A 56885-nucleotide genomic window follows, 5' to 3' on the forward strand; every position below is an offset into this window, starting at 1 on the left:
TTCTTGCTCATGGTAAACTCCTAATGAGTATGTATAGTTTACCAAGTTAAACCCTCCTGTTTTTTAAGCACACATCACTGTCATGTAGTACACATATCGGGTGAGAGCTATCGTTTGAAGGATAAAAAAGAATAGTGATTCAGCCACAGGTTGAAACTTAATACGAGGTCAAAGGGGGCAATTTTAGAATGCCGTTAACAAAGCTTGATAATCATTTTTAGGCAAGACATCTTTAAAATCTTCTTGCCCTTGATGATCTTCAATTGCCTGCATGGCTTCTTTAATTTTGGTTGCTAAATCTTCACTTTCAGGAAGTTCTAATAAGTAGTTATAATGGGCATTATCCGGCAAATAGAAGCCACAATGTTAAATGGCAATTTCAGACAGAGGCTTTTCACGGCGTGTGCCTTTAAGTTCATTAAATTCTTTTAGAATCGCTTCTTCAGCTGCAACATATTTGTTATCAGCAAACTTTAAAAAAATTAGACCAAGTACAGGCGTGGAGTACTCATTCGGTTTTAAGTCTGTATTTGCACGTAGACTATCGGCAGCTGACCAAAGTTGATCTTCTAACTATTTTAACTCATTGAGGTTCATAATTTTTCCAAATCAATTTATATATCCGATCTGCTCATTTTCTTTGAGCATTTATTTTTCCAGTTATGCCTTTTGCAAAGACAAGATGAACTTCTGAATCATCTCTCTTTCAGACTCTGGTAACTCTTGAATAGATTTAGCAATTGGGTCGGTGCCTAGATCTGAAGAGCGCTCTGTACGCCCCAATAGATAATCAGCAGACACATTCAAAACAACTACAAGCTTGTAAAAATTTTCTAAAGACGGCTTACGAGAGCCTGCTTCAATATGTGAAATAGATGTTGAAGGTATACCTGTTTTGTCAGAGATATCCTGCTGCGTCATTTTTCTTTGTGTTCTTATTTCTTTAAGCCGTGCACAAAACAGCTCAGTATCCATCTCAATCAACATAAAACACCATAATTCGACAATAACAACTTGACTATATCGACAAGTTTTAATATATATACATGACAGCATTTTATTGTCTATTTAGACAAAAAGACATCATCAAAAGAAATTAAAAGAGGAAATTTAATATGAAGAATAGTGTATGTGCATGAGTGTCTTATCTCGACAATAAAACACTCATGCTTTTCATCTCAAATCACTGAAATGAAAGATGTAAAATTTCGACGTTTTACCTTTGCATTCTTTCATAACAGGCCATTGAAGTAAATTTATCTTGGAGTCTATTATGAGCAATTCACCAAGCCACATCCCTATTAATATTCATCCAGCAATTCGAAGTTTAAATGTACGTCGAATTTCTAAAATGGTTGCGACAAAAATTATTGAAGGAACTGCGTTACAACTATGCATAAATCCTTCTTTTTGTAATCAGCTTTCTGTAGCACAGCATCTGAATACTTACGAAGCTGTTGCATACTTCACAGATAACCAATATTTTGAAAAATATGGATTTAACAGATTCACTCTCGTTAGCTTTTATGAAATCTATGAAGAGCTTTGGAATGAATTTAAATATAAAGTGAACTATCAAGGCTCTATCAATGAACAACTTGAGTAACTTAAAAGTAACTGCATGATTTTAATAAAAATCGAGTTGCTCATCATATTGCTCAAACTCCTTACTTTTGAGCAATATGGTGATCAAGACAATCATATGAATCATATATAAATCAAGTTACTCAGCATATTATTCAAGTATATTGATTATGAACAACCTGAAATGATTATATTTCATGTATTTAACCCCATGTAGTTCAAGTTGAGCATGTTACTCAATATATAAAATTGAGTTAGAATTATTTAGGTTGCTCTGATGTATTTATCGAATTCAATGCCCAATACCATCCTGATTTACCATCAGGTTTGAATGCTAAAATAGCAGGGGTTTGACGTTTTGCACGACGAATTGATGCATCACTAAAGCCAGCTTTCCTCGACTCAGCATAAACTTGTTTAGAAGCCATTTTTTCAACTTTGCTGAGCAATTCAATAAGAAAATCTTTCGCAGCATTAACTACAGAATTATTTTCACCCCTATCTAACTCTGATGCATTTAAAAACTCTTTTGCGGAACCTTCAATCGTACCAACCCACTCGACTTTTGTCGTTTCGATAACATCTGAAATATTTACAGTTTGAAGATGAAATTGAATTCCACTATCAAGACTAGAAATATTACTTTTTGCACGTGCTAGAATACAATCACCTTCTGTCTCTCGTCGAAAAATACACAAAGCCATCCTCGCTAGCGCACTGAACGCCTGACTGCCTAGAATTCGGTCTGCAGGATTATTATTTATGCTAACTTTTGCAAAGTGGGTAATACCTAAAATTGCAAAATTATATTGATTAGCTAGATTAACTAATGGCTGTAAGGATCTTCTTACATCATTTGCTTTATTCATATCTCCTTGTACAACCGAAACAATTGGATCAATAATTAACAACTTAACATCTGGATTATGCTTTATATATTGCTCAATTTTCGGAAAATCTTTCACAGGATCAAATGGCTCTGGTTTACCCTGCTTATTATTTTTTCCTTCAATAATAGATACTTTGCTAATATCCGCACCATTTGCAATTAGCCGAGGTTTTAGAGTGTCTGCTGGATCATCCTCTGTTGAATAAATTAGCACCTTCCCTGGATTTTCACACTGTGAACCATCCGGGAAAAGTCCACCATTTGTGATAATTGAAGTTAATGCAAGCGACAAATTTGTTTTACCACATCCCCCCGTACCAGCAAGAATTGTCATCTTTCCTAATGGTAACCACCCATACCATAGCCATCGAATTGGTGTTTCCTGAATATCCTCCATATTTACAATTTTAACAGATTCTGTTACAGGTACATCAATTTGAGGATTTTCCTCCACAAAGCCATAGCGATTAGAAAAATCAACATATAGCTGCTGCAGATAGGTCTGTAGGCCAATCTTATTTTCTATTTTTAAAACCTCATCAGAATTTAACAAGCTCAAAGCATTAATGTTATTGTGTAATATATCAACCAAAATAGGGCTGTTATTTGTAGTGTTTAAATAAAATTCAACACAATCATCTAAATTACTCGCGCATGCTACACGTTCTCCACACTGAGCAATTTTTAAAGCAACATCAATTCGATTCGTACAGTAATTTACTTTTGCATTTCCTGAATTTTTATTGAATACAATAATGCCGTTTGTTCCCACAATGTAGCTGCTAAATTGCGTTGATTTAAATAATCCTTTTTGCCTGCCAAAAGCAAGAACACCACAAAGTTGCCCATTCTTACTATATAAATCAACAGCCAAAAACCCTTCAAAATCAAAATTTGGATTTTTATCATCTAGATATGAGTCTTCTTTAAATTCATAAAACAAATGACAAGCTGAAATATTGTATTTTACGAGAACAGGATTCGTATCTGATGCTGTCTTGAAAAGTTCATCTTTGGAGTCATGAACCATAAGATAATTTAAATTTCCTGTACCGCTTGGCATTACATCCATGCATGAAGTTTTTTCGCCCTTATTCCTCATTACAAACGTAGGATGAGTATAGGCAGTATCGAATTTGCTCGACATATTAATAAACCTAACAATTAAGATAAAACCCTCCTCAAGCTGCTTCATATAAAGAACCAGCTTTAGCTTTAGTAAAAATACAAAAAGTAAGGAGGGAGTTAAGAATTTAGCTACTTTATTTCACCTGCAAATCGCAGTATTTCATTAAGATTCCAACGCAATAGCCGACCATGCCGCCTCGGAACAATAGGACCATTTTCATAGATCGCCCATTTTCTGAGAGTTTGTTGTCTCACACCAAGTAGCTGTGCTGCTTCAGCAGTTGTAATTAATAGACTTTCTTGCTTCATCATGAAGCGTCCTGTGTAATTGACTTAAGTATTTTTTAGTTGATTTTGCATTTAATATGAATTTTCAAGTAAATTAGCAATAACTGAACAATTGACTTTTATTTATGAATAGTGCAGGTCGACCAAAAAAATCAGCCGTGAATCTCCTACAAACAATTTTTTGGTATGAATATGTTAACTTAAATATTTGTGCGTCAAATTTAGAGCGTGGAGAGCGGTTAACTGAAGAAGCTCAACATATATTTAAAACGCATGCTAATAAAATCGCTGATTTCTTCGAGCAAAATGAATCCGGAATTTGGTACAAATATCGTGATGGGATTAAAACACCATCAAAATCGACATTAGAATATATAGATCTAAAAGTTCCGAATGCTTCTGTCTATTTTTATCATCCACTCTGGAAATTTTTAGATACGATTCCATCTTCGAGAGACCTAGAAAAACTCTATGCTAATTTGGAGCTAGAAACCCGAAAGGCAATTGAAAAAGGTCTGGTTTTGAATCCTCAATACCAGCATCCTAACTACGATCTAGATGAAATGGAATTTACAAAATATGCGAATATTTTAGATTTCTATGCTTACATTTTATATTGCTACTACAAAGCTAAGTTCATTCTCGATTTAAAGCTAATGCAAAACACGATAGACTTTTTTAAAAAGAATATACCTATCTTGTTTCAACTTCAGGGTGAGCTAAGTATTTTCTTTTTTGATCTCTATACAAAACATTTAATCATGCCTAAACACTCAACCTCTATATTATGGGAACAACATTCATTTGTTCTTACTGAAGAAATCAATGCTATCCGTCAAGAAAAAAGATATCGCCAACTAAATCAACTGATTCAAAATTTTGTTTTGTGCTAAGTATATGTTGGCAAGCGTCCGCTGAGCCCCATCGCCATTTTTTAATTTGAGTTGGATTTCCAGCGGTGCGGCAGTAATTCTTCAATCTGGGTCACTTTATGTGTCGGCAACCTTTTCAGCACATCACTTAAATAGGCATAACGGATCCAACCCATTCAGTTTTGCTGACTGAATCAGGGTCATGACATTCGCAGCTCGCTGACCACTGCGTAGCGAGCCAGCAAACAGCCAGTTCTTTCGTCCCAAGGCCCAGGGACGCCTCTGATTTTCAATCCCTTGCGAAGCAATGCTTCTCATGTCAATGGGTAGATTGCCATCATCCAGATAGCGGCTTAAGGCTGACCAGCGCTTCTGACTGTAATTGATGGCCTTTGCGATTGGAAAACTTGACGGCACCGTCAGATAATGTTGGTTGAGCCATTCATACAGTTGTTGCATGACCGCTTAACTATGTTGTTACCGGTATTCGCAGCGTTGTTCGGCTGTACCATCCGTCTTTTTCCTGAGTTCTGCTTCTATAGCATACAGTTTCTGAATCATCAGTAATGCCTGGTCAGCGATCTGATTTTTCCCGGTTACATGCAGTTCATGGAATTTACGACGTGCATGCGCCATGCAGCCCACCTCAATGACCTGGCCTGATTTAAAGCGTGCTTTATAACCACTGTAATCATCACCACAGACCAGATGGCCCTGCCAGCCATTCAGGAATGGCTTCAGCATGCTGACCTGAACGGCTATCTTAGAGCCTATCCAGTATAATTTTCCCTCTTTTTTGGTGATTTAAAAAAGATTTTGATAAAATATTTTCATGAGAAAACCTTACCCTAGCGACATTAGTCGAGAAGCCTTTAAAGAAATTGAACCACTTTTATTGAGTGGAAGAAAACAAACCCGTCCAAGAGTTGTTGATGTCTATGAGGTCTTTTGTGCACTTCTTTACATCTTAAAAAGTGGCTGTCAGTGGAATATGCTTCCTAGGGAATTTCCACCTAAAAGTACTGTGCATTATTATTTTTCAATTTGGAATAAAAAGCCTTCAGAATCAGAACCTAGCATACTTGAGCAAGCTTTAAAAAAATGTGGTTGGCGAGGCCCGTATCAGCAATGGACGGAAAGAACAAACGAGCTTTATCATCATTGATTCACAAAGTGTAAAGAATACCGATACGGCACGTGATAAAGGCTACGATGCAGGTAAAAAGGTTTCAGGCCTTAAAAGGCATATTTTAGTAGATTCACAAGGCTTACCGCATGGAATGTTTGTGACCACAGCAAATTGTACAGATCGCCAAGGGGCACTTGATGTCATCAGTCAGCATAAAGAAACTTTAAAACAAGTAGAGGTTGTCCTTGTAGATGGTGGCTATACAGGAGATGCTTTTTCTTCAGCGGTTCAAGATTTAATTGGAGCACGAGTAGAAGTTGCTAAACGCAGTGAATTACATCAATTTGCAGTCATCCCACAACGCTGGGTTGTGGAAAGATCATTTGCTTGGCTAGAAAAATGTAGACGACTCTGGAAAAACTGTGAAAGATATTTGAATACAAGCCTTCAATTCATCAATCTTGCTTTTTTAGCTCTTATTTTGAATAGAAAATATTCTGGATAGGCTCTTAAAAGTCATAGATCACCACCTGAACTGGATTGTACTGTGTGGTGGCATAGGCCCAGACATAACCTTTCTTCGGTTTTTTCTCATCCTCACCCATCCGCATGATGGTGACCGGCGTTTCATCGGCATGAATCACCCGCTGTTAAAGTACCACCTGTTTTAAGGCATTGGCCAGAGGTTCCAGTTCAACAACGCAGCGACCAATCTGAGCACTGCTTCGCAAGGGATAACGTTAATCTGGAAAGATCAATGCCCGCCCGCTGATAGATCAGGCGCTGACGGTACAGCGGCCAATATCATGACTTTAATCCAGTCAGCAAAGCTGAATGGGCTGGATCCGTTATGCCTATTTAAGTGATGTGCTGAAAATGCTGCTGTTTTTGAGTAATTAAGTTAAATACTAGGTAACAAACAATCATACTTAGTAATAGAATTACATTTAGACTAGCCTTGCCTACAGTATGATACTTTAATAAATATAATATAAATTTGGCACCAATAAAAACAAATACCTATACACAATAAAGGATGAAACTTTATTCCTTCCATATACGCGTGTGGCACGTTTAGGTCAAAAACCTGCTGCGGTAACAGTATCTGCTGAAGCTTTGCAAAATGCTCAGGCACTTGAAAGCTTGCTGATCCAGCAAGGGATTGTAGCGATTGCGAAAGCGGGTCTGACTGCGGAGCAAGTTGCACTGGTTCGCGAAACTGGTGTAGTGGTGATTACCGATGCTACTGAAGGCACAGATACAACTTTAACTGTAGAATACAGAACTCAGTCCTTAAAAGCTGCTTAATCAAACCGTCCAACTTATTGGGGTCAGATCAGAAAGGCGGGTTTTTGTTTTAAACAATATTAATTTGGATTTTTGGATCGTCCAAGTTGGACAGAATAGACGCATAAATATTGTAATTTTCTTGATCGTAACAAATGAAATACACATGTTGAATATATTCAAAACTAGGTAGGCTTGACAGTACAGTGCCAATTGCAATTTCTGCAGCTTCCTGTTTTGGATAGTTATATACACCAGTTGAGATATTTGGAAATGATAAGCTTTTTGCTTGAACTTCATTGGCTTTGACTAAACTGTTTAGATAAGCATTACAAAGTTCTTCGGCTTCCTTTTTTGAGCCGCCCAACCAGCGAGGCCCAACTGTGTGAATGATGAATTGAGCAGGTAAATTTCCAGCAGTAGTAACTACAGCCTGACCATTAGGAAGAGAGCCACCAATCTCATTGTGAATCCTGCGACATTCCTGTTGCATCTCTACACCAGCTTTTTTATGAATGATGTAATCTACACCACCCCCACCTAGTAAAGACTTATTGGCCGAGTTAACAATGGCATCCACATTTAAAGTGGTAATCTCAGTTTGTAGTAGAGTGACTTTCTTCATTATATTTCACAGGGTAAAATTTAAGAATTAATTGGTTAATAGCTGTAATCAGGTTAGAGACCTCTGAGATATCTAAAGCGGCAATTGAGTACGTATATCTCATATAAGGAATACCCCCATATACACTTTCTTTTTCTTGATTTTTAAAGTTTAAAAATTGATTGTGAAAAGCCTGTAAGAATTCGTCATCGTTTACTGATTTAGCTTCTATACATAAATGTACTTCACAAGGTAAATCCTTTTTTGAGGTATTAATAACAAGTGTAGGGCAAATCCAACGCGAATCAGCTAATGACGCATTACAAAACCAATATTCTGATTCGCCATTGTAGTAAGTGAGCCGGTAATTTCGAATGGAAAATTTTTCTTGCAATTCAGTTTGTAGATTTCTAATTATGTGATCATTAATTTGTGAAAATACTTGTTGAGAAATTTGAAATAATTTATGAATTTCAGAAGCATTATCTTTAATGAAGTTGAAATTGTCCATATTTAACGGCTTTAAATAGTAATTAGTGAGATGGTTGAGGAATTCTTTGGCAAATGTAAACCATTTATTTTGAATATCGATTTTGTAAGATGGTATGAAGTTATTTACAGCATGAACCAAATTTTCATAGTTAATGCCATTCCAGGAGTCTTCTTGGAACTCACTTATTCCACCGATGGATAACACAAAGTACAGTGGTTTTAATGAGGTATTGAGAACGCGTCTTTTTGCATAGTTGATATATGATTCAATAGGATTATTTTGAATGTGATAAATCTTGCATTCAAAAATAAGTAAATTTTTTGTAGTTTCAATAATTAAATCAATACGTTTTCCATCTAATGTACATACTTCAGTTTCAACTGATATGAACTCACCAAAAGTTGCTGGGTCTTTATTAACTTTCTTTGCAATGCAATCAATTAATCCATTAAAAAATAAAGTATTTAAATTGTGGACTTCTAAAGGATTTAAGAAAAATGAAAGGAGTTCAGTCGTTGGATTTTCATAATATTTACGACTAGCTGTGTCAAAAAAATTCTTTTCCCGCATATCTAACTTATAAGTTCTTGCCTTATTTAGCAGCACTTGCAATGCATCAAGTGGGTATTGGTCTAACATATCCTCAAAGTTCCATTACATAATTATTTGAAAGATAATCTTTTATTATCATGATAAATTCAAGACTGAAACAATTTTTAAAGCTAATCTACCAGCCCCTAATTTTATATTAGTCCATTGAATCAATAATACTTTTTAATTTATTCAAACTTTTCACCCCTGCAATCCGTTGAATGATTTGTTCCTTTTTAAAAATAAGCGTAGAAGGTAAACCATAAACATTATAGCGCAGGGTGAGAATTGGAGATTGATCCACATTAATCTTGCCAAATTTAACATCAGGTCTTATTTGAGCATAGTATGCTTCCAGCTCAGTAAAGACCGGAAAATTTTGGACACAAGGCTTACACTAATCTGCATAAAAACGAATCACGGCAAAACCTTCAAACCACTCAAAATCGCTGTAATTGTTTTCGTTATATTCGATCACTGGGTTCATGGTCGGCCTATTATCAATTTCCTGAATAGTCACCCGCGGCTTTGTTACACAAAGATTTCCTAACTATATGATTTCATAGGATTTGATTATTTCTCAATCAGGATTTTAAGTTAAGAAAATCAATCGCTTATATATTTATGCAACAAAGCCTAAATATAATATAAATTTGGCACCAATAAAAACAAATACTTACGAACAATAAAGAATAAAAATTTATTACTTTCATATAGTTGCCGACGCATAAAGCGACTCAAATAGAAGAATTACTGCCACACCGCTGGAAACCGAACTCGAATTAAAAAATAGGCATGGGGTTCAGCGGACGCTTACATATGTTGAGCTTAACTGTTGATTTAAATTGCTTACCATGTGCTTACTAATACTAAAAAACAAAAAAACCACTTACGATTAGTGCACGTAAGTGGTTGTTTTATATGGTGGGCCCAGACAGACTTGAACTGTCGACCAACGGATTATGAGTCCGCTGCTCTAACCGACTGAGCTATAGGCCCTAGATTGCTAAATTAGTTGTTTTTCAACAAGTTTAAGCGCAAAGAATACTAGCGAAGAATTTTCTAAAATACAAGCACTTTCAAAAATAGCTGTATAGATAGTCAGCAAATAGCGAAATGGAGAAGTGAATTCAATATATTCAACTAAATATTACACCTTCACTTTACTAAACATCGCGCGGTGTAACTTCAAGCGCTTTTCTTTGCGCAATTCTAAAAACAACTCAAACATTGACCAAAGCAAAACTAAAAGCAACACAATCAATGCAACAAGAAAAGTCGTAAAATAAGTCACTTTATTATCCTTCCATGGTCTATAGACAAGTGAAATGGTGAATAAAATCATCATTTATTACGACCAAAGTCTAATGCCTTATAAATTAATTGAATAGTGCATTTTTGCTCAATTTAAGACTTAATTTGGCTCAGTTCATATCTTTTTAATATTAAAATTAAAACACTTAGAGTAAAAACCAATAAAAGTTAAAGGCTATAAATATTCACATGGTCTGATATCAGGATATTTCACACAATATTCCTGTTGACTCTTATAGGAAACAAGCAGAAATTATGCATTTCCAAATTCATCTGCTGTTACATCTATGTTGAAAAAATTTTTAGGCGAATCTGCATTCAAACTTGCAGGCTGGCAATATCAGGTTGAACCCAACGTCCTCGAAAACAAACAGGTGATTGTTGGTTTTGAACACACCTCTATGATGGATGCTGTGCTCTCCCTCGCACTTTTTCAAATCTATGACATCAAAATTCATACTTTAATAAAAAAAGAACTATTTAAAGGGCCACTTAAACCCATTTTAGAAAAAATAGGTGGTATTCCAGTTGACCGTAAATCTAGTAAAGATATCGTGTCGCAAATGGTGGAATTGTTCGAGCAAAATGAGCATTTCAATCTGGTCATTGCCCCCGAAGCGACTCGCGCCAAAACAGGCGAAACACGTAAACCGATCCGTACAGGTTTCTGGCATATCGCCAAAGCGGCTCAAGTGCCTATTGTTTTAATGTATGCCAATTCACAAACCAAACAAGGCGGGATTTTTGGTAAAATCTATCCGACAGAACTAGATCACGATATGGCGCTCATCCAACGTCTTTACAAAGAACATGTCGGCTTGGATATTGTCATTCCTGAGCCTAAAAACGCTCAAACAAACGCTTAAAAAACCTAAAGCCCTACTCTTTATCTAAAAAAAGGGCTTATGGTAGAATGAGCGCAATTTTGATAGGCATACTGCCAATCTGTAAGGAGCAATTTCGCATGGCGGGTCATTCCAAGTGGGCCAACATTAAGCATCGTAAAGCCAAACAAGATGCGAGTCGTGGTAAGTTGTTTACCAAATTTATTCGTGAATTAACAACAGCAGCAAAGCTTGGCGGCGCTGATGCTGCAAGCAACCCTCGTCTACGTGCAGTCGTAGAAAAAGCGCTGTCTGTAAACATGACACGTGACGTAATTAACCGTGCTATTCAACGTGGTGCTGGTGGTGAAGATAACGATGACTTAAAAGAGGTCACTTATGAAGGCTATGGCGTTGGTGGTGTTGCGGTTATCGTTGAAACCATGACTGATAACTTGAACCGTACTGTGCCAGATGTACGTCACTGTTTTTCTAAAACTGATGGTAACTTAGGAACCAATGGTTCAGTGGCCTTCTTGTTCACAAAACGTGGCGAAATTTCATTTGAAGATGCATCTTTAGAAGACCAAGTCATGGAAGTGGCTTTAGAAGCTGGTGCAGAAGATATTGAAGTGTCTGAAGATGGTATTTTGGTTATTACCACCCCTGAAGCGTTTGGTGAAGTTCAAGATGCATTAACTGCGGCAGGTTTAAAGTCAGATAATGCAGAAGTGGTGATGAGTCCATCAACCAAAGCAGATATTACCGATATCGACCAAGCGAAAAAAATCATGAAAATGATAGATATGCTTGAAGATTTGGATGACGTTCAAAACGTATATACCAACGTAGAATTCTCTGATGAAGTTTTGGCTCAATTAGATGCTTAAGTATTAATAATATTGAACCACTGCATAAAAAAACGCACATATATGTGCGTTTTTTATGCCTAAGTTTTTATGTGAAATCAAACTTTATTTAATAAGCCATGACAGTTTAAAACATCATATTCTTTAATCACAAAACTAGAATGTAAGCCTGCGACATGCTCAATTTTACCAATTTTTTTTAATAAAATTTCACTGTAATTTTCCATATCTCGCGCCACCACTTCTACAATAAAATCTGCAGTCTGCCCTGTCACTAAAAATGCACGAATCACTTCAGGAATACTTTCCAATTCATCTAAAAATTTAGCAAAAATGTCAGTATCGTGCTTGCTTAAAGACACCTGCAACAGTACGTGTAAACTAAAGCCTAATTTCTGATAATTAATTTCACGCTTTAAACCTGAAATAATGTTTTGGTCAATCAGACTTTTAATACGACGATGTACCGAACTGACCGACATATTCACACGCTCAGAAAGTTCATTGAGGTTCACATCTTCATTGCTTAAAATTTCTAAAATATGCTTATCGAAACGATCTAGTTCCATTTTCTCAGGTACTCAAGCTTATAAGATAAATATTTAGGCTCTAGACTAGCAGATTTGCACTTAGTTTTACCTAATGAGGTCCCACAACTCTGTTGCTAGCTCATTAGGCTCCCTCATCCAACGCCATTCTGTTTCTTTAAGATGATAATCAAAATACTCTTTTGATATACCGTTGAACTTTGCTAGCCTTCTTTTACAAAAGCTCCAGAATGATTCTATTCCATTTATACGACATTGTCCTCTGGCAAATTCATTCGCTCCATGATTTACTCTAAAATGCTTTGAGTAACCAACATCTACCAAACCATTGTATCCACGCCAACCATCACTATAAATTACACTTTCAAGTGCGACTTTACCTAAGATAACTTGTTATAATGTAGTCTTTTTACAATCAGGGACTATTTCTGTATAAACTCGACCATTCCTTTCAAATATTCCAAATACAGGTTGTTTTAAAGTACCTCGACCTCGCTTCAATTTCCCATGAAAACCACGTTGTCTTTTTGCTCCAAAATAGCTCTCATCAACTTCAATAGAACCTACAAACTTTGCTCTTAAATCTGTTTGATGATCGTAGATTGCTTCTCTAAAAAGCATGTACCAATAGTTGATGGTATTACGGTTCAAGTTAAGCAATAAGGCTGTTTTAGAAGCAGGAATATCAATGCAAAAGCACTGAATAATTTTTTTAATCTTATAGTGACTTAATTTACTGTTTTCTATCATGATTCTAGACTAACATATCTATTCTGCTAGTCTAGAGCCTAATCTAAATAGCAATCCTACAGATGGTTTCAGTTTGGATAGTTTGACTGATGGCTTTGATCAATTAATTTCTGGTGCTGACTTAAATCTTGGTGATTTGCTGCAAGGTGCATCATCAAATACCAGCTCAGACATCAATCTTGATCAATTAATCCCAACCCTAGGCGATGCACTGGGTGGCTTGACTGGCGGCACGACAGATACTCAATTTGATTTGGCGACACTGCCAAACTTGGTACAAAATTTCGATCTCAACAATGCAAGTTCACTGTTCTAAATTCTACTCAACAAGACACAAAAAAAATACGCGCTCAATGCGCGTATTTTTTTGCTAAGTTTTATATTCCACGCCAATCGACACGTGCATTACGCTCAGTATTATAAATACGGCATACATACTGCCCTAATGGCAAATCCAACAGATAATCTTGATAGGCTTTAAACTCAGCTGAAATCATTTCACCATGCTCTTTTTCCCACGGCGTTCCAGCAATTTCTAAAATAGGGGCAAGCATTGAACACACCGAAATATCTGCCAAGCCCAAACGCTCTCCCACAAAATAACGTCCGTGATTATCAATCAAATGCTGATTTAAAATGACAATCAATTCATCCATACGTTGTTTAGATTCTGCTACTTTATCTTGATCGAGCTGATAACCCTTAGACACCAAAGCTTTAATAATTGGCTTAGAGTATTTAGAAAACTGACGCAAATAGCCTTTTTCACCAATTAGGATTTCCAAAGGTTCTTCACTTTCAGATAAGGCATGAGCCAAGCCCCAACGGCGTACATGCTGACCTAATTCATCTGCCAAAGTATTAATTGCCAGTGCATGTTTATATTGTTCGGCATCACTGCGTAATAAAGTATGTTCTGGATAAACATCATCAAGATAGAGAGCAATTTGCGTAGAATCTGCAATCCAGCGCTCTTGATCACGTAATATTGGTAATTTATTTTGTCCTGTTTTTAATTGTGCAAAGGCCCGATGCACACCAGGAATTAAGTTCTGCGCATCATAATCTAATTCTTTATGATCCAATAACCAGCGAGCTTTCTCACAGAAATGAGATAAAGGAAACTGGTACAAGATGCGCATAAAATCTCCATTTTTAAGCTATAAATATTCAAAACAGTACACTTGCGGTGTTTGTCATACTTTAGTCATAGCCTCTTCTAAATACAATGTACTTTTTATTCAAAATTCGGGCAAAGCAGTCAGCTAAATCAGATCAATTTTCATCCTGCACTTCAACATCAACATTTCAAATGATCACTTCATAAGAAACATCATGCTGATAACCTGACTTTATCTGCCCTTTCATGTAAAATCATGCCTAATTTTTATATAACACGTTGTGAGTTATTCATGGGTTTTAATTGCGGTATTGTGGGCCTGCCAAACGTTGGTAAATCTACACTTTTTAATGCGCTCACCAAAGCTGCGATTGCAGCGGAAAACTTCCCGTTCTGTACCATTGAACCAAACACAGGTATTGTTCCTGTGCCAGATTCACGTTTAGACAAATTGGCAGAAATTGTAAAACCACAACGTGTCTTACCAACGACTATGGAATTTGTGGATATTGCAGGTCTAGTTGCAGGTGCATCGAAAGGTGAAGGTTTAGGTAACCAATTCCTTGCGAATATTCGTGAAACCGACGCCATTGCACACGTAGTCCGTTGCTTTGAAGATGAAAACGTGATTCACGTAAATGGTAAAATTGACCCATTAGATGATATTGCCACCATCAATACCGAATTGGCTTTAGCGGACTTGGAAACTGTTAGCAAAGCGGTTACTCGTTTAGCAAAATCTGCCAAAGGTGGTGACAAAGAAGCAGTTGCAACCAAAGCCGTTTTAGAAAAAATTCAGCCTTTATTGGATGATGGCAAGCCAGCACGTGCTGCTAATTTAGATGATGATGAACGTAAATTAGTACGTGGCTTTGGTTTACTGACCTTAAAACCAACTATGTATATTGCCAACGTGGCAGAAGATGGTTTTGAAAATAATCCGCACTTAGAAGCAGTGAAAAAACTTGCTGCAGAAGAAAATGCGATTGTTGTGCCATTATGCAACCAAATTGAAGCCGAAATTTCACTACTTGAAGATGAAGACCGTGCAGAATTTTTAGAAGCTTTAGGCATGGAAGAACCTGGTCTGAACGTCGTTATTCGTGCTGGTTATGCGCTGTTAGGCTTACAGACTTACTTCACTGCAGGCGTTCAAGAAGTACGTGCATGGACTGTTAAAGTTGGTGCAACTGCTCCACAAGCTGCTGGCGTGATTCATACTGACTTTGAAAAAGGCTTTATTCGTGCTGAATGTATTGCTTACGAAGATTTTGTTCAGTACAACGGTGAAGCTGGCGCGAAAGAAGCAGGTAAATGGCGTTTAGAAGGTAAAACTTACATCGTACAAGATGGTGATGTTTTACACTTCCGCTTTAATGTCTAATATTGAATTTTTGAATGGCTTTCATTCTATAAGCCAGTCATAGATACAATTAAAAAAACCTCGATCACTTGATCGAGGTTTTTTATTGAACAATTCTTTGGAAAATTAATTAAGACTGCACCACATTACCCTTCTGTTTCGGGTCAGTATTTCCTAACTCAGGGTGAGCTAAGGCATCTGCACATTGCTTTTTATCACGTTCATAGTCAGCTTGTTTCTGGGCAAGACTACTTGAACTGTCTATGGTTGCACGCGCCCAAATTTCTAAACTGGTCAATGCCTTGCGACACAGTGCATATTTCCCTTCGGTCACTGAGTCTGTCATTTTGACATTAATGCGCCAGTCTGTACTGAGTTTACGGGCAGGTTTACGCACCTTGTCTTCAATCAAATTACGCTGCTTACGGTAAACATAAGGTTCAACCTCGTTCATTAACTCCCATGCTTTCTGTGCATACACAGTTGCATCATTGGTAAGTTTTGGCGCAGGTTTAATTTCTACAGTTTTTTGCGGGTCGTTGTCATTGCTACACGCTTGCAATAACACACTACTGCATAGAATTGAGGCCAGCAGCATTACAGGTGTTTTCAATTTCAACATATCGGTTCGCCCATACAAACAATTCGGCATTATGCTAGTGAATTCAAGTATAATACACAATCTTGATTTGACCCATCGTTCAACTTTCTCCCTCAAGGTGTGTCGTGTCCGTACACAATATTCAAACTGCTTCTACAGCCAGTTTTTGGCAAGGTGCCAAAGATAGTCAAGCGATTATTTTCACCTATCTGCCTGTTTCTTTTGCCTTTGGCGTTTCAGCCACACAATTCGGTTTTACCGCATGGGAAGCCTTATTTTTATCTTGCTCTATGTATGCAGGCGCAAGTCAGTTTTTGGTGGTGGCATTACTTGGCAGCGGCACCTCTATTTGGATGACTGCACTAACAGTGATTGCCTTAGACATTCGGCATTTACTCTATGGCCCCGCACTACAAAACCTGATTCAAGATCGGCTGAATCTTAAAAAAACTGCAATTTGGTCATGGGGATTGACCGATGAAGTCTTTGCTTCAGGCATGATTAAACTGTCACAACGGCGTCAGGAATGGTCTGAATCATGGATGTTAGGTCTCAGTCTATTTAGCTGGCTGTCTTGGGCGTTAGGTTCATTCTTAGGTGGCTTATTTGCTGACCAAGTCACGAAAATGCCACAGTTTTTACAAGCGGCGCTCGACTTTTTATTGCCTGCTTTATTCCTAAGCTTTTTACTGGCTGCTTTTGAAAAGAAACATACTTTTGTGGTGGGTATCACCATTGTCGTATCTGCCATTGCTTGTTATTTCATTGATTTGTCTGCTGCAATTTTTATTGGCATATCTTCCGGCATATTGGCAGGCTTATTTAAACACTATGTGTTGAAACAACCCGACCCTGAACATACAGGAGTAAAATCGTGAGTTTAGAAATAATCTTGGTTGGCATTTTAGTGGGGATTGCCAACTTCGCATCGCGCTTTGGGCCATTTTTTGTGATTCAAAAATTTCAGCAAGGCTCACAAAAACGTGGCGCTTTATGGCTCAAAATTGCCTTAGGCAGCATCGGGATTGCCGCAATTAGTTCCATGCTCGTGGTCGCAACACTGCCGCCTTTGCTGGAAACACCAAATAAAAGTTTTGCCATGCTGGTCGGTTTCTTGGTACTCACAGGCTTATATTTTAAATTTAAGAAAATTGTTCCTGCCACCTTAACCGCAGCCCTGACCTACGGGCTGATTTACACCTATATACCTTTTAGTTTCTAGAACAGCTTAAATTAAACAACTTTGAAAACCGAAATCATCCCTTTCAAATGCAGTGTCATCACCGCTAAGCCACTGAATGCCATAAAATTGCATGACAAAATCATGATTTTATTGCAAACAGGGCTTAACTCATAGAACAGTTCTGCTATGCTAAAAGCCCACTTTAGCAAGGACGATTCACATGAGCGTGACCATTGGTACTCCCCTTCAATCTTCTGCTTTTAAAGTTTTGCTATTGGGTTCGGGGGAACTCGGTAAAGAGGTGGTGATTTCACTACAACGTTTAGGCGTAGAAGTACATGCCGCCGATCGCTACGACCATGCGCCAGCCATGCAAGTCGCACATTATGCCTATACTTTGAATATGGCAGATGCCACAGAATTAAAACAACTGATTGAAAAAATCCAGCCGAATTTAATTGTGCCTGAAATTGAAGCGATTGCGACACAGGTCTTGGTTGAAATTGAAGAACAAAACATCGCCACAGTCATTCCTTCTGCCAAAGCCGTCAATTTGACCATGAACCGTGAGGGAATTCGTCGTTTAGCTGCAGAAGAATTAGGTTTGCCAACCTCGGCTTACCGCTTCGCCAATTCTTTGGAATCTTTCCGTGCCGCCTGTGATGATATTGGCTATCCAAACTTTGTTAAACCTGTAATGTCATCTTCAGGTAAAGGTCAGTCAAGAGTAACTTGTTTTGATGAAGTAGATGCCGCTTGGGAATATGCTCAAACAGGTGGACGCGTCAATCAAGGCACTGTGATTGTTGAATCACAAATTGATTTCGATTTTGAAATTACCCTATTAACTGTACGTGCCAAAAACCCAGAAACTGGTGCTATCGAAACTTCATATTGTGACCCAATTGGCCACCGTCAAGATTCAGGCGACTATGTAGAAAGCTGGCAACCACAGCAAATGACTGAAGCCGCCCTAACTGAAGCCAAACGCATTGCCCATAAAGTGACAACTGCTTTAGGCGGCTGCGGAATTTTTGGTGTAGAGCTGTTTGTGAAGGGCGATAAAGTCTGGTTCAGTGAAGTATCGCCACGTCCGCACGACACAGGTTTAGTGACGTTGGCCTCACAATTTCAGAGTGAATTTGAATTACATGCACGTGCCATTTTAGGTTTGCCTGTCAACACTGCACGTCATAGTGTGGCAGCCAGTGCCGTGATTTATGCAGGTGTCGATGCCAATAATCTTTCATTTTCTGGCCTAAATCTTGCATTAGCTCATCCCGATACAGATTTACGTTTATTTGGGAAGCCTGAAGGTTTTGAGCGCCGACGTATGGGAGTTGCGACAGCACGTGCAGAAACCACGGCGCAAGCGCGCGAATTGGCTCAACACACTGCAAACAGTGTTAGCGTTCATTTAAACGAAAATCAGAATTAAGCTCGTCATTGCATAACGGAATTGTCCATGATCAATACATTACCCTTGCTGAACTATGTGAAAAGCAACCATGACATTCAAGCGATTAACCAATGGCGTACAGATGTCGAAAATCAGCTACAACAATGTTTTGAAAATGGACAATCCATCCGTGAAGTGATTTTGGCACGTTCCAATCTGATAGACGAAGCCCTGACATTTTTGTGGCAACACGCTGAATTGGATCAAACTGATTTAAGTCTATTTGCTGTGGGTGGCTATGGGCGCAAAGAAATGCTGCCTTATTCCGATGTAGACATTATGATTTTGTCGGAAGATGCCATTAGCCCAGAACAAGAGCAACTGATCTCGACCTTTATTTCATCATTGTGGGATGTCGGTAATTTCAAACCTGCAACCAGCGTACGTACCATTCAAGACTGTGTGATTCAGGCTACTAGCGATTTAACAGTCGCTACTGCCCTGATCGAAGCTCGTTTAATTACTGGTAACACCCAACTGGCAAAATGGCCACGTCGTATTGTTTCGCAAACTTGGACAGATAAAACCTTTTTTGATGCCAAAATGCAGGAACAAAGCAAGCGTTATGCACAGCACAATGACACGGAAAGCAATCTAGAACCTGATATTAAAAATGCCCCAGGCGGCATCCGTGACATTAACCAAATTGGTTGGATTGCTAAACGACATTTTCGGGTCAATCGTATTTATGACTTGGTGCATTTAGGTTTTATTTCTGAGTTTGAATTAGGTGTACTTGAAGAAGCTGAAAGCTTTTTATGGGAAATTCGCCACCATTTGCACCGCCTGACCAAGCGTGATGAAAATCGTTTATTGTTTGATTATCAACGTGATATCGCTGCCACTTTTGGCTATGTCCGTGAAGAAGGCAAACCACCAAACTACCCAATTGAACAATTCATGAAGCGTTATTATCGCTCTGCACAGCAGGTTTCTGCCCTGAATGAAATGTTGTTGGCCTATTTTAATGAATCTGTAATTACCCCACGCCTGCCAAACTACGAACGCCAAATTGAAGAAATTAATGAAAATTTTAAATTGGTGGATGGCAAGCTTGCAGTTCAGCACCATAAAATTTTCTCAGAAAAACCAAGTGCGATTTTAGAAATTTTCTATTTACTGGCCAATCGCCCAGAAATTAAAGGGATTCGTGCACGTACTTTACGCTTACTTGCATTGGCCGCAAAGCGTATTGATCAAAGTTTCCGAGATGACCCTGCACATCAAGCCCTTTTTATGGCCATTTTGCGCTCACCACATCGTTTATATAAAACATTAGTGACAATGAAGCGCTTGGGTGTATTAGGCAATTACATTTCTGCATTCGGGCAAATTACAGGTCTCATGCAATATGACCTGTTCCATATTTATACGGTAGATGCTCACACCTTACTGTTGGTGCGTAATTTGAGCCGCTTCAAAGAGCCTGAGTTTGCCAAAGCCTTTCCTGTGGTTAGCTCTGTGTTCCAACGTCTAGTACGTCGTGACATTATTTATTTAGCTGCAATTTTCCACGATATTGCCAAAGGCCGTCGTGGAGATCATAGCGAGCTTGGTGCTGTCGATGCCATCGAATTTTGTCGCAAACACGGGTTTACCGAACGTGAATGCAACTTGGTCGCATGGCTAGTCAAAAATCATTTATTAATGTCTGTCACGGCACAGAAAAAAGATATTTCAGACCCTGACGTAGTCAAAGAATTTGCCGAAAAAATGGGGGATATGGAGCATTTAGATTATCTGTACACTTTAACTGTTGCCGATATTAATGCCACCAACCCTACCCTTTGGAACACTTGGCGCGCATCCTTAATGCGTCAATTGTACACACAGGCAAGGGATGTGATTCGTTCAGGTTTAGGCCGTCCAGTCGATTATCAAATGTTGATTGAAGACACAAAATTTGCAGCCAGTGAAATTTTGGTAAATGATTTTTCACTCAGCGATGTTGAAAAAGTCTGGCAAGAACTGGGCGATGAATACTTCCTGAAAGAATCTGCCGATGAAATTGCATGGCACACCCGCGCAATTTTGGAGCATGGCGATAATCATGCACCATTAGTGCTCATGCGTGCGCACCGAAAATCAGCACAAGATGCAGTACAGATTTTTATTTATACCCAAGATCAACCCAACCTATTTGCCACTACTGTGGCCATTTTAGACCGAATGAATTTGGATGTTCAGGATGCACGGATTATTACCGCGACTAAATCCTTTAGTTTAGATACTTATGTTGTATTAGACCGATTTGGCACACTCCTGACCGATCCTGAGCGTGAAAAAATGGTTATTGATGCACTGATCGATGCACTAAGTCAGTCGGATAAATACCCAGGTTTGATGCAACGTCGTATCCCACGTCAATTACGCCATTTTGATATTGAAAATACTGTTGAAATTACTTTCAATACAGCCCTCAATCAAAACATGGTGGAAATTGCCACACTTGACCACCCGGGGCTTCTCGCCAAAATTGGTGGTCTGTTTATGATGCAGGGCTTAGATATTCACTCTGCCAAAATTGCCACACTTGGTGAGCGTGCAGAAGACATTTTCTTTGTCACCAAAAAAGATGGGCAACCCATGACCCATGCTGAAGCGGATACCTTTGCCTTGCAGCTGAAATCTGCTTTGGATGAAGCCTCTAATCAGGTCTGTGGTCAACACTAACTTCAATTAACGGAACATTCATGAACTCGAGTTTATCTCTCTTGCACCCTTACCCTTTTGAAAAGTTAAACCAACTCTTTCAAGATGTACAACCTGCAAATCTACCGTTAATTCCACTGTCTATTGGTGAACCTAAGCATCCTGCACCTGAATTTGTCAAACAGGCCATTATTGATAATTTTCAGCACTTATCGACCTACCCGAACAGTAAAGGTCTACCTGAATTACGCCAAAGTATTGCCAATTGGCTCACCCAGCGTTTTCATTTAAACCAAGTGAATCCTGAAACTCAAGTTTTGCCTGTTTCAGGTACACGCGAAGCAATTTTTTCATTTGTTCAGGCAGTGATTCAACGTGAAGATGCACCTTATGTGGTCATGCCAAATCCGTTTTATCAAATTTATGAAGGTGCTACTTTACTGGCTGGTGCCAAGCCATATTTCATCAATTGTACCGAAGCCAATGGTTATTTAGGTGATTTTGATGCTGTGCCTGCTGAAGTCTGGGAAAAAACAGCGTTGTTATTTGTGTGTACACCGGGCAATCCAACAGGTGCAGTACTGTCTAAAGCACAATTTAAAAAACTGATTGCATTGTCAGATCAATATAGTTTTGTAATTGCATCCGATGAATGTTATTCAGAGTTATGGTTTGACCAAGCGCCAACTGGTTTACTAGAAGTCTGTGCTGAACTTGGACGCGATGATTACAAAAACTGTATCGTACTTCATTCATTGTCTAAGCGTTCTAATTTACCAGGTATGCGTTCAGGATTTGTTGCAGGTGATGCATCCTTATTAAAACCGTATTTGCAATACCGCACCTATCATGGTGCTGCGATGCCTGTGCAACATCAACTAGCGTCTATTGCTGCATGGGACGATGAGCAACACGTCGAAGATAATCGCATACAATATCGTACCAAATTTGAACTATTCCAAACTGAATTGGGGCATTTGCTTCCATTGAAAAAACCCGATGCAGGTTTTTATTATTGGCTTCAGGTAGAAGATGATGAAAAATTTGCAAAAATGCTCATGGAAAAAGCACACATTAAGGTACTGCCTGGACGTTACTTGTCACGTGATACCGCACAAGGCAATCCAGGGGAAAATCATGTACGCTTGGCATTAGTCGCAGATCTAGCGCAATGCGAACAAGTGATTCAACGTCTGAAAGCGGTTTTATAAAACATACGCTGCACGGCTTTGTTGCATAAATATGTAAGCATCTGATTTAAATGTATTTAATTTTGGATCAAAAAATAATCAAAACTTTTAAAATCAAATAGTTATGAAATCTTTGTGCAACAAAGCCCCTTTAAATTAAATGTTAAGCTTGCAGAAGAAGTAAAAGCAACACAATTGGCTGGTATTTATAAAGACACTTATACGATTGATGTAAAATATTAATCCGTAGTGCAAAAGAAATGCTTAGGCATTTCTTTGTTTTTAATATTTTCATAATAAATAATTTAAATATGAATTTTACAACAACTTAATCTTATTAATATTCAAAAAAGACCTCGAAAGGTCTTTCTATCTAATACATATTTTTAATATTATTAATTAGCCCAAAGCTTTTTCAATTTCCGCCTGCAAATCTTCAGGTTTAGTTGTCGGAGCAAAACGGTTTAAGACTTTGCCATCTTTGCCAATTAAAAACTTGGTAAAGTTCCATTTAATTCCATTGCCTAAAATCCCCTTACTGTTATTGGTTAAATAACGGAAAATTGCATGTGCTTCTGGGCCTTTCACATCAATTTTACTAAACATGGGAAAACTGACCCCATAGTTTTTTTGACAAAAACTCCCTATTTGCTCATTGGAGCCAGAGTCTTGCCCGCCAAATTGATTGCATGGAAAACCTAATACCTCAAGACCACGGTCTTTATATTGTTGATACAATTTTTCCAAACCCGCAAATTGTGGGGTAAAACCACATTTGCTGGCTGTATTCACAATCAATAGCACCTTGCCTTCATAATCACTAAAAGCTTTATTTTCTCCGTCTAATAATTCAGCTTCAAACTGATAAATGCTAGTCATGGATAATTTCCCTCATCATTTTTTTCTTGTGTTTTAAGTTCTAATGAAGCCGAGTTGACGCAATAACGCAATCCTGTCGGTTGTGGCCCATCGTCAAAAACATGCCCTAAATGTGCGTCACAATGATGACAAACAATCTCTGTACGCTGCATACCATGTGAACTGTCATGGTGCTCTTCAACTACTCCAGGCTGAATTGGACGATAGAAACTAGGCCAACCACTGCCACTGTCATATTTTGTTTCAGATGAGAACAACGCTGTGCCACAACAACGGCAGCTATACACACCCTGTTGTTTAGTATTCCAATATTTCCCCGTGAACGCAGGCTCTGTCCCTTTTTGTCGTGTAATCCGAAACTCCTCTGGTGATAACTCTCTTTGCCATTCTCGGTCTGTTTTATTGAGTTTTCCCATCACTAACTCCTTTAAATCTTTGACATTCAGTGTCATGCTTCAGTACTTCCATATTTACGCTAGAGCTTGCAAAATATCTAGCTAAATTTCAGCATAGATTGTGATATTTCAGTAATCTATATTTTGTTAATCTTAAAATCATTGGATGGAACTATGTCCGTACTTGGTAACACGACTCCACGCGAAATAAAAAAATCATCAAAACTCGAGCATGTATGCTACGACATTCGCGGACCTGTGTTACGAGCGGCCAATGAAATGGAAGAGGCCGGTCATAAAATTATTAAACTGAATATTGGCAACCCCGCCCCATTCGGTTTTGAAGCTCCACAGGAAATTATTAATGATGTTGCATTGAACTTACCCAATGCAATTGGCTATACCGACTCTAAAGGGATTTTTCCTGCACGTAAGGCCATTTGTCAGTACTATCAGCAAAAAGGCATTTTTGATATGCACGTGAATGACGTGTATATCGGCAATGGTGTGTCTGAACTGATTGTTATGGCGATGCAAGGTTTATTGGATGATGGCGATGAAATGCTGGTGCCAATGCCTGACTATCCATTATGGACAGCTGCGGTGAATTTGTCGGGTGGTACTGCTATTCACTATAAATGTGATGAAGAAAACCACTGGTACCCAGACATTGCCGACATGGAAAGCAAAATCACGCCAAATACACGTGGTATTGTCATCATTAACCCGAACAACCCAACAGGTGCGGTTTATCCGCGTCATGTTTTAGAACAAATTGTTGCACTGGCTAAAAAATATGACCTGATTTTATTTGCCGATGAAATTTACGACAAAATCATTTATGACGGTATTGAGCACGTTGCTGTAGCTGCACTGGCAGGTGATCAGCTCTGTATTTCATTCAACGGTTTGTCTAAATCATATCGTATTGCAGGCTTCCGATCAGGCTGGATGGCCATTACAGGCAATAAATCACGTGCCGCAGACTACATTGAAGGCTTGGACATGCTTGCTTCCATGCGTCTGTGTGCCAACCACCAGGCACAATATGCGATACAAACAGCATTGGGTGGTTATCAATCTATCAATGACTTGATCCGTCCAGGTGGTCGTTTATATGAACAGCGCAACATTGCTTGGGAAATGCTAAATGAAATTCCAGGCGTGTCATGTGTGAAACCTGAAGGTGCGATGTACTGCTTCCCAAGATTAGATCCAAACGTCTATCCGATTGAAGATGACGAAAAATTAATGTTGGATTTACTAAAAGCCGAAAAAGTACTGTTAGTGCAAGGTACAGGTTTTAACTGGCCTACACCAGACCATTTCCGTGTTGTGTTCTTACCTGCAGAAAATGAATTACGTGAAGCAATGACGCGTTTAGGCCGTTTCTTAGCAAAAATTCGCTAAGTCGCTTAAATAATTGTTTAAAAAATGCCGTGTTGATCACGGCATTTTTTTATGTTCTTAAATGAGTATTACGACCTGATTCACAATCAGAATGAAACAAATATGGCTTATGCTGCCAACATAAAAGCTAAGCTTTTACTCCCTAGCGAAAGCATGCTGTAATAGCAACAAGCGATTAAAATTTTAGGAATTGAGCATGCACTACCAAGTTCATCTTATTGATGCGCAAAAACCTTCACAAAATTATATTTGGTTGCTTGAACATTGTGACAGTAAACAAGTGGTAGTAGTCGATCCTACCGATGCCAAACCCGTTGAAGATTTTTGCCAAAGCCATGGCTTAGAGATTGCACAAATTTGGCTGACACATTGGCATCAAGACCATATTGGCGGTGTACCTGAACTCATTGCAGAACGCAACTTGCCAGTTTATGGCCCACGCGATGAACTGAGTAAGATTCCTTTTATCACCCACCCTTTACAACATCAAGATAAAGTACAGTTTTATGATTTATCTGTAGATGTCATTGCCGTGCCTGGGCACACCCTTGGGCATATTGTGTATTTTATAGATGAGCTAGATGTCTTGTTTTGCGGCGACACCTTATTTGCAATGGGGTGCGGGCGAGTTTTTGAAGGTACACATCAGCAAATGTACCAATCGCTCAATCGTTTAGCTGCTTTACCACCACGAACCCAAGTGTATTGCACCCACGAATACACCCTTACCAATGCAAAATTTGCGCTGCATGTAGAACCTGAAAATTTGGCAATTCAGGAGCGTTATCAACATATTGAAAACTTGCGTATGCTGAATCAACCGACTTTGCCAAGCAGTATTGAATTGGAACTCGAAACCAATCCATTTTTAAGAGCAGAAAGCGTCCAAGAGTTTCAAAAATTACGTGAATTGAAAGATAATTTTTAAATGGATTTATAAGTCATCTCGATGTTCAATTACACAACACAGATTGCTTATAAAATTTGATGGCTTGCCGCGAACTCATCCAACTGGGTTTGCGTTACCACACGTAAGGCCTGCATTTCATCCACGCGTACTAATAATAAATTTGACAATGCAGGCTGATAACGGCGTGCACTGCCAAAAGGCGTATAAGCCACTTTTGATTGTGAAGAAAACAACAGCCAGTCTTCATGACCGAGCATCACGGCTACAGCCTCTTGCCCCTGTACACGCATATTTTCAACCATACTCATCACTTGCTGTTCAATACTGGGCACTGTCATATTATTCAAATTTAAAATTTCAATCAGGCACCAGTATAAACAAATCCCCACTTATTTACTGCTGCTGCAATGGCTTGCTGTATAAAATCTAATTTCTTATTTTGCCCGTGTTAGTACTTTTAGAACGCCTATCGTTTTGGATAGCGTTAATTACTAACATGAGTAGCACAAAGATAAATGCAAATAATTAACAAAATATTTCCAAGTCATATCTTGGTCAAAAATTTAGGTATTGTATCAACCACCAACTCAAAAATTAATTACTTCAATATCAATTAATTAAAATTCATCATTTTTCATAATCCTTTCCAAACAATGAACTTCGTATTTATTTTGCACAAAGCTTTCTAAAAATATCTGCAGAAATACATTTTTGCCCTTTAAAAATTCACGCAATATCCCTATTAATAAATAAATGGATATAGAGGAGTTCTCTCGTGAAAAAGGTTGTGAAAGCAAAAAATTTAATTGCGTTTCGTATTTGGTTAGAAAAGTTAGGTTATTCAGTTAAAAACTTAGCAGATGGACACGGTTTTACTTTTAGTTTTCAAAAAGAGTACGGTTTGGTGACCTGTGAACTTTCAGGTAACGCTTTGGCCATGAAATTAGGCGAGGAGTTTGAAGATCACTTAAAAGCTTAATTAAAGCAATAACGGTTGAACTTGATAGGATGCAAAAATTAGAATTTAAACAGATTTAATCAACTCATTTCACTCAATGATCTTGCCCATAACATGCTTATGGGCTTTTTTTATACTTATATGCCCTTTTGCCCTTGTGATGGACTCAAAAAATTTAAGGCAATAAAAAAGCAGGGTCAATGCCTTGCTCTTTAATTTATGGTGGGGACGGAGAGACTCGAACTCTCACACCTCGCGGCGCTGGAACCTAAATCCAGTGCGTCTACCAATTTCGCCACGTCCCCAACATCGGGTACCAACTTAGTGTTGGATTTAATTTGGCAGAGGATCAAGGATTCGAACCTTGACGAACGGTTTTGGAGACCGTCATGCTACCATTACACCAATCCTCTGTAACCTAAAATCAAGTGTACTTGATATTTAAGTGGTGGGGACGGAGAGACTCGAACTCTCACACCTCGCGGCGCTGGAACCTAAATCCAGTGCGTCTACCAATTTCGCCACGTCCCCGATGGCTGTGTATATTATAGAGATCACTTCCTCATGACAAGCCTTTTTTATAAAAAAGCATAATGACTGTTTAAATAAAAAACAAAAAATTGTTTTTTGTTTTTTTCTTAAACATATTCAGCCACTAAGCCATAATTTTAACGCTGAAATATTGGCGCAACGTTGTGAATATTGCTTAGCAAGCATTGCCTTGAGTAAAGGGTAAAAGGCAGTTATGTGCTCAGCTTTATCTAAATTGAATCTTTGACAATGTAAATATGCCCAATCTTGGTAACTACTGGCTTGTAAGCGTTGCTGTGTCAGCCATTCATAAAAAATTATGCCCAAGGCATAAATATCACTTTGCCTAGTTTTAGGCTGCCCCTGAAATAACTCAGGCGCCATATAACGTGGCGTTGCGGTCAGACGCTGCTGTGGATTATCCGTAATATGCCGTGCTTGTTCGAAGTCCAATAGTTTGATTTTCCCATCAAACTGCACGATATGTTCAGCTTTCAAATCGGCATGAATCCAACCCAAAAGATGCAACTGCTCTACCGCATCAAGCACCTGCCATAATATCGCTTTGGTTTCATCAAGATACTTAGGTAGACCATCCATCTGCAATACAGGCATTGCTTCAGGCAAAATTAACGCCTGCGTGTACTCTTGTTGCTGAATATGAATAGGCTCTTGATCCATCAGCACGCACGGCAGTAAAAAAGCATGTTTTAAATGTTGCTTTTGCTGATAAAACCGATATTCACGCCTAAAACCTTCTTCAACAGTAGGATGACTCCCCTGTTGCTGAGCTTTCAGCCAATAAAACTGGTTTTGATATTCAAAACGATATAAATGCCGTCCATACAATAAACTTTGAGGTTTACTGCGTAATTCAAACTGTGCAATATCGGCAAGTTGAAAATTAAACAACACTTGCGCCAGTACGTTTCTCTGGAATCGTGTCATTTTGAGCATGCAATAACTCTAGGCAATGTTGCAAAGTTTTGCCTACACGGGCATGCGTTTCAATACTGGAAATTTTTGGCCAAGTTGCTCGCTCACCTTCACGCTGTAAGATTTTGAACAAATGTGGTTTAGGGTTTTGCAGCATATAACTATAATGACGCAGGTTATAACTTCCAACAATATTGACATCGCCATAATAACGCTGATCGACAATGCCATAACCATGATCTAGCAAACGGCGTACGGGTGGCACAGCTCCTGCCCGCTCACGAACAAAGTCCATGACACCGCGACTAATCACTTTCCCCTGTCGGCGGATAATACGTTCTGGCCAACTTAGCATATCTTTACGATAGCGCTTGATATCATCTTGCATGAAAGGAACCACATGCGGGTTCACCTGACTGGCAATGGTGTAATTAATATTATATAAACGCGCCATTTTTTCCTGTGGGAAATCACTGCGTACACTACCATCTACCCAACGGGTTTTACCCATATAAGGGGTATGCTCGCCATCATAACGCTTATTGGTTAATCGTACTGGTGGAAATAAAATGGGTACGGCACAAGATGCAAGCACCGCACTCCACACTAATAAATCAGGTGCAGTAAAACTATTCATAATGCGCGGGTCTTGTGAAGCATCATATGGCGCCACGGCCACATTTATGTGTAAACCTGAATTCTGAAAAGCTTCTTCAAAGGTGGTATCACCTAAGTTTTTAATCAGGAATTTTTTTAAATAATGTACATTGGCAATACCGCCATTCCCTTTCAGAATTTCACGCATTTGTCTAAATTGGAATGCTTCGTGGAAAAAAGATTCACCACCTAAAATTTGTTGTACATCTTCAGGTTTCGCAATACCCAGCATGGCCGTCATGATGGCGCCCGCACTTGAACCCGACAGCACTTTGGGCATTAAGTCCTGCTCAAGCAAAGCCTTACACACACCCGTATGAAACAGACCTAAAGTCGCGCCACCCGAAAACATTAAGGCAGGCTGACCATACGCAGTTTGGCACTGCTCAAAAAAAGCAATTTTTTCAGCGCGGGTTAAAGTTTGACACGCTTCTGAAGCCACAAAGGCCAAACTTTTACTGACTTCTTCTACATAGTCTTCAATGATTTTTTTGGTACCAACATAAGTGGCAGTAAACAACATAGGATGGGCAATGTTGGCAATATCGAAGGTTAAGCCTTCACGTAAAATATAAATCAGGTCATTACTACGTTCTGTCGTGCGGTAACGGCGTAAAAGATTTAAACGGTGCGAAATGATTTCTGCATCAAAATATGGCGAACTATTGTCATATTTCCATTCTTGCGCGCCAGATTCTTCATCTATTTTTATGGCAATACTTTTCCACTCTTCATAGGATTCTGCATTTAAAATTTCGCGCTTTAATTTTTTTATGCGATAGGCTTGGTGCGGATTAACCTCTTCGGTGAAATCTTTAAATAACATAGCGTCCCTCAATCCGTTGGTTTATTCGCAGCACTACGCTTGCCGATGCCTACTATACACAACAATATCTTAAAAATAATAACATGCGTCAATGACTAAGCAAGTACAGCAATTGGCAAATCTAGGTCAATTGCGCTAGTCTTAAACTGTACTTTTCCGCTCTGCAATTATAAAGCTGAACTATCATGGCAAACCTAGATTTACCCGACAACATCTTAATATCACTTTCGCATGTACTCCAACAACTACAGCAAAGCTTACCTGCTTTAAAACAAGAACCTGATTTTTCAGCAATTGCTTTTAAATGGCAAAATCAGCAGTTAATTGCCATACAACAACCACGAAAAATGGAATTGGATGACCTAAAAGGCATTGAAAAGCAAAAAGAAAAAGTTATTCAAAATACCTTGCAGTTTTTAAATGGCTTACCTGCCAATGATGTCTTGCTGACAGGTTCACGCGGGACTGGTAAATCTTCTATTGTACGTGCCCTGCTCACCAAGTATGCCGACCAAGGCTTACGTTTAATTGAAATTGAACGTGATGACTTATCTGAACTCCCTGAAATTCAGAAAATCATTCAGCATCGTCCAGAAAAATTTATTGTCTATTGCGATGATTTAGCCTTTAACGCAGAAGATGAAAATTATCGTAGTTTAAAAAGTGTTTTAGATGGTTCATTACAATCAGGTTCAAGTAATTTTATTATTTATGCGACTAGTAACCGCCGCCATCTTTTACCTGAATTTATGCACGAAAATACACCTGTCACCCGTGTAGATGTACCGCAATATACCGAATTGCATCCACAAGAAGCGATTGAGGAGAAAATTTCGCTGTCTGACCGTTTCGGTATGTGGTTGTCGTTTTATCCAATGGATCAAAATCTGTATTTGGAAATTGTAGAACACTATTTACAAAAAGCAGCAATACCAATGACCGCCGAAGTACGTGCAGAAGCATTAAGATGGTGTCAGGCACGTGGTCAACGTTCAGGTCGTGCCGCTTATCAATTCTCTAAACACTGGATTGGTTCACAGCAACTAAAATCTATGTAAAATTTACGGGTTGCTGCATTTCTTTAGGCAGTAACCCTTTAATTCAAGCACACTATTATTGACCTTGTTCAGCAGCGATACGTGCCAAAGTTTCTGCATAAAACTCTTCGCCATGCGCTTGCATGGCTTCTACAGTTTGTTCACCCACATAAACTTCTTCTGGGGCAGTTACAGCAATATCGGAAGATGCACCTGAATCATAGGTGATGGCTGTATGACTTGAAGGTGAATAACCATCATTGTTGGATGACATTTCTAAATTTGAATGACTCACCGATGAGGTATTTTGATGAATAGACTCCGCCTGTTCACAAGCGGTTAATAACATTGCCCCCATCACACAAGTGATGCAAAATGTATTTTTAAATCGCATTTTATCTCATTAATTTTTTATTAAACATAGACTTAAAATCATAATTTATAATTTAAAACACCACAATTGGACAGGATTCACAGAATTTAGCACTGCTGTCAGTTATTTGCTTTATTTTTAAAATTTGCAAGATAAGAGCACAAAAAGCTCTGAAATTTATATGCTTAGATTTAAATAATTGGCACAACCTGAAGATAATAAACAATAAATTACAATTGTTTAGCTTGACTTAAAATGGTCAACTTTAGTCAATTTGTTTATTTTATAGCAAACTTATCACTTAAGATGAAGTCTCTTTAGAACAAACAACGGTTATAAAATAATGTTTAATTTCAAAAATATGTTGCTGACGGTAGCTTTAATCACCACCCTTGCAGGATGTACCCAAGTGAAAACGCAGGAATATTATGCAGAAAACCTAGATGAGGCAAAAAAGGTTTTACAAAAATGTGAAGCCGAAGCCAACAAAGGCAAAGCACTAGAAGGCAAGAAGTTGGAAAACTGCAACAATGCAGGTATGGCTGTTATGAATGGCATGATGCAGGACTTAACCAAAGGCTTAATGGATGCAGTTCGCTAAATCTTCGTTATTGAGCAGAACTTCAATTGCAGCATAAAAAAACAGAGGCTTAATCTTGGCCTCTGTTTTTTTCAACTAAATACCTAACCTGCGGTCGGATTGGTCAATTCTGTCATTGGCCAACGTGGTGTGGTCGTCACAGACAAACCATCTTGCTGTCCTGCCTTTAAACGCTGATAACCTGCAAAAGCAATCATCGCACCATTATCGGTGCATAATGCTGGCTCTGCGTAATATACTGCAGCACGAATCTTCGCTAAATCTGCTTCTAAACGCTCACGTAAACGCGTATTTGCACTTACTCCACCTGCAATCACTAAGCGTTTTAAACGTGTTTGTTTTAAGGCTTTCACTGATTTTTTGACTAGCGTATCCACCACAGCTTCCTGAAAACTAGCTGCAATATCCGCATCACGGTTTTCATCACCTAGTTTTTTCATTTGCACTGAAACTGCAGTTTTTAAACCACTAAATGAAAACTCCAAACCTTGGTGCAACATTGGCCGTGGAAACTCAAATGCCAATGGATTACCTTGTTCCGCCAGTTTGGCAATATTTGGCCCGCCTGGATACGGCAAGCCCATCATTTTTGCGACTTTGTCAAAGGCTTCGCCCGCAGCATCATCAATCGACTCGCCTAACAGTTCATATTGCCCAATACCATAGGCGGCCATGAGCTGAGTATGACCACCCGAAACCAATAACGCTACAAAAGGAAATTCTGGCGGTGTGGCAGACAACAATGGCGCAAGCATGTGCCCTTCCATGTGATGCACACCAATTGCAGGTTTATTTAAGGCAAATGCCAAAGTGCGCCCAAATAATGCGCCTGTCATGAGTGCCCCCATCAAGCCAGGTCCACGAGTATAAGCCACTGCATCAATTTCAGATTTTTTGACCTGACTTTGCCCAAGCAATTGATTCATTAATGGAATAAGTTTACGCACATGGTCACGTGAAGCCAGTTCAGGTACCACTCCGCCATATTCTGCATGCAATTTAATTTGGCTGTACAGCACTTGTCCACGTAAACCTAACTCACTGTCATACAGGGCGAGTCCTGTTTCATCACAAGATGTTTCTAAGCCTAAAACGATCATTAAATTGCCTATAACCTGTATCAATTCTATTGCGAAACCTATTATAGACTTGTGATATGAGATGTAAATGAGTAAAATACTGACCTTCACTTGTGATCGTGGGCAATTTCGCCCAGGTCTTATCCATAACTTAATGAGGATTCTTCATGCCACAAGTTAAATTGAAAGAAGGCGAACCAGTCGACGTAGCTATCCGTCGTTTCAAACGTTCTTGCGAAAAAGCAGGCGTTTTAGCTGACGTACGTAAGCGTGAATTCTACGAAAAACCAACTCAAGAACGTAAGCGCAAAAAAGCTGCTGCTGTTAAACGCTACCAAAAGAAATTGGCGCGTGAATCAGTACGTACTACTCGCCTTTACTAATTAATTTGTGATTGCCTGTCTGGATTAAATAATGACGACTTTAAAAAACCAAATCACTGACGTTTTAAAAGCGACTATGCGCGCGAAAGAAATGGATAAGTTAACGGTAATTCGTAGTCTACAGGCGGCAATTAAGCAAATTGAAGTTGATGAGCGCAAAGAGCTTGACGATACTCAGGTTCTTGCGGTCATTGAGAAACAAATTAAACAACGTAAAGAATCGGTTAAAGCCTTTGAAGGCGCTGGCCGAGAAGATTTAGCTAGTAAGGAACAAGCCGAAATTGAGGTTTTATCTCAATTTCTACCAGAAGCTATGACTGAGGAAGAACTTGATTCCATGATTGCGCAAACAATTGAAGCGCAACAAGCTACTAGCATGAAAGATATGGGTAAGGTGATGAACTCTCTGCGTCCGCTCATAGCCGGGCGCGCCGATCCTGCGCAAGTATCTGCAAAAATTAAAGCCAAATTAAGCTAAATGACCAAAATCATATTTTTCAAAATATTGATGAGCTTGAATTAGTATTGTTATGCTGAAACATTCTATCTCTCAGGCTTTCTGAGCTGATCTTTAAATTGCATAGTGAATATGCTATATATTCCCATCCCACATTGTTTGATCTTTTTGTTTATCTATCTCTATCATTGACTGGATAAAGTTTATATTGAAGGTTGAAATGCCTTTGCACTCACCTCGAAAACTGCTTATTTTAAATCACACTTTACCTGATATTTATTAAGTAACTGCATTTCTTTAGATGAACTCACCTGCTGAATGACGTCCTGTTTATTAATATTTTGATAACGACGGTCTAAATAAGCACGATTTTCATCGGCTGCCTGATATAAACGATCAACATAACGGCTCACAATACCACAAAACTGCTGTTGCTGCTGTGCACTAAAACCTTGCTGCTGTGGATTTAAGCCACGTAAAAATTGTCGGGTATCTTGCTTATATTGTGCATTAATTTCTTCAACTGCCATCACATATTGCTCCGCACTCGCAGCATAGACCGTCGGTAATAACATCCCCAAAGTTAGGCATAAATAAATATATTTTTTCATTTTCATTCAACAACATCACGCAATTTCGGTTTTATTCTAGCACTGTATGCTCCGTCAAGTACTACTCACACAATGCAATTGTCAGAAAGTTTGGTTTGTATTGTGTGAAAACCTGCTCAGAAGGTTCAGGGATTTGACCTTGCGTCACAGTCCCTAAACGCAAGCGAATAATATCGGGTAAATCAAGTCGATAGGAATAAATTGGACTCCCACATTCCTGACAAAATACTCGCGCCTTATTGGGACTATGAAAATATTCTTTCAGATATTTTAAGCCACGAACCACTTCAAATTTTTCACGGGAAACTGGGCTATTCCAACCTAAAATACCCCCTTGTGCACGACGACAATGCTGGCAAAAGCACAATACTGTTTTTTCAATTTCGGCATGGTAACGATAATACACCGCACCGCATAAACATTGTCCCTCAATCATTTTAAACTCCTTGTATTTATTGTTATTGGTTCAACTTATACCTTTAAAGTTATATTTTTAACTGTCGTTCTCTTTGCATTTCGGTCACGCGGTTTTTTATATTTGCCGACATAGCTTGATTATCTTTAGCTAAGCGCTGTGCATGTAATAACGACTTAATCGCCTCTTCTTCCCAGCCCGACCAATATTGCACCTCTGCGCGATACCGTAGCACATTTACCGTGCGTAGTGGCGATGCCCGATCTACATTTGCCGCTTGCTGCATTAAATTCCATGCCGATAAATCACGTGGATTTTTCTTTAAAAAACCTTGCAGAATCGTTTGCGCCTGTGCTGACTGATTCTGACGAATCAACACTTCAGCCCACTTAAAATTTAAGGCACGATTTTCTGGCATAATGCGCGCAGGTGAACTAATGGTCTTGTGTGCTAAATCAATTTTATTTTGCCCTAAATAAATGTCAGTTTGAATAAGTGTCAATAAATTATGTAAACGATTGTGACTTTTAGCCTGATCAATACTTTGCTGCGCCAAAACAAAATCGCCCTGTTGACTATAAAAATAGGCCAAAGCCAAATGTGCAGCAAAATTATTCCGAGTCGTAAAAGCCTTCAACTGTTGTTCTGTCGCTTGTTGCGAAAGCACTAAACTGTAGAGTTTTAAAATTTCAAAATCTTCATCTCGTAATGATGTCTGCACTGCAGGCAACTGATTAGCACGCAAACGTGCTTCGCTCATACGTTCTGTCGTTAAGGGATGGGTAAACCAAAAATCAGGTAAAAAACTCACACGACTGGTAGTACGGTGCATCACTTCAAAAAAGTCTGCCATGCTTTGTGGGTTATAACCCGCACTATACATATATTGCATACCAATACGGTCTGCTTCACGCTCTTGATTACGGCTATAAGTCAGTTGTTGATCCATCAATGCCGCTTGAGAACCCATCATCACTGCTGCACCTGCATCACCATCCGCCTGCGAGGCAACTAAAGCACCAACCACAACACCTGCCAATGCCAACAAACCCTGCCCCTTAAATGCTTCCTGTGAACGGCTATAATGTCGCTGAGATACGTGCGCAATTTCATGAGCCATCACCCCTGCGACTTCATCCATCTTCCGTGCAGAATTAATCAAGCCTGTATTTAGGGCAAATAATCCACCAGGAACAGCAAAAGCGTTAATTTGCGGATCATTAATGATAAGCAAGCCTATTGGCTGCCCTAGTTGAGTTTGACTAAGTAAATGTGAGAATGTATTGAACAATTGATCTTCAAGCCATGGGTTTTGCGCTACAGGCATTTTACGCTGTACTTCCCGATAGACTTTTTCACCAATGCTGCGCTCTTTTTGCTGATCAATCAGTCCCACACCACTGCCTATTTCTGGCACATTAAATTGTGGTGTGGCACTCAAACTGGCACTTTGTGCAGTCGTGAGACTGGTTAAACTTAGACCGCAAACGAGTAATAGGCGTTTCAAGGGTTCATCTCAAATACATATTTTGCATAGTAATTTACTATAACATTGAAAAATGAACCTATTTGCAATGATGTGTTATCAATTTTTAATACGCTTCTTGGCTTTAAAGCGTATAGCAAGCAGGATTGACTACATATTGTGGACGACGTCCTTCTAGTGCATCCACCAAGTTTTTATAAGCTAAATCAGCCATTTTTTGACGGGTTGCCGCTGTTGCAGAACCAATATGCGGTAAGGTCACCACATTATCCAACTCAAATAATGGTGATTGTTGCAGTGGTTCTTTATCATAGACATCTAAACCTGCCGCAAAAATTTTACCTGCTTGCAAAGTCTGAATTAAAGCCTGCTCATCAATTACTGAACCACGGGAGATATTAACCAATACCGCATGTGGCTGCATTAAATCCAGTTCACGCTGACCAATGAGTGCTTTAGAGTCTGTGTTTAAATCGACCGCTAAAACTACAAAATCTGACTGTTGCAACAACTCATCTAGGCTTAAATAGTCTGCATTGAACGCCTGTGCCACTTCCATTTTTTCACGGCGGTTGTGATACACCACTTTCATATTAAAACCATGAAAAGCACGTCGTGCAATAGCGGCACCAATATGCCCCAAACCAATAATCCCAATGGTTTTGGCATAAATATCCTGACCAAACTGTGCTGTACCGACTGTACGTTTCCAATGACCCTGCTTGGTCCACTGATCTAAATGCGGTACTTGTCTAGCTGCGCTCATCAGTAAAGTAAAGGCTAAATCAGCAGTCGTTTCTGTTAACACATGCGGGGTATGACATAGGCAAATTTTTTGTTGTGTTAAATAATTGACGTCGTAATTGTCATAACCGACACTCACGCTAGAAATAACTTTGAGTTTAGTTGCGGTATGTAAATTTTGCTGATTCAGCAAACGTCCTGCGCCAATCATGCCATCTGCATCTTTTACATGTTCAAGCAGTTGCTGGTTCACATCGCCCAATTTAGGACTCACCTGCACCACCTGATAATCCTGCTCAAGCTTAGTTAAAATTTTTGCATCGATTTGACTAAATACCACCACTTTTTTACGCATGATTATCCCTGTTTTATCGCTGTAATGACGTCAATATAAGTTTTGAGATAGATATTGGCTTAAGCTTGATTTTGCATAGATTTGACTTGTATGGCATTCCACAACTGTTTTTTCAACAGTGGCTGATCTAACATCTCTTGCAAGTCTGCTAAAGTTTGGCATTGTTCAGAGTTAAAATGCGGTATTGTACCTAAGCTGATGACGTGTTTATCTGCGCATAATGCATCGACAAAACCTTGTACATAGTTTTCTACGCCAATGCCATCTTGTAATATTTCCAAAGCGAAAGGCCATTGCAAAGCATGATATTGCGCCTGCATCGCAAATTGAATATTACGCCATAACTGTTGTTGTTCCGCACTCAAAGCAGTACTGTCGCATAGAATCAGGCAATCTGCTAACTGTAAAGCCTCTATACTAAAAGCTTCAATGTGCAGCATGCTACGCACTTCAACTACAGGCTCGGCTTCAAGCTGTTTAGTCGCATCGACTTCTGGAGTGACTGTTGCTTTTTTTACCGATACTTCTCGCTGTTCCGAAGGTATCGGTTTGATATCTGTTTCTGATACAACTGTTGCAGTCGGGACAATGATTTCACTCTGCAACTCAGGTACAGCTTGATCACGCCATACAGATGATTGTGGCAAATATTGCGACACAGCTGTTCTAGAAACCCAAATATCGATTCCTAGACTGGCTAAAATGTCACGTTGATGCCCAATCATGTTTTATCATCACCTATAATTTTGATGTGCTTGACTCAGTTGCTATTCTAACCAGAAAGCCCAAGCAATGCTGTGCTTTCTTTAACCCACCACCTTACTCAAAGCAATTCTCTAACAGTAGCAATAATATTGTGACTTAACATCTGCGCATGTTTAAGCCGTTATTACACAATAATTAGGCTATTTTGTTTCTGCATTTGCTCAACAATTGCTTCTGTTTTAAACCCAAGTCGCCAATATAACAATTCCAAAACGTCCAACTCATCTTGAGTAATAATACGATCACTCCACAAACAAATCTCTGCAATACCTAAAACAATCAAGCGATCACGCAATAACAAACCTGCCATGTCATTTAAAATTTCAGATAAATCGATGGGTTCATCTGAAATTTCGTCATAGGCAATAAGTTCTTCTGCAGTTAAAACACGCTCCAAAATGCGTTCACGCACATCTAACTGATTCACACTGTTAATTTGTTGCACATGCAATAAAGCATCAATCAAACGGACAATTTGCGGCTTAACCTCATGCAAGGCAGTAGGCGTATGCAAAGGTAATAAATGCAACTCAAACTTTACTCGCTCCAACAGCAACGCATCTAACAGGCCGATTTCGCCATCTTCTTGAATAATACGCGCTAATTTGGTCAAGAACTGCCGTGCGATACTCACAGGCATGCCCCCAATATTTCGACAAGCTTCGTGAAAAATTGAAATGTGTACTCGCCCATCCAAATTCAGTAAAGCATCGACTATGGCACGGCTAACCTCCGCCTCTGCAGGAATAAACTCACGGTACTGACGAATCATTAAAATAGCCACAATCACTTCTCGTGAACCCGTCGCTGTTTGCAAAGCACGTTGAATCAGTTCAGGACGTGGCATATTGTTGCGAATCTCAGGTTTTAGCGGCTTAATTGCGTCATTAATTGCAAAACTAATGGGTGATAAACGCAGCAATGGCAAAGGTTGTGGGGAACTCCAAGGTGCATAATATTCTGCGTTCATTTCTTCAAGCGAACGAAACAAACTAAATAAAGGCTGATTGCGCAAGCGTTTCAGATTTTCCAACTGTAAGTCTTGCACCAAAGTTGGATCTAACTCAAAAATACGCGCCTCAATACTTGGGTGAATATTCATCCAACTTTGCGGACTCAATGAGTTGGCAAAACACATGTGAGAAATTGATTCAGAATATTCACTGTGAATTTGCGAACCCGCATGGTGTACATAAATGCGCAACAAGGTTTGAATATTGGCATTGTTTTGAATCAGGCGTTTGGTTTTTAAATCATTTTTAAAAGTACGCCCACTCAAACTAATGTATTTGATTAGACGAGAAATAAGTACACCTAAACTGCCAATTAGCCAAATACCGCCACCTACGGCCACAAAAAATGTGGCGAGTTTATGCGGCGGTGCGTCACGGTGCTGACCAAAACCCAGTTTGGCAATACTACTGCCCCATTTACTGAACGTGGTTAAACTGCTGTAAAGAATTTTCAGCTTGGTATTATCAATAGTTTCACCACTTAAAATATGGTTAAACTCATGACTCAATAAGCCATAAAGCTCCTGCTCATCTAAATTTTGTAATGCGCCCCAAGTCAAAATAATTACAATATCTTTATCACTAAAGCCTGCGGTTAAAGCATTTACGCCAATCTCATCTGGCAAAACATAAACTGTTGGAATTTGAATCTGAAAAGTATCTGCCAGTTGTTCAGTAATTTTTAATGCTGTGCTTTCTTCAGGTGTACTTTCAAATTGTGTTAAACGACGTGCGCCAAGTTGTTTTGCAAGCGAATGTCCGCCTGAGCGAAAGACATAAAATTCCAAAATAATGGAAAGCGCCATAATTAATAGCAGTAACGTAATCCAATACGGACTCAGACTGTGCCAATAGATGGATTGTGTAGAGTCCACATAATAGACCAAAAGCCCTAATACGGTATTTAAGATAAACAACGTCAAAGCCACTGCAACCAGACACAAGATTGCAGACCAAATCATATTTTTATTTTTAATCAAGTAACTACTCACAGCCTTCAATGTAAACATCCTGAATTACATTGTATTTGACCCACCCATCATAAATGAAAAAAGCGGGAATTTCCCGCTTTTCTCTGTGAGGTAATCAGAAAAATGATTAGCTCTCTTTCACACCTGTGAGGTCAACTGATGCGGCATCAATATTGACATCAATGTAACCATCTTTGCCTTTTTTGGCCAAGTCGTTACGCTTTTGTTCAAGATCGTTTAAATACGCCTCATCAATCCCACCAGCCACATAAACACCATCAAATACCGAGCAATCAAACTCAGTTAAATTTGGGACTTTGTGCGTACGCACCGCTTGTTTTAAATCATCCAAATCTTGGAAAATTAAGCGGTCTGCGCCAATAATTTCACGAATTTGCTCAACATCACGATTTGAAGCAATCAACTCGTCTTTAGCTGGCATATCGATACCGTACACGTTTGGATATTTCACCATAGGTGCTGCAGAAGCAAAGAACACTTTTTTTGCACCTGCATCACGTGCCATTTGAATGATTTCGTTACAGGTCGTGCCGCGTACAATCGAGTCATCCACCAATAGGACATTTTTGCCTTTAAACTCAAGCTCTACAGGGTTAAGTTTTTGACGGACAGATTTTTTACGCAATTGCTGACCCGGCATAATAAAGGTACGTCCGATATAACGGTTTTTCATAAAACCTTCACGGAATTTAATACCTAAGGTATTTGCCAGTTCCAAAGCAGAAGTACGCGATGTATCTGGAATTGGAATAACTACGTCAATGTCGTGCTGTTCGCCCCATTCACGGGTAATTTTATGTGCCAATTTTTCACCCATTTTAAGGCGGGCTTTATACACTGAAATACCATCAATGGTTGCATCTGGACGTGCAAAGTACACATATTCAAAAATACATGGACGATATTCTGGATTGGCTGCACATTGCTGGCTAAATAATTCACCTGCATCATTAATAAAAATAGCTTCACCAGGCGCAATATCACGTTCTACTTTAAAGCCTAGCGCAGTAATCGCAACAGATTCTGAAGCGATGATATATTCCATACCCTGTTCTGTTTCACGCGAACCATAAATAAGTGGACGAATACCATTTGGATCACGGAAGCCAACCAAACCTTGACCAGTGATCATTGCCACTACGCCATAAGCACCTTTACAACGCTCATGCACACGGCTAACCACATGAAAAATATCTTCAGGTGTTGGGCTTAATTTGCCACGATGTTGTAACTCATGGGCAAATACGTTTAGTAACACTTCTGAATCAGAGTCTGTGTTCATGTGACGCAAATCTGTTTTAAACAGATCTTCATGAATTTCTTCAGCATTGGTCAGGTTACCATTGTGAGCCAAAGTAATCCCGTACGGTGAGTTCACATAAAATGGCTGCGCTTCGGCACTGCTTGAAGAACCTGCAGTCGGGTAACGCACATGACCGATGCCATAGTTCCCTTGTAACGCACGCATGTGGCGTGTATGGAACACATCACGTACCATACCGTTATCTTTACGCAAGAACAAACGTCCATTGTGGCAAGTTACGATCCCAGCTGCATCCTGTCCACGATGTTGTAACATCGTTAATGCATCAAACAACATTTGGTTAACAGGTGATTTACCAGCTATACCAACAACTCCACACATAGCAACCTCGCAGACCAGCTAGGATTAATAAAAAGGATTATTCGTTGAGCCATCTGCGCCAGATGTATTCTCTTTTGCGTCAGATGCTACATCGGAAGATGGCGCTGCATCTTTCGACTTGATGTGCTGTAAAGCCTCATTGGCAGCGTCTTTAGACAATTCAGTTGCCCACGGTGCATACGGCAATAAACTTTGTACGAATTTAGATTGTTTCCAATAAGGAGAACTTTCTACCCAAGGACCAATCCCCTGAATAGTTATAAGGACAATAAGCAAACCTTTCAAGGTACCAAATGCGCCACCTGCCAAACGGTTTAATGGCCCCAGTTTTAAACTCTTTAATACACTGTTTAAAATGGCGGTCACAATCCAAGTGAGTACCACAATCACCAAAACAATAAAGGCAAAGGCTGCAATTTTTTGCACCACTGGATCGCTACTCAGCGCTGACATTGAAGGTGCGAGGACTGTGGCATATTTTGCCGCAACAATCAGGGCAAAAATCCACCCGACCAAGTTCGCAAAGGCTTTAATAAATCCTTGACGCAAACCGTTCAGCCCTCCAATGAGCAAGAGAATCAGAATAACGATATCAATGGCGTTCATGAGCTTAGAATGCGTTCACACAATCTTGAACCAGTTCAGGACCTGCATAGATCAAGCCACTATACACCTGAACCAAAGATGCACCTGCATTTTTTTTAGCAAGCGCCTGTTCGCCTGAAAGAATACCACCTACGCCAATTAAAGGAATTTCACCTTTGAGTGCTTCTGAAAAAGCCGCCAAACATGCGGTGCTTTTTTCAAACACAGGTGCGCCAGACAAACCACCTGCTTCATCACCATGTGGTAAGTTTTCTACACCTTCACGAGACAAAGTTGTATTGGTCACAATCAGACCATCAATTTTGAATTGCAACAATTGTTTGGCAATGAATTGAGTATCTTCTGCATCTAAATCTGGGGCAACTTTTAACACTAGCGGCACATAGTGCTGATGCTCTTCAGCCAACTCCAACTGACGTTGTTTTAACGTTTGCAATAACTCAGTCAGTGCATCACCACTTTGTAAACTACGCAAGTTTTTAGTGTTCGGTGATGAGATATTTACCGTAACATAAGACGCATAGTTATAGACTTTTTCCAAACAAATCAGATAATCATCTGCTGCATTTTCTACAGGAGTATCGGCATTTTTACCAATATTAATCCCTAAAATTCCTTTGAATTTTGCCGCTTTGACATTCTCAATTAGCTGATCGACCCCATCATTATTGAACCCCATACGATTAATAATGGCTTTGGCCTGCGGAATACGGAATAAGCGCGGATGTGGATTCCCCGCTTGAGGACGTGGCGTAATGGTGCCAATTTCGATGAAGCCAAAGCCTAAACCAGCCAAGGCATCAATATACGCACCATTTTTGTCTAAGCCTGCAGCTAAACCCACTGGATTTGGAAATTCAATTCCCATACATGTCACGGGTTTTGCAACAGTCTTTTGACGCATCAAGCCCATTTTATGGCTTGATTTCAATAGTGATAGTGTCAGCTCATGCGCACGCTCAGGTGCTAAAGAAAATAACAACGGGCGGGCTAGAGAATACAACATATCTGCAAAAGTCTACTGCTTTCTAAGTCGCCATATTATAGGCTTTGCCCAGTCAAAACGCTATGCTTGACACGGCTTTATTTTCCGCCTTTCAAACTTTATTTTGGGCAATTACTGCACTGTCGCTGTTAATTTAATCTGCCCTGCTTCAGAAATTAATTCCATTTTTTGAATACTTAAACCCATTTGTGCCAATTGAGTTAGGAAATTTGCTAACACAGCATAGTTTTCATGACTAGCCACCAACTGCATTTGCTCACCACTTTGCTGTGATGCGACCGATAGCCCCTGCTGTTGTGCCACTCGCTGAATTTTGTCGGCAGCGCTTAACTGTGAGTCATTGGTAGGCTTCATGGTCACCGCATTGCTTTGCATCATCACAATTAGGTCTTTTAAATCATTTACCCGTTTTTGCTGTTTTTCAGCGGCAGCATGCATGTACCACAAGGCGGAACCCACCGCTGCGACCAAAACAAAAATTGTGGTGAAAATCACCAAAACCCGCTCTCGCGTACTTAAACGGTCTAAATAATCCTGAATCTGTTCAACGCGCTGATCCAGCACGTTTGATATTTTTTCCATGGCTTTCATTATTGTATTTTCACCAATCCTACTGCACCTGTACTGCTCGGCTGAATATTCCCCAACTCCACTTTAAAGCCCTGCTGATTCAATTGCTGCGTTAAGGCCTGCAAAGATGCTGCCGAACTCGCATTCAGCTCCATATTCAAACTATTGGCATCAAAACTGACACGATTGGCCACAATCTGATTTTGCATTAACACAGGCCCAACTCGACTTAACAATTGTAAGGCTTGCGTATCGGCACTTTGATTCAGGCGCAAATGACTTTCAAACTGACTTTGAATATTTTGCTCAGTCACACGACTATTTTCACCAAACCAATATTTATATTGGTCTATGGCCTGAATTGCAGTTTGATCGGCTACTTTTTTAAGTTTGCTCCAACGCAAAGCATCGTAGCTAAATTGTACAATCAAAATACCCAATAGCACTGCTGCACAGGCTTTCCAGTAGCCCGAAAGCCCCGTGTTTTGCTTGGCTTTAGGCAACATGTTAAATGGATGCTGCTTGGCTTTTTTCAGTGCAGGCAAAGTGTAATGAAAACTTTCCAATTGTGCTTGAGTCGCAAAAGCTTCAATACTTTGCATTTGCTCTGCACTAAAATTACTAATTTTATAGTTTCGTTCAGCACTTTGATAATCTAAGTACAATGTCAGATCATCAATCGAATAGCCTAAAAACTCAGTTTCACGTACCAACAAACGCCCACAAATATGACCAATAACGGTTTGCCCTAGTTCAGGCTGCGGCAAGATTAAAAAATCAGGCAACAATGCACTGATTTTAACAGGAAGCAAATTCAACACATGCAAATAGGTTTCCAGTGTACTGTTTGCCATGCCAAGCACAGTGATCTGTTCAGGCTGCTGAAAATGATGCAAGACTTTCATCGCATCTATAGGCAATACCGTATATTCTTCTAAAAGATACTTTACCCCATCTGCACCAAGCTGCTTATATTGCGCTTTAGGCAATGTTTGCTGCATGATCTGAACATCACGGCTTGGAAAAAACACCATCGTCTCTTGCCCTTGAAAAGGCTGTAATGCCTGAATCAAAGCCTCAAGATGATCGGCCTGCGTCCAATGTCCCCCTGTTGACCATTGCCAAACCCCATTGGCTTCAGGCATCCATAAATACAGCATTATTATCGTTCTACCATTAATTTTGTTTGATTTTATACATTTATTTTATGCGTTTGGAATAAAACTTTTGATTTGGGTTGAAAGTCCCGCAGCAATCACGGCCTGTTCATAAATACGTGCTTCTGCCAATTGATATGGATTAAACGATTCTAAAGTTAAAATCTCGGCCATATAAGCCACCACATTCATGTGGCACACCACCGCAATCGACTCATACGGCAATTGCGACAACCATTCTACTGCCACTTTTGCATCATCTTCAGGTTTAATGGCATTACACACCACCACAGGTACATCTTTAAAATACTGCTGTAAATGCGCCAAGGTTTCCTGTGCACGCACCAATGGACTAACTACAAATACATCAGGTTGAATGATATTTTTTAAATAATCTGCTGTTTCTTGTGCTTGAATATGACCACGCTCAGTCAATGGACGTTGATGATCATTGCCCATAACTGCAGGAGCGGCTTCACCGTGGCGAACAAGTGTCAGTTGCATATTATTTCCTTATTGGGTGGCGCAAATTTAAGGTTTATCTGGTTGTATATAACGCACAGTATAACCTGAGAATATGACAATTCAGTTCACCAAACTGTCATATTCCATACAAGTTTTTGCAAGTCATAGCACTTTATAGCATTGAACCCATAACTAGACTTGATGATGTGGCAAGACAAATTCCACATCGCTACGATGCCCATTTTTCATTAAAGACAAAGCAATCGTCATCGGTGGTGCACCCTCAAAAATCACTTCATAAAGCGCACAAGTGATCGGCATATATACATCCAACTCATTCGAGCGTGCCCGCACCTGAACAATAGTGTTAATCCCTTCGGCAGTTTGTCCCAATTCTTCGGTGGCTTGCTCTAAAGTTTTACCTTTACCCAAAGCATAACCAACCTGATAGTTACGACTCAGCGGGCTACTACAGGTCGCAAATAAATCTCCAACCCCCGACAAGCCGAGGAAGGTCAACGGGTTTGCACCAAGTTTCACCGCAAAACGGCTCATTTCTGCCAATGCACGAGTTAAAATCATACTCTTGGTATTTTCACCCACGTTATAAGCTGCAGCCATCCCCATTGCGACTGCATAAATATTTTTAAGTGCACCACCGAGTTCTACCCCGTTGACATCATCACTGGCAAAAACACGGAATAAAGCACTGTGTAAAGCTTGCTGCACTGCATAACGCACCAGTTCAGAATGACTGGCAATAACCGTTCCTGCTGGCTGTCCTGCCACAATTTCTTTGGCTAGGTTTGGTCCAGACAGCACACCATAAGGCACTTCAGGCAGTTCTTCACGAATAATATCGCTCATAAAACTAAAAGTTTTGGCTTCAATCCCTTTGGTTAAAGACACCACGGCCTGCGCACTAATGAAAGGTTTAATTTGACGCAGCACATCACGGAATGAGTGGCTCGGAATTGCCACTAAAATAATATCACGGTCACGTACTGCGGTTTCCAAATCCGAAACAGCTCTTAAACCCTGTTCTAAATTAAAGTCAGGTAAATAACGTCGGTTAATATGCGTTTCATTTATTTCTTTGGCAGTCGCTTCATCACGAATCCAGATCATGGTATCGCAACCGTTACGCACAGCGGTGTTGGCCATAGCTGTACCAAAACTACCACCACCCAAAACTGTAATGCGCAGTGCAGTTTTACGATCTACCACAACAGGTTCGACCAAATCGGCAAAATTTAATTCTGACATTATTGTTATATCCTAAAAATAAAACTTATGCGTTCCAATAGCTCACGTAAGCTTGTGTATTTAATTTAGCACGCGCAGGAATGGCTTTGGCTGCAGTTCCCACATAAATAATGCCCGAAATTAAGTCATCTGGATTTAAGTTAAGCGCTTGCTTGAGTAAATTTGATTCTACAACTGCCCCGCTACGCCACATGCTAGCAAAGCCCTGTGCCTGTAAAGACAGTAAAAAATTCTGCACAGCAGCCCCTGTACTTAAAGTCTGCTCAAAATGCGGCACTTTTGCATGGTTTTGAAACTGTGTTAAAGCCAGCACCAACATGGGTGCACGAAACGGGTGCTGTTTAACCCGCTCCAATTGAATCGCATCTGTTTCGCCCATATCTGCCAAAGCTTGAGAAAGTAGCTCACCAAAAGCTGCACGCTGTTCAGCAGCAATCACCACAAAACGTGTAGGTTTTAGACGATGATGATCGGGTGCGGTTAAAGCCGCCTGAAATGCCATTTCAAGCTGAGCAGCATTCGGTGCTGGCTCAACCAACTGCCCGATTGATTGGCGTTGATGAATGTGTTGATGAACGATTTCTGCCACTGTATCCGTCATTGACTTATATAACTATTTCAAAAAGCTCAGTTAAGATTAGCATAAACTCAAAATTTTGCGCTATTTCGTACGTGTAATTTGCAATCTCTTGGGTCAAGACAATCTCAATGTAATCCATACAGACAACTGCATTTTTTATACAAAGTCTTCATTCAAAGCACTACAGAATATGCTCAACTTGATCAAAGCCTTATTTTTCATTCTAATTCATGCCTGCATAAAGGCTAACCAGAAAATTAAATGAAAGATATTTAAAAGTCTCCGTATGCATACGTTTTTAATTTCGAGGTTGATATGAAAAAAATACTAGCCCTCTCTAGCCTTGTAGGATTCGCTTTCCTCACTGCCTGTGCTACCACACCCAACAACTCACTTGCCATTCAAAAAGAAAACAACTTGTATGAGGTTACAGGCTTAGGTAAGTCCAATATTATTGCCAAGAATAATGCCATTAGTGCAGCCAATAAAACCTGCGGCAGTCGTGCTACCCTTGTGTTGGTAGATGAAAAGACCAACTACAACGGTGCGCTCAAAGGAGTGGTCGATGAACAAACAGGACAGATGATTCAGGCTGCAGCCACTGTGCTTGGCACTATTGCAGGTCGTAATACCGATATTGCCCGTGATGATGACTACCAAACTGTTCTGACATTTAGATGTCAGGCAAAATAAGTTGTATCAACATCAATCAATTTGATGGTCAACTAAAAAATTTATCTATAAAGAAAAAAGTCGCTCAATTGTAGAGCGACTTTTTTTATATTTTTGGACTTTGGCCAGATCAAACAATTGTTCTGACTAGCAAAGTGCAGATTAGCAATACCCATCTAGACGTGTAAGCGGTAATTTTTGCCCAATGGCTTTTTCAATTTCAGGCAAGTAAAACGCATCATCTTCCGATAAGAAGCTAATACTGACACCACGTGTACCTGCACGCCCTGTACGACCAATACGGTGTACGTAATCATCTGACTGTTCGGGTAAAGTAAAATTCACCACATGCGATACACCATCGACATGAATACCACGCCCTGCAACGTCTGTTGCAATCATGATGTTATGTTTACCATTTTTAAACTGATCCAGCATTTTTAGGCGTTTGTCTTGGGCAATTTCACCTGACAACATCACCACTTTATAACCATCTCGTTTCAAATGGTCATATAACTTACGCACCTGATCACGACGGTTGGCAAATATCATAACTTTTTCAATTGGCTCGTCACGCAAAATATCTTCGAGCAATTTGTATTTATCGGTTTTTGCGACCATATAAACACGTTGCTCTACATCGGCATTGGTTTTCTTTTCAGGCTCAATTTCGACTGTAACAGGTTCAAATAACCACTGTTGAGCCAAGTTCAACACGTCATAGCTAAAGGTCGCAGAGAACATTAAAGTCTGACGCTGTTCCTTACGTGGTGAATAACGCACAATCCGCTTAACTGATGGAATAAAGCCCATGTCTAACAAACGGTCAGCTTCATCAATCACTAAAAACTCAATCTGATCTAGCCAGACTTCTTTTTGTTCTACAAAATCAATCAAACGTCCTGGTGTTGCCACAATAATGTCAACAAAGTTTTTATCGAGCTGTGCTTTTTGCTTATCAAAATCCACACCGCCCAACAAAGTCACCACATTTAAATTGGTAAATTTGGTTAATTCTTTTGCATCACTTTCAATTTGCAAAGCCAATTCGCGCGTAGGGGCTAAAATTAAAGCTCTAGGCTCACCACGGTAGCGCTGAGTCTGAATTGGGTTATTTAATAAATCGTTAATGACGCTAATTAAAAAGGCAGCTGTTTTTCCTGTACCTGTTTGCGCGCGACCAATGGCATCATGTCCAGCCAAAGTAAATTTTAAAACCTTTTGTTGAATAGGCGTCATTTCCTTGAAACCTAAAGCATCAATAGCCTGTTTCAATTGCGGATGTAAATTTAAGGTTTCAAAACCAGATGACATAAATATGCGCTCGAACTTTTTCTGACAAAAAACTGACCTATTATAAACAGAAATACAAACAAAAAACGCCCCAATCAGTATTGGAGCGTCTTTTTTAGAATAATCGAGTGATTAGTCTAGTGGCTGTACTTCTTCAGCTTGGAAGCCTTTTTGGCCTTTAACTACGCTGAATTCAACACGTTGACCGTCACGAAGTGAACGGTGGCCTTCACCTTGAATCGCACGGAAGTGAACGAATACGTCGTCACCGCCATTGCGTTGAATAAAGCCAAAACCTTTAGTGTCGTTGAACCATTTAACTACGCCTTGTTCACGAGCTGTCATAAGTTAATCCTCATTGATTAAAAAGAAGGACCACCCGGTGTTGCAAACAGCAGAGCAAACAAAGTTTAAAAATATTTTTATTTCTAAGCTTGTAATCATTCTGTATAACTATTAACAAAATCCCGGTTACATCCATTTGTAATAGGGCGACAAACAACAATTGTCTATCTAAAATCCTAAATACGCATCGAGCTTAACACGGGTTTATGACAATTAATAGATTTTTTTTGATTTATCTTGTTCAGATTGAAATGATTTGAACAGTTGGGAAAATTTTATTTCTGATAAGTGACTTAGCACTATTTTGATCGGTCAAATATGTCAAAAATGTTGCATAAAATAATGCACTAAAATCTCCTTATTTTATTTACACTCCAAACATTGACTAACATTCTATTTCAGATGAAATTTATTTGGGATTTCCTGCCAAGTTTGCTAGTATGATCGTTCTGTTTTTTAAGGCGAATTTATACCGCAATGCTGTGTGATTCTGTACCCCCCACCACTGTAATTGATGCTATGGGACAACCCTGTCCAATGCCCTTACTGATGTTGAAACGTGCACTTAAAAATTCAGATGCTGTTCTATTTTTACTTAAGTCTTCTGACCCACATAGCCAGCAGGATGTCACACGTTATTGTCAGTTGCATCAATACCAGTGTACAGCCAGTCAAATTTCGGCAAACGAGTTTCACTATGTGATTCATGTTGCCAAGCCAAATGCTACGTGATTAGTCAATCTTATTGATTGTGCATCCATTTTAACACCATTATACCTAGCCCTTTATCGTATAAAGATTTACATATCTACACCAATTTTCCTTATTTAAGTAGAATATTGGCATTAAGATAAAGACATCGGTTATTTTACCCACCCAATCCTATAAGGAGATCTCATGAGTGACAGCAGCAATCAGTTGATGCCCCTGTCATTATCTGCACCAGGTGTAAATCTCGGGGCTTATATTAGTACTGTTAACCAAATTCCAATTTTAACGGCTGAACAAGAAAAAGAGTTAGCCGAACGTTATTATTACGATCAAGATTTAGACGCAGCCAAAATGTTGGTCATGTCACATTTACGTTTTGTTGTGCATATTGCACGTAGTTATGCGGGTTATGGTTTACCACAGGGTGATTTAATTCAAGAAGGCAACTTAGGCTTAATGAAAGCGGTAAAACGCTTTGACCCTAATATGGGTGTACGCTTAGTGTCCTTTGCCGTGCACTGGATTAAAGCTGAAATTCACGAATATGTAATTCGTAACTGGCGTATTGTCAAAATTGCCACGACCAAGGCGCAACGTAAATTATTCTTTAATTTGCGTAGCCTCAAAAAATCCAGCAAAAAATTGACGCTAGAAGAAGCGCAATCTATTGCCAATGATTTAAATGTGACCGCTGAACAAGTTTTGGAAATGGAAGGTCGTTTAACCGCTTATGATGCTGCATTTGAAGCACAAGGTGATGATGACGATGAAGGTTCAACCTATGTTGCACCTGCGCTGTATTTAGAAGATAACCGTTACGACCCTGCACGTTTGGTTGAAAACGAAGATTACGAAGAACAAAGCACCTCTGCTCTGCATGAAGCTATGGAACAGTTGGATGATCGTTCACGTAATATTTTACAACGTCGCTGGTTGGATGATGATAAATCTACCTTACATGAATTGGCGGCAGAATATAATGTTTCTGCAGAGCGAATTCGTCAGCTTGAAAAAAATGCTATGGAAAAAATTAAAGTGGCAATGTCATCTAACTGATTAAAGTCTTTTTACATTTCATAAATGGCTTGAGCTATAGGCGAAAAATAAGCATCAAATAAAATTGGGCAGTCTGCCCTTTTTTATTGTCTTTGATTGGTACAGCTACATTCAGGCAGGCAAATCTCAGATTTTCCCGCCCCTAAAAATGTGCTAAGGTTAAGCGCAAAATTAAATAGGTCAATTTGCGTATGTGGATTGCAATTTCTGCCCTGAATTTAGCCATAGCAGTCATGCTCGGTGCATTTGGTGCACATGGCTTAAAGGCCCGCGCAACTGAAGCGCAATTGCTTTGGTGGCAAACTGCAACAGATTATTTTTTCTATCATGCCCTTGGACTTTTAGCATTGAGCATATTGGCCAAAGTGATTCCACAACTTCCTATTAAAGCCAGTTTTATTCTCATTCAGCTCGGCATTTTATTTTTCTGCGGTTCACTCTATATCATGGCATTGGATTTAGCCCGTGGCTTGGGCATGATTACCCCGATTGGTGGCGCACTCATGATTGCAGGCTGGCTAAGCTTAGCGTGGCAAGCCATGAAATATGCCAAATAAAGTGTATGTATTTTAGCAATTTTAAAATGGACTCTCTGTCATGCAAATTTATCTGAATGGCGAAGCACAACAGACCACTCATACAACGCTGCTGCAACTCATTCAAGCATTAGACCTAGAAGGCAAACGCTTTGCAGTCGAGCAAAATGAGAAAATTATTGCCAAAAGCAAACTTGCCGAAACCCCTATTTGCGATGAAGACCGCATTGAAATTATTCATGCCGTTGGTGGCGGCTAATCTGGAGCACCCATGCAAGATACATTTAAAATCGGTTCACGTACCTTTAATTCACGTTTGTTGGTGGGTACGGGAAAATATAAAGATTTAACCGAAACTGATTTGGCGATTCAAGCCAGTGGCGCAGAAATTGTCACGGTTGCCATTCGTCGTGTAAACATTGGGCAACATCCTGATCAACCCAATTTACTTTCAGTGATTCCACCTGAAAAATACACCATTTTGCCCAACACCGCGGGCTGTTTCGATGCCAATAGTGCCGTGCGTACTTGTATGCTAGCGCGTGAATTGCTCGATGGTCACAACTTGGTAAAACTGGAAGTATTGGGTGATGAAAAAACACTCTATCCAAATATCACCGAAACATTAAAAGCTGCGCGTACGCTGATTGACGATGGTTTTGAGATCATGGTCTACACATCAGACGACCCAATTGTGGCACAAGAACTGGAAAGCATGGGTTGTGTGGCCATTATGCCATTGGGTAGCTTGATCGGTTCTGGATTGGGTATTTTAAACCCACACACTATTTCTATTATTAAAGAAAATGCCAAAGTGCCAGTATTGGTGGATGCAGGTGTAGGTACAGCCAGTGATGCAGCGATTGCCATGGAATTAGGCTGTGATGGCGTACTCATGAACACTGCAATTGCAGCAGCACAAAACCCTGTATTGATGGCTTCTGCTATGCGTAAAGCGGTTGAAGCAGGCCGTGAAGCTTATTTAGCAGGCCGTATGCCACGTAAACGTATGGCCAATGCCAGCTCGCCTGAAACGGGTTATTTCTTTAAATAAGCCGTGTCAGCCAAATAAAAAAGACGTTAAGTGAGTACTTAACGTCTTTTTTATTATGTGATTTTAGTGCTTAAAACCAATTAAGGAATTAAACCTTCATCACGCATCGCAATTTGTACCGACTGACGTGCGGCCACTTTATTACGAATTTCTACCACATGGCTATATGGGGTTAAATCATGCTCGATATAGTTTGACCAGTTGGTGATCACAAATAAATACGCATCGGCAGGGCCAAAATTATCATCTACTAAATACTCATGATCTGATGCCGCAATGGCTTGATCAATATACGTTAATAAACGATCAATTTCTGCATAGGCTTTTTCTTTGGCTTCTGCATCTAAAGGCGCACCAAAAAATACTGCGTAGGCATCATGTAATTCTGAGTTGAGATATCCTAACCATTCTAAAACTTTCGCACGCCCTAAACCTGATGGCGGAATTAAATCTTGCTTAGGGTCTTGCTGCGCCAAAAATGGTAAAAGTGCAACATTTTCAGTCAAAATTAAACCCGGGTTAATTTCTAAAGCAGGCACATAACCCTTTGGATTAATTTCGTAATAATCCACACCCTTTTCTGTTTTATGGGTTTTTAAATCCACACGTTCTATATCAAAATCGACATTGACTTCATTTAAAATAATATGGGCTGCCAAAGAGCTTGCACCAGGGGAATAATAAAGCTTCATATTTGATCCTTGTTATATAACTATCTCTGTTGTAAATCGCTTGGCATCAACTTGCAAGTGATTGAACCTATAAATTGCAAAAAAGCATAAATGTTTTAAAAGTTCTTACGCTTTGACTATCCTGCAAACGAAAGGCTTTTTCAAGTCTGTTTAACCTGCTTTTTTATCTAAAGATGTTTTAACATACAGCCCTTTAAAGTTTCATGAAATTTTGATTGTGATTAGCCTGAAAAAAGAAGAATGGTTTTCCAATATCCGTACCGATGTATTGGCAGGATTAGTGGTTGGCTTGGCGCTGATTCCTGAATCAATTGCTTTTTCTGCAATTGCAGGTGTCGACCCACAAGTCGGTTTATATGCCTCATTTTGTATTGCGGTTACGATTGCTTTCTTTGGTGGTCGTACTGCCATGATTTCTGCAGCAACAGGGGCAATGGCATTGCTGATGATTACCTTGGTAAAAGAGCACGGCCTGCAATATTTACTGGCTGCGACAGTACTCACAGGCATTATTCAGGTAATCGCAGGTTACTTCAAAGTCGCTAAACTCATGCGTTTTGTATCACAGTCGGTGGTATATGGCTTTGTAAATGCGCTGGCAATTTTAATTTTTGTGGCACAACTGCCTGAATTATCACAAATGGATAGCTTAGGCTATTTATTTGTAGGTTTGGGTTTAGCGGTCGTGTATCTGTTTCCGTATATCCCTAAAATTGGTAAAAGCATCCCCTCACCTTTGGTCTGCATTATTGTGCTAAGTGTTGTTGCATTATTGCTTGGTACAGATATGCGAACCGTAAATGATTTGGGACAATTTCCAGATACCTTACCTATATTTTTAATACCAGATATTCCTCTCAATTTTGAAACTTTATCAATTATTTTTCCTTATGCCATTACTTTAGCTACGGTGGGTTTATTAGAAACCATGATGACCACCACCATTGTAAATGAAGCCACAGGCACAGAAGGTGACCGACATCAGGAATGTCGTGGTCAAGGCTATGCCAATATAGTAAGTGGCTTTATGGGCGGAATGGCAGGCTGTGCCATGATTGGACAATCGATTATTAACGTCAGCTCTGGCGCACGTACACGCCTTTCCACACTGACTGCTGGTGTATTTTTACTGTGTTTGGTGGTGTTTTTAAAAGACTGGCTGGCTTATATTCCAATGGCGGCCTTGGTTGCAATCATGATTATGGTGTCATTTACCACCTTTAACTGGGATTCCATCCGCAACTTTAAGAAGCACCCCAAACAAAGCAATATTGTTATGCTGGCCGTGGTGATTGTAGTCTTAGCCACCCATAACCTTGCTTTAGGTGTTTTTATTGGCGTGTTGCTTTCGGCATTATTTTTGGTCAATAAACTGGAAAGCGAAGTTAAAGTCAGCTCATTTTTATTGGGTGAACATACCCGCCAATATGTCATTTCAGGGCAAGTTTTCTTTAGCAGTTCTGAAAAGTTTTATCAGTTTTTTGATTTTTCAGAAGACATCAGCAATGTCACCATTGATTTAACCCATGCCCATATTTGGGATATTACTTCGGTAAATATGCTCAATACTGTGGTGAAAAAATTTAAAGATCAACAGATTAAAGTGCATATTATTGGTTTGAATGAAGCCAGTCATACCTTAATTGATCAATACAGTGCTCATTCATAATTACTTAACAGTTTGGATGCCAATTAATTTAATGCTGAATCTTGATGATTCAGCATTTTTGTATGCAAGATAAATCCGATGTATTTACAAAATAAGGCTCACTGCGGAAAATCAGCGAAAAAATTTGACTTCAATGGCTCAGGACTTAAAATACCGCATTCGAATTTATTAGATTTGCCAGAATTATGTCGAACGATCAATTAGACCAGCACGTTGTCGAGCTGGACAACCTCAACGAGCATCGTGAAATTGTAACGTTCATGCGCCGTTCATCACCATTGAATACGTCACAGCGTAGTGCCTTGGAACAATACGGTCACTTAATTTTGGAATACCCTGTTGGCGATTTACGTCAGCACTTTGAACACCCTGAACGCCCACTGACAGTAGAAATTGGTTTTGGTATGGGTCGTTCTTTGGTACTGATGGCTCAAGCCAATCCTGAGCGTAACTTTGTCGGTATTGAAGTCCATATTCCAGGGATTGCACAGTGCGTTTATGAAGCAGGCACAGCGGGTTTAAGCAACTTACGTGTCTTGGATGCAGACGCCATTCAAGTCCTTCGTGAAATGCCAGACAACAGCATTGATACTGTTCAACTCTACTTCCCTGATCCATGGCAGAAAAAACGTCACTTCAAACGCCGTTTTGTTGCCCATGAACGCATGGAATTGGTCGAACAAAAACTAGCGCTAGGCGGTACATTCCATGCAGCAACTGACTGGGAACCGTATGCTGAATGGATGCTAGATGTATTGGACAATCGCCCACGTTTAGAAAACTTGGCAGGTAAAGGCAATAGCTACCCTCGCCCTGAATGGCGTCCACAAACCAAATTTGAACGTCGTGGAATTGAAGCGGGCCATAAAATTAACGACTTTATCTTCAAGAAAATCAGCTAATTTCTACAACAAAAAAATGCTTCCATTCGGAAGCATTTTTTTTATCTGGGTTAGTTTTATGGCATAAATCCAAAAGACTGACTAAGAAACGACTAAGATTGATGTCGTT

General features: G+C 39.6%; 60 protein-coding genes, 4 tRNA genes and 8 pseudogenes (1 of these 72 running past the window's edge). 30 read left to right on the top strand and 42 right to left on the bottom strand.

The features are described 5' to 3' along the window. Positions 1 to 72 precede the first annotated feature (72 nt). A pseudogene (locus HHA43_RS13155) lies at positions 73 to 161 on the top strand (AAA family ATPase); the annotation flags it as partial. Positions 162 to 183: 22 nt separating this feature from the next. Here HHA43_RS13155 and HHA43_RS13345 read toward each other — a convergent pair. Together HHA43_RS13345 and HHA43_RS07850 are read right to left on the bottom strand one after the other, a co-directional pair. Beyond that, positions 184 to 561: pseudogene (locus HHA43_RS13345) on the bottom strand (type I restriction-modification system subunit M N-terminal domain-containing protein); the annotation flags it as partial. A gap of 99 nt (positions 562 to 660) precedes the next feature. Next, positions 661 to 987: a helix-turn-helix domain-containing protein gene (locus tag HHA43_RS07850; protein WP_168382271.1), complete on the bottom strand. Its 327-nt coding sequence runs from the start codon at positions 985 to 987 to the stop codon at positions 661 to 663. Between the two features lie 286 nt (positions 988 to 1273). On the opposite strand from HHA43_RS07850, the gene HHA43_RS07855 reads away from it, so the two are divergent. Next, positions 1274 to 1606: a hypothetical protein gene (locus tag HHA43_RS07855; RefSeq protein ID WP_168382272.1), complete on the top strand. Its 333-nt coding sequence runs from the start codon at positions 1274 to 1276 to the stop codon at positions 1604 to 1606. 238 nt (positions 1607 to 1844) lie between these two features. On the opposite strand, the gene HHA43_RS07860 is transcribed toward HHA43_RS07855, so the two are convergent. Further along, on the bottom strand, positions 1845 to 3668 hold the full coding sequence (locus HHA43_RS07860; RefSeq protein WP_168382273.1) for an AAA family ATPase: 1824 nt from the start codon (positions 3666 to 3668) through the stop codon (positions 1845 to 1847). A 62-nt stretch (positions 3669 to 3730) separates the two neighbouring features. Next, positions 3731 to 3910, bottom strand: a complete 180-nt coding sequence (locus HHA43_RS07865) for a helix-turn-helix domain-containing protein (protein WP_168382344.1) — start codon at positions 3908 to 3910, stop codon at positions 3731 to 3733. Between the two features lie 104 nt (positions 3911 to 4014). On the opposite strand from HHA43_RS07865, the gene HHA43_RS07870 reads away from it, so the two are divergent. Further along, a complete protein-coding gene (locus tag HHA43_RS07870) occupies positions 4015 to 4782 on the top strand; it encodes a hypothetical protein (RefSeq protein WP_168382274.1) in 768 nt (255 codons plus the stop codon). Positions 4783 to 4823: 41 nt separating this feature from the next. Here the strand turns inward: HHA43_RS07870 and tnpC are convergent. Beyond that, positions 4824 to 5524, bottom strand: a pseudogene (tnpC, locus tag HHA43_RS07875) (IS66 family transposase); the annotation flags it as partial. Between the two features lie 69 nt (positions 5525 to 5593). On the opposite strand from tnpC, the gene HHA43_RS07880 reads away from it, so the two are divergent. Next, positions 5594 to 6395, top strand: a protein-coding gene (locus HHA43_RS07880) for an IS5 family transposase (RefSeq protein WP_168398813.1) whose coding sequence is annotated in 2 segments (ribosomal slippage) — positions 5594 to 5857 and positions 5859 to 6395 — 801 coding nt in all. Because the reading frame shifts where the segments join, the coding sequence is not laid out codon by codon here. 7 nt (positions 6396 to 6402) lie between these two features. Here the strand turns inward: HHA43_RS07880 and HHA43_RS13350 are convergent. Beyond that, positions 6403 to 6688, bottom strand: a pseudogene (locus tag HHA43_RS13350) (IS66 family transposase); the annotation flags it as partial. Between HHA43_RS13350 and HHA43_RS07890 the strand changes: the two are divergent. Together HHA43_RS07890 and cysN are read left to right on the top strand one after the other, a co-directional pair. Further along, positions 6685 to 6790: pseudogene (locus HHA43_RS07890) on the top strand (transposase domain-containing protein); the annotation flags it as partial. The pseudogenes HHA43_RS13350 and HHA43_RS07890 overlap by 4 nt on opposite strands. Positions 6791 to 6952: 162 nt before the next feature. Continuing rightward, positions 6953 to 7198, top strand: a pseudogene (gene cysN, locus HHA43_RS07895) (sulfate adenylyltransferase subunit CysN); the annotation flags it as partial. Positions 7199 to 7247: 49 nt separating this feature from the next. Here the strand turns inward: cysN and HHA43_RS07900 are convergent. The 4 genes and pseudogenes from HHA43_RS07900 to HHA43_RS07915 all read right to left on the bottom strand — a co-directional run bounded on the left by HHA43_RS07900 (position 7248) and on the right by HHA43_RS07915 (position 9864). After that, complete coding sequence (locus HHA43_RS07900; protein ID WP_168542296.1) at positions 7248 to 7802, bottom strand: macro domain-containing protein; 555 nt, start codon at positions 7800 to 7802, stop codon at positions 7248 to 7250. After that, positions 7774 to 8913, bottom strand: a complete 1140-nt coding sequence (locus HHA43_RS07905; RefSeq protein WP_168398815.1) for a PD-(D/E)XK nuclease family protein — start codon at positions 8911 to 8913, stop codon at positions 7774 to 7776. The genes HHA43_RS07900 and HHA43_RS07905 overlap by 29 nt, the downstream gene beginning before the upstream one ends. 109 nt (positions 8914 to 9022) lie before the next feature. Then, positions 9023 to 9352, bottom strand: a pseudogene (locus HHA43_RS07910) (thioredoxin family protein). 435 nt (positions 9353 to 9787) lie between these two features. Further along, positions 9788 to 9864: transfer RNA gene (locus HHA43_RS07915), tRNA-Ile, on the bottom strand. A 602-nt stretch (positions 9865 to 10466) separates the two neighbouring features. Here HHA43_RS07915 and HHA43_RS07920 point away from each other — a divergent pair. Beyond that, positions 10467 to 11045, top strand: a complete 579-nt coding sequence (locus HHA43_RS07920; protein ID WP_168461926.1) for a 1-acyl-sn-glycerol-3-phosphate acyltransferase — start codon at positions 10467 to 10469, stop codon at positions 11043 to 11045. Between the two features lie 98 nt (positions 11046 to 11143). Beyond that, a complete protein-coding gene (locus HHA43_RS07925; protein WP_168418613.1) occupies positions 11144 to 11893 on the top strand; it encodes a YebC/PmpR family DNA-binding transcriptional regulator in 750 nt (249 codons plus the stop codon). 77 nt (positions 11894 to 11970) lie between these two features. Here the strand turns inward: HHA43_RS07925 and HHA43_RS07930 are convergent, their stop codons facing one another. Both HHA43_RS07930 and HHA43_RS07935 read right to left on the bottom strand, forming a co-directional pair. After that, positions 11971 to 12441 (bottom strand): Lrp/AsnC family transcriptional regulator, encoded by a 471-nt coding sequence (locus HHA43_RS07930; protein WP_168418614.1) that lies wholly within the window; start codon positions 12439 to 12441, stop codon positions 11971 to 11973. Between the two features lie 66 nt (positions 12442 to 12507). Beyond that, positions 12508 to 13170: pseudogene (locus HHA43_RS07935) on the bottom strand (IS1595 family transposase). Between the two features lie 73 nt (positions 13171 to 13243). Between HHA43_RS07935 and HHA43_RS07940 the strand changes: the two are divergent. After that, entirely contained in the window at positions 13244 to 13486 is a 243-nt protein-coding gene (locus HHA43_RS07940) for a hypothetical protein (RefSeq protein ID WP_168418615.1), read from the top strand. A 61-nt stretch (positions 13487 to 13547) separates the two neighbouring features. On the opposite strand, the gene HHA43_RS07945 is transcribed toward HHA43_RS07940, so the two are convergent. Continuing rightward, positions 13548 to 14312 (bottom strand): glutathione S-transferase family protein, encoded by a 765-nt coding sequence (locus HHA43_RS07945; protein WP_168418616.1) that lies wholly within the window; start codon positions 14310 to 14312, stop codon positions 13548 to 13550. Between the two features lie 270 nt (positions 14313 to 14582). Here HHA43_RS07945 and ychF point away from each other — a divergent pair, with 270 nt between their 5' ends. Next, a complete protein-coding gene (gene ychF, locus HHA43_RS07950; protein ID WP_168418617.1) occupies positions 14583 to 15674 on the top strand; it encodes a redox-regulated ATPase YchF in 1092 nt (363 codons plus the stop codon). A gap of 109 nt (positions 15675 to 15783) precedes the next feature. On the opposite strand, the gene HHA43_RS07955 is transcribed toward ychF, so the two are convergent. Continuing rightward, on the bottom strand, positions 15784 to 16275 hold the full coding sequence (locus HHA43_RS07955) for a hypothetical protein (RefSeq protein ID WP_168526478.1): 492 nt from the start codon (positions 16273 to 16275) through the stop codon (positions 15784 to 15786). Between the two features lie 119 nt (positions 16276 to 16394). Here HHA43_RS07955 and HHA43_RS07960 point away from each other — a divergent pair, with 119 nt between their 5' ends. From HHA43_RS07960 to dapC, 5 genes are all read left to right on the top strand, one after another. Continuing rightward, the gene (locus HHA43_RS07960; protein ID WP_171525593.1) at positions 16395 to 17132 is read left to right on the top strand and encodes an AzlC family ABC transporter permease; all 738 of its coding nucleotides are present in this window, start codon (positions 16395 to 16397) and stop codon (positions 17130 to 17132) included. Then, positions 17129 to 17476 (top strand): L-valine transporter subunit YgaH, encoded by a 348-nt coding sequence (gene ygaH / locus HHA43_RS07965; protein ID WP_168418620.1) that lies wholly within the window; start codon positions 17129 to 17131, stop codon positions 17474 to 17476. Before HHA43_RS07960 ends, ygaH begins: the two co-directional genes overlap by 4 nt. Before the next feature lie 181 nt (positions 17477 to 17657). Next, positions 17658 to 18875 carry a formate-dependent phosphoribosylglycinamide formyltransferase gene (gene purT / locus HHA43_RS07970; protein ID WP_168418621.1) on the top strand — a complete coding sequence of 406 codons (1218 nt, stop codon included), beginning with the start codon at positions 17658 to 17660 and terminating at the stop codon, positions 18873 to 18875. 27 nt (positions 18876 to 18902) lie between these two features. Then, positions 18903 to 21569 carry a [protein-PII] uridylyltransferase gene (gene glnD, locus HHA43_RS07975; protein WP_168418622.1) on the top strand — a complete coding sequence of 889 codons (2667 nt, stop codon included), beginning with the start codon at positions 18903 to 18905 and terminating at the stop codon, positions 21567 to 21569. 20 nt (positions 21570 to 21589) lie between these two features. Continuing rightward, complete coding sequence (gene dapC, locus HHA43_RS07980) at positions 21590 to 22759, top strand: succinyldiaminopimelate transaminase (protein WP_168542298.1); 1170 nt, start codon at positions 21590 to 21592, stop codon at positions 22757 to 22759. 378 nt (positions 22760 to 23137) lie between these two features. On the opposite strand, the gene HHA43_RS07985 is transcribed toward dapC, so the two are convergent. Together HHA43_RS07985 and msrB are read right to left on the bottom strand one after the other, a co-directional pair. After that, positions 23138 to 23617 carry a glutathione peroxidase gene (locus HHA43_RS07985; RefSeq protein ID WP_168542300.1) on the bottom strand — a complete coding sequence of 160 codons (480 nt, stop codon included), beginning with the start codon at positions 23615 to 23617 and terminating at the stop codon, positions 23138 to 23140. Beyond that, positions 23614 to 24033: a peptide-methionine (R)-S-oxide reductase MsrB gene (msrB, locus tag HHA43_RS07990; RefSeq protein ID WP_168542332.1), complete on the bottom strand. Its 420-nt coding sequence runs from the start codon at positions 24031 to 24033 to the stop codon at positions 23614 to 23616. The genes HHA43_RS07985 and msrB overlap by 4 nt, the downstream gene beginning before the upstream one ends. Before the next feature lie 153 nt (positions 24034 to 24186). Here msrB and HHA43_RS07995 point away from each other — a divergent pair, with 153 nt between their 5' ends. Both HHA43_RS07995 and gloB read left to right on the top strand, forming a co-directional pair. Then, positions 24187 to 25422 carry a pyridoxal phosphate-dependent aminotransferase gene (locus tag HHA43_RS07995; RefSeq protein WP_168419418.1) on the top strand — a complete coding sequence of 412 codons (1236 nt, stop codon included), beginning with the start codon at positions 24187 to 24189 and terminating at the stop codon, positions 25420 to 25422. 196 nt (positions 25423 to 25618) lie between these two features. Then, a complete protein-coding gene (gene gloB, locus HHA43_RS08000; RefSeq protein WP_168542302.1) occupies positions 25619 to 26350 on the top strand; it encodes a hydroxyacylglutathione hydrolase in 732 nt (243 codons plus the stop codon). A gap of 47 nt (positions 26351 to 26397) precedes the next feature. On the opposite strand, the gene HHA43_RS08005 is transcribed toward gloB, so the two are convergent. After that, positions 26398 to 26670 carry a hypothetical protein gene (locus tag HHA43_RS08005; RefSeq protein WP_168419416.1) on the bottom strand — a complete coding sequence of 91 codons (273 nt, stop codon included), beginning with the start codon at positions 26668 to 26670 and terminating at the stop codon, positions 26398 to 26400. A 437-nt stretch (positions 26671 to 27107) separates the two neighbouring features. Between HHA43_RS08005 and HHA43_RS08010 the strand changes: the two genes are divergently transcribed. Continuing rightward, complete coding sequence (locus HHA43_RS08010; RefSeq protein ID WP_004971452.1) at positions 27108 to 27311, top strand: hypothetical protein; 204 nt, start codon at positions 27108 to 27110, stop codon at positions 27309 to 27311. Positions 27312 to 27510: 199 nt separating this feature from the next. Here HHA43_RS08010 and HHA43_RS08015 read toward each other — a convergent pair. From HHA43_RS08015 to HHA43_RS08035, 5 genes are all read right to left on the bottom strand, one after another. Then, a tRNA-Leu gene (locus HHA43_RS08015) sits at positions 27511 to 27595 on the bottom strand. 34 nt (positions 27596 to 27629) lie between these two features. After that, positions 27630 to 27703: transfer RNA gene (locus HHA43_RS08020), tRNA-Trp, on the bottom strand. A 33-nt stretch (positions 27704 to 27736) separates the two neighbouring features. Further along, positions 27737 to 27821: transfer RNA gene (locus HHA43_RS08025), tRNA-Leu, on the bottom strand. A 117-nt stretch (positions 27822 to 27938) separates the two neighbouring features. Beyond that, complete coding sequence (locus HHA43_RS08030) at positions 27939 to 28769, bottom strand: serine/threonine-protein kinase (RefSeq protein ID WP_168542304.1); 831 nt, start codon at positions 28767 to 28769, stop codon at positions 27939 to 27941. Then, positions 28726 to 30240 carry a DUF3336 domain-containing protein gene (locus HHA43_RS08035; RefSeq protein WP_168419414.1) on the bottom strand — a complete coding sequence of 505 codons (1515 nt, stop codon included), beginning with the start codon at positions 30238 to 30240 and terminating at the stop codon, positions 28726 to 28728. Before HHA43_RS08035 ends, HHA43_RS08030 begins: the two co-directional genes overlap by 44 nt. Before the next feature lie 185 nt (positions 30241 to 30425). Here HHA43_RS08035 and HHA43_RS08040 point away from each other — a divergent pair, with 185 nt between their 5' ends. Next, positions 30426 to 31298, top strand: coding sequence for an ATP-binding protein (locus tag HHA43_RS08040; protein ID WP_168526336.1), 873 nt, complete (start codon positions 30426 to 30428; stop codon positions 31296 to 31298). Between the two features lie 55 nt (positions 31299 to 31353). On the opposite strand, the gene HHA43_RS08045 is transcribed toward HHA43_RS08040, so the two are convergent. Further along, positions 31354 to 31671 (bottom strand): hypothetical protein, encoded by a 318-nt coding sequence (locus tag HHA43_RS08045; protein WP_168542306.1) that lies wholly within the window; start codon positions 31669 to 31671, stop codon positions 31354 to 31356. Between the two features lie 322 nt (positions 31672 to 31993). Between HHA43_RS08045 and HHA43_RS08050 the strand changes: the two genes are divergently transcribed. Continuing rightward, positions 31994 to 32251, top strand: a complete 258-nt coding sequence (locus HHA43_RS08050; RefSeq protein ID WP_168419411.1) for an EexN family lipoprotein — start codon at positions 31994 to 31996, stop codon at positions 32249 to 32251. Between the two features lie 83 nt (positions 32252 to 32334). On the opposite strand, the gene tsaD is transcribed toward HHA43_RS08050, so the two are convergent. Next, a complete protein-coding gene (gene tsaD, locus HHA43_RS08055; protein ID WP_168542308.1) occupies positions 32335 to 33351 on the bottom strand; it encodes a tRNA (adenosine(37)-N6)-threonylcarbamoyltransferase complex transferase subunit TsaD in 1017 nt (338 codons plus the stop codon). 146 nt (positions 33352 to 33497) lie between these two features. Between tsaD and rpsU the strand changes: the two genes are divergently transcribed. Then, positions 33498 to 33713: a 30S ribosomal protein S21 gene (gene rpsU, locus HHA43_RS08060; protein ID WP_001136722.1), complete on the top strand. Its 216-nt coding sequence runs from the start codon at positions 33498 to 33500 to the stop codon at positions 33711 to 33713. A 31-nt stretch (positions 33714 to 33744) separates the two neighbouring features. Next, a complete protein-coding gene (locus HHA43_RS08065; protein WP_168542310.1) occupies positions 33745 to 34191 on the top strand; it encodes a GatB/YqeY domain-containing protein in 447 nt (148 codons plus the stop codon). 227 nt (positions 34192 to 34418) lie between these two features. Here HHA43_RS08065 and HHA43_RS08070 read toward each other — a convergent pair whose 3' ends face one another. The 14 genes from HHA43_RS08070 to HHA43_RS08135 all read right to left on the bottom strand — a co-directional run bounded on the left by HHA43_RS08070 (position 34419) and on the right by HHA43_RS08135 (position 47867). Further along, the gene (locus tag HHA43_RS08070; protein WP_168419408.1) at positions 34419 to 34781 is read right to left on the bottom strand and encodes a hypothetical protein; all 363 of its coding nucleotides are present in this window, start codon (positions 34779 to 34781) and stop codon (positions 34419 to 34421) included. A gap of 61 nt (positions 34782 to 34842) precedes the next feature. Continuing rightward, a complete protein-coding gene (locus HHA43_RS08075) occupies positions 34843 to 35217 on the bottom strand; it encodes a GFA family protein (RefSeq protein ID WP_168542312.1) in 375 nt (124 codons plus the stop codon). Between the two features lie 49 nt (positions 35218 to 35266). Continuing rightward, entirely contained in the window at positions 35267 to 36703 is a 1437-nt protein-coding gene (locus HHA43_RS08080) for a M48 family metalloprotease (RefSeq protein ID WP_168542314.1), read from the bottom strand. A 103-nt stretch (positions 36704 to 36806) separates the two neighbouring features. Next, positions 36807 to 37781, bottom strand: a complete 975-nt coding sequence (locus tag HHA43_RS08085; RefSeq protein WP_168542316.1) for a 2-hydroxyacid dehydrogenase — start codon at positions 37779 to 37781, stop codon at positions 36807 to 36809. 59 nt (positions 37782 to 37840) lie between these two features. Then, on the bottom strand, positions 37841 to 38506 hold the full coding sequence (locus HHA43_RS08090) for a hypothetical protein (protein WP_168542318.1): 666 nt from the start codon (positions 38504 to 38506) through the stop codon (positions 37841 to 37843). A 164-nt stretch (positions 38507 to 38670) separates the two neighbouring features. After that, positions 38671 to 40560, bottom strand: coding sequence for a M48 family metalloprotease (locus tag HHA43_RS08095; RefSeq protein ID WP_168542334.1), 1890 nt, complete (start codon positions 40558 to 40560; stop codon positions 38671 to 38673). A 97-nt stretch (positions 40561 to 40657) separates the two neighbouring features. Then, complete coding sequence (purF, locus tag HHA43_RS08100) at positions 40658 to 42196, bottom strand: amidophosphoribosyltransferase (protein ID WP_168419176.1); 1539 nt, start codon at positions 42194 to 42196, stop codon at positions 40658 to 40660. Between the two features lie 24 nt (positions 42197 to 42220). Further along, the gene (locus tag HHA43_RS08105; RefSeq protein WP_070156001.1) at positions 42221 to 42802 is read right to left on the bottom strand and encodes a CvpA family protein; all 582 of its coding nucleotides are present in this window, start codon (positions 42800 to 42802) and stop codon (positions 42221 to 42223) included. 4 nt (positions 42803 to 42806) lie between these two features. Beyond that, positions 42807 to 43808 (bottom strand): quinone-dependent dihydroorotate dehydrogenase, encoded by a 1002-nt coding sequence (locus HHA43_RS08110; protein ID WP_168542320.1) that lies wholly within the window; start codon positions 43806 to 43808, stop codon positions 42807 to 42809. 111 nt (positions 43809 to 43919) lie between these two features. After that, a complete protein-coding gene (gene gspM / locus HHA43_RS08115) occupies positions 43920 to 44399 on the bottom strand; it encodes a type II secretion system protein GspM (RefSeq protein ID WP_168542322.1) in 480 nt (159 codons plus the stop codon). Further along, entirely contained in the window at positions 44399 to 45538 is a 1140-nt protein-coding gene (gspL, locus tag HHA43_RS08120; protein ID WP_168542324.1) for a type II secretion system protein GspL, read from the bottom strand. Before gspL ends, gspM begins: the two co-directional genes overlap by 1 nt. A 45-nt stretch (positions 45539 to 45583) precedes the next feature. Beyond that, positions 45584 to 46039: a phosphohistidine phosphatase SixA gene (gene sixA / locus HHA43_RS08125; protein ID WP_168526352.1), complete on the bottom strand. Its 456-nt coding sequence runs from the start codon at positions 46037 to 46039 to the stop codon at positions 45584 to 45586. Positions 46040 to 46192: 153 nt separating this feature from the next. Beyond that, the gene (locus HHA43_RS08130) at positions 46193 to 47266 is read right to left on the bottom strand and encodes an NAD(P)H-dependent glycerol-3-phosphate dehydrogenase (protein ID WP_168419171.1); all 1074 of its coding nucleotides are present in this window, start codon (positions 47264 to 47266) and stop codon (positions 46193 to 46195) included. Positions 47267 to 47291: 25 nt separating this feature from the next. Then, positions 47292 to 47867 carry a nitroreductase gene (locus tag HHA43_RS08135; protein WP_168542326.1) on the bottom strand — a complete coding sequence of 192 codons (576 nt, stop codon included), beginning with the start codon at positions 47865 to 47867 and terminating at the stop codon, positions 47292 to 47294. 294 nt (positions 47868 to 48161) lie between these two features. On the opposite strand from HHA43_RS08135, the gene HHA43_RS08140 reads away from it, so the two are divergent. After that, the gene (locus HHA43_RS08140) at positions 48162 to 48539 is read left to right on the top strand and encodes a hypothetical protein (RefSeq protein ID WP_168542328.1); all 378 of its coding nucleotides are present in this window, start codon (positions 48162 to 48164) and stop codon (positions 48537 to 48539) included. Positions 48540 to 48680: 141 nt separating this feature from the next. Here HHA43_RS08140 and rhlB read toward each other — a convergent pair whose 3' ends face one another. Further along, positions 48681 to 49832 (bottom strand): ATP-dependent RNA helicase RhlB, encoded by a 1152-nt coding sequence (gene rhlB, locus HHA43_RS08145; RefSeq protein WP_168461784.1) that lies wholly within the window; start codon positions 49830 to 49832, stop codon positions 48681 to 48683. Positions 49833 to 49943: 111 nt separating this feature from the next. Continuing rightward, positions 49944 to 50156, bottom strand: coding sequence for a cold-shock protein (locus HHA43_RS08150; protein ID WP_005177104.1), 213 nt, complete (start codon positions 50154 to 50156; stop codon positions 49944 to 49946). A gap of 477 nt (positions 50157 to 50633) precedes the next feature. Between HHA43_RS08150 and HHA43_RS08155 the strand changes: the two genes are divergently transcribed. The 5 genes from HHA43_RS08155 (at position 50634) to HHA43_RS08175 (ending at position 53513) form a co-directional block, all read left to right on the top strand. Continuing rightward, on the top strand, positions 50634 to 50888 hold the full coding sequence (locus HHA43_RS08155; protein ID WP_168419167.1) for a sulfurtransferase TusA family protein: 255 nt from the start codon (positions 50634 to 50636) through the stop codon (positions 50886 to 50888). Between the two features lie 165 nt (positions 50889 to 51053). Further along, a complete protein-coding gene (gene rpoH, locus HHA43_RS08160) occupies positions 51054 to 51923 on the top strand; it encodes an RNA polymerase sigma factor RpoH (RefSeq protein ID WP_004971496.1) in 870 nt (289 codons plus the stop codon). Positions 51924 to 52114: 191 nt separating this feature from the next. Beyond that, positions 52115 to 52480 carry a DUF423 domain-containing protein gene (locus HHA43_RS08165; RefSeq protein ID WP_168419166.1) on the top strand — a complete coding sequence of 122 codons (366 nt, stop codon included), beginning with the start codon at positions 52115 to 52117 and terminating at the stop codon, positions 52478 to 52480. Positions 52481 to 52520: 40 nt separating this feature from the next. Beyond that, positions 52521 to 52718, top strand: a complete 198-nt coding sequence (gene thiS / locus HHA43_RS08170) for a sulfur carrier protein ThiS (protein WP_168419164.1) — start codon at positions 52521 to 52523, stop codon at positions 52716 to 52718. A gap of 12 nt (positions 52719 to 52730) precedes the next feature. Continuing rightward, positions 52731 to 53513, top strand: a complete 783-nt coding sequence (locus HHA43_RS08175) for a thiazole synthase (RefSeq protein WP_004971502.1) — start codon at positions 52731 to 52733, stop codon at positions 53511 to 53513. A gap of 80 nt (positions 53514 to 53593) precedes the next feature. Here the strand turns inward: HHA43_RS08175 and HHA43_RS08180 are convergent, their stop codons facing one another. Then, complete coding sequence (locus HHA43_RS08180; protein WP_168419162.1) at positions 53594 to 54205, bottom strand: glutathione binding-like protein; 612 nt, start codon at positions 54203 to 54205, stop codon at positions 53594 to 53596. 217 nt (positions 54206 to 54422) lie between these two features. Here HHA43_RS08180 and HHA43_RS08185 point away from each other — a divergent pair, with 217 nt between their 5' ends. Next, on the top strand, positions 54423 to 55874 hold the full coding sequence (locus HHA43_RS08185; protein WP_168542330.1) for a SulP family inorganic anion transporter: 1452 nt from the start codon (positions 54423 to 54425) through the stop codon (positions 55872 to 55874). A gap of 185 nt (positions 55875 to 56059) precedes the next feature. Beyond that, positions 56060 to 56776, top strand: a complete 717-nt coding sequence (gene trmB, locus HHA43_RS08190; protein WP_168419159.1) for a tRNA (guanosine(46)-N7)-methyltransferase TrmB — start codon at positions 56060 to 56062, stop codon at positions 56774 to 56776. A 92-nt stretch (positions 56777 to 56868) separates the two neighbouring features. Here the strand turns inward: trmB and HHA43_RS08195 are convergent, their stop codons facing one another. Continuing rightward, a protein-coding gene (locus HHA43_RS08195; RefSeq protein WP_168461306.1) for a Rossmann-like and DUF2520 domain-containing protein crosses the window boundary here: on the bottom strand, positions 56869 to 56885 show its end. Its footprint extends 760 nt past the window's final position; 17 of the gene's 777 nt are visible here — the last part of the coding sequence; the start codon falls outside the window, past its right edge; the stop codon is at positions 56869 to 56871.

Origin of the sequence: Acinetobacter sp. A2, from assembly GCF_012371325.1 — a bacterium.
GTDB lineage: Bacteria > Pseudomonadota > Gammaproteobacteria > Pseudomonadales > Moraxellaceae > Acinetobacter.

Coding starts and splice junctions, on each gene's coding strand:
- HHA43_RS07850 (WP_168382271.1), bottom strand. CDS start 987: ATGTTGATTGAGATGGATACTGAGCTGTTTTGTGCACGGCTTAAAGAA.
- HHA43_RS07925 (WP_168418613.1), top strand. CDS start 11,144: ATGGCGGGTCATTCCAAGTGGGCCAACATTAAGCATCGTAAAGCCAAA.
- trmB (WP_168419159.1), top strand. CDS start 56,060: ATGTCGAACGATCAATTAGACCAGCACGTTGTCGAGCTGGACAACCTC.
- gspL (WP_168542324.1), bottom strand. CDS start 45,538: ATGCTGTATTTATGGATGCCTGAAGCCAATGGGGTTTGGCAATGGTCA.
- HHA43_RS08065 (WP_168542310.1), top strand. CDS start 33,745: ATGACGACTTTAAAAAACCAAATCACTGACGTTTTAAAAGCGACTATG.
- msrB (WP_168542332.1), bottom strand. CDS start 24,033: ATGGGAAAACTCAATAAAACAGACCGAGAATGGCAAAGAGAGTTATCA.
- HHA43_RS08040 (WP_168526336.1), top strand. CDS start 30,426: ATGGCAAACCTAGATTTACCCGACAACATCTTAATATCACTTTCGCAT.
- glnD (WP_168418622.1), top strand. CDS start 18,903: ATGATCAATACATTACCCTTGCTGAACTATGTGAAAAGCAACCATGAC.
- HHA43_RS07985 (WP_168542300.1), bottom strand. CDS start 23,617: ATGACTAGCATTTATCAGTTTGAAGCTGAATTATTAGACGGAGAAAAT.
- HHA43_RS08110 (WP_168542320.1), bottom strand. CDS start 43,808: ATGTTGTATTCTCTAGCCCGCCCGTTGTTATTTTCTTTAGCACCTGAG.
- HHA43_RS07900 (WP_168542296.1), bottom strand. CDS start 7,802: ATGAAGAAAGTCACTCTACTACAAACTGAGATTACCACTTTAAATGTG.
- HHA43_RS08150 (WP_005177104.1), bottom strand. CDS start 50,156: ATGACAGCTCGTGAACAAGGCGTAGTTAAATGGTTCAACGACACTAAA.
- HHA43_RS08045 (WP_168542306.1), bottom strand. CDS start 31,671: ATGCGATTTAAAAATACATTTTGCATCACTTGTGTGATGGGGGCAATG.
- HHA43_RS08175 (WP_004971502.1), top strand. CDS start 52,731: ATGCAAGATACATTTAAAATCGGTTCACGTACCTTTAATTCACGTTTG.
- HHA43_RS08090 (WP_168542318.1), bottom strand. CDS start 38,506: ATGATTGGGCATCAACGTGACATTTTAGCCAGTCTAGGAATCGATATT.
- HHA43_RS07865 (WP_168382344.1), bottom strand. CDS start 3,910: ATGAAGCAAGAAAGTCTATTAATTACAACTGCTGAAGCAGCACAGCTA.
- HHA43_RS08135 (WP_168542326.1), bottom strand. CDS start 47,867: ATGACGGATACAGTGGCAGAAATCGTTCATCAACACATTCATCAACGC.
- HHA43_RS08140 (WP_168542328.1), top strand. CDS start 48,162: ATGAAAAAAATACTAGCCCTCTCTAGCCTTGTAGGATTCGCTTTCCTC.
- HHA43_RS08105 (WP_070156001.1), bottom strand. CDS start 42,802: ATGAACGCCATTGATATCGTTATTCTGATTCTCTTGCTCATTGGAGGG.
- rhlB (WP_168461784.1), bottom strand. CDS start 49,832: ATGTCATCTGGTTTTGAAACCTTAAATTTACATCCGCAATTGAAACAG.
- rpoH (WP_004971496.1), top strand. CDS start 51,054: ATGAGTGACAGCAGCAATCAGTTGATGCCCCTGTCATTATCTGCACCA.
- HHA43_RS08165 (WP_168419166.1), top strand. CDS start 52,115: ATGTGGATTGCAATTTCTGCCCTGAATTTAGCCATAGCAGTCATGCTC.
- HHA43_RS08035 (WP_168419414.1), bottom strand. CDS start 30,240: ATGTTATTTAAAGATTTCACCGAAGAGGTTAATCCGCACCAAGCCTAT.
- HHA43_RS08030 (WP_168542304.1), bottom strand. CDS start 28,769: ATGACACGATTCCAGAGAAACGTACTGGCGCAAGTGTTGTTTAATTTT.
- rpsU (WP_001136722.1), top strand. CDS start 33,498: ATGCCACAAGTTAAATTGAAAGAAGGCGAACCAGTCGACGTAGCTATC.
- sixA (WP_168526352.1), bottom strand. CDS start 46,039: ATGCAACTGACACTTGTTCGCCACGGTGAAGCCGCTCCTGCAGTTATG.
- HHA43_RS08155 (WP_168419167.1), top strand. CDS start 50,634: ATGCTGTGTGATTCTGTACCCCCCACCACTGTAATTGATGCTATGGGA.
- HHA43_RS07855 (WP_168382272.1), top strand. CDS start 1,274: ATGAGCAATTCACCAAGCCACATCCCTATTAATATTCATCCAGCAATT.
- tsaD (WP_168542308.1), bottom strand. CDS start 33,351: ATGATCGTTTTAGGCTTAGAAACATCTTGTGATGAAACAGGACTCGCC.
- purT (WP_168418621.1), top strand. CDS start 17,658: ATGAGCGTGACCATTGGTACTCCCCTTCAATCTTCTGCTTTTAAAGTT.
- purF (WP_168419176.1), bottom strand. CDS start 42,196: ATGTGTGGAGTTGTTGGTATAGCTGGTAAATCACCTGTTAACCAAATG.
- HHA43_RS08180 (WP_168419162.1), bottom strand. CDS start 54,205: ATGAAGCTTTATTATTCCCCTGGTGCAAGCTCTTTGGCAGCCCATATT.
- HHA43_RS08070 (WP_168419408.1), bottom strand. CDS start 34,781: ATGAAAAAATATATTTATTTATGCCTAACTTTGGGGATGTTATTACCG.
- HHA43_RS07945 (WP_168418616.1), bottom strand. CDS start 14,312: ATGCGCATCTTGTACCAGTTTCCTTTATCTCATTTCTGTGAGAAAGCT.
- HHA43_RS08005 (WP_168419416.1), bottom strand. CDS start 26,670: ATGACAGTGCCCAGTATTGAACAGCAAGTGATGAGTATGGTTGAAAAT.
- HHA43_RS08050 (WP_168419411.1), top strand. CDS start 31,994: ATGTTTAATTTCAAAAATATGTTGCTGACGGTAGCTTTAATCACCACC.
- HHA43_RS07995 (WP_168419418.1), top strand. CDS start 24,187: ATGTCCGTACTTGGTAACACGACTCCACGCGAAATAAAAAAATCATCA.
- HHA43_RS08130 (WP_168419171.1), bottom strand. CDS start 47,266: ATGTCAGAATTAAATTTTGCCGATTTGGTCGAACCTGTTGTGGTAGAT.
- gloB (WP_168542302.1), top strand. CDS start 25,619: ATGCACTACCAAGTTCATCTTATTGATGCGCAAAAACCTTCACAAAAT.
- ychF (WP_168418617.1), top strand. CDS start 14,583: ATGGGTTTTAATTGCGGTATTGTGGGCCTGCCAAACGTTGGTAAATCT.
- HHA43_RS07860 (WP_168382273.1), bottom strand. CDS start 3,668: ATGAAGCAGCTTGAGGAGGGTTTTATCTTAATTGTTAGGTTTATTAAT.
- HHA43_RS07920 (WP_168461926.1), top strand. CDS start 10,467: ATGTTGAAAAAATTTTTAGGCGAATCTGCATTCAAACTTGCAGGCTGG.
- HHA43_RS07955 (WP_168526478.1), bottom strand. CDS start 16,275: ATGTTGAAATTGAAAACACCTGTAATGCTGCTGGCCTCAATTCTATGC.
- HHA43_RS07930 (WP_168418614.1), bottom strand. CDS start 12,441: ATGGAACTAGATCGTTTCGATAAGCATATTTTAGAAATTTTAAGCAAT.
- HHA43_RS08085 (WP_168542316.1), bottom strand. CDS start 37,781: ATGCGTAAAAAAGTGGTGGTATTTAGTCAAATCGATGCAAAAATTTTA.
- HHA43_RS07905 (WP_168398815.1), bottom strand. CDS start 8,913: ATGTTAGACCAATACCCACTTGATGCATTGCAAGTGCTGCTAAATAAG.
- HHA43_RS08075 (WP_168542312.1), bottom strand. CDS start 35,217: ATGATTGAGGGACAATGTTTATGCGGTGCGGTGTATTATCGTTACCAT.
- gspM (WP_168542322.1), bottom strand. CDS start 44,399: ATGAAAGCCATGGAAAAAATATCAAACGTGCTGGATCAGCGCGTTGAA.
- dapC (WP_168542298.1), top strand. CDS start 21,590: ATGAACTCGAGTTTATCTCTCTTGCACCCTTACCCTTTTGAAAAGTTA.
- thiS (WP_168419164.1), top strand. CDS start 52,521: ATGCAAATTTATCTGAATGGCGAAGCACAACAGACCACTCATACAACG.
- HHA43_RS07870 (WP_168382274.1), top strand. CDS start 4,015: ATGAATAGTGCAGGTCGACCAAAAAAATCAGCCGTGAATCTCCTACAA.